This window comes from Acinetobacter sp. 24-47-62, from assembly GCF_056779765.1.
The window spans coordinates 115,343-173,013 of record NZ_JBWYIN010000005.1; the positions used below are offsets into that span (position 1 = coordinate 115,343).

Below are 57,671 nucleotides of genomic sequence, written 5' to 3' on the forward strand. Positions count from 1 at the left end.
CCATTTCGATTTTAATGACTGCTAAATCCGTATCAGGATCTGTTCCAATTACTTTGGCTTCTGCTCGACGACCATCATACAAAGCCACAACAATCTGGTCAGCCTGTGCAATCACATGATTATTAGTCAGAATATAACCATCAGGTCGAACAATCACCCCCGAACCCAAACTATTTTCATTTGGTTCTTGTCCAAAACGTTCAGGTAATTGACCACCAAAAAATTCTCTAAAAACAGGATCATTTAAAATCGGATGATCCACTTTTTTTACTGTTTGTGTTGTAAAAATATTAACGACTGCAGGTGCTGCGACCTTTACCGCAGCATTGTATGACACTACTCCCCCAGAACGTGTCGTATCCACCAAAGGTTCTACTTTTTCAGCTGGCATTTTATATCCATCAGCTGCTATTTGAGGCTTTGGTTGATTTAGTTTTTGCCATGTGACAAAACTAATAATGACAATGATGAGTAACACCCATGGTAACCATGTAAAGGACCGGCGCACTTTAATATCCTCTGAGAATTTTAATTTATTGATGACAAAAGTATTTTATGACTGCATATTGTAATCAAAAAAAATTTATATACCTAAAATTGTGAAAATAGTTTTGTTCGGCTTTAGTTAAGATTAAAAATATGCTTTGATCTTTATATTTTCACAGACTTAAGAACATTATGGCAAAGCTAAACGACATTATCCAATGGTGTGATCAGACCCTAAAGGCCAATGAATTTAAAGATTACGCTCCCAATGGTCTGCAAATCGAAGGTAAAACAGAAGTAAAACGAATTGTTTGTGCTGTATCGGCTTCTCAATCAGCCATTGATGCTGCAATCGAGCTGCAAGCTGATGTTTTATTGGTTCACCATGGCTATTTTTGGAAAGGTGAGCCATCTCCTATTACAGGAATGCGTGGCAAGCGAATTAAATCACTCATTCAACATGATATTTCACTATTAGCTTATCATTTACCTCTCGATAGCCACCCTAGCTTGGGAAATAATGCTGCGATAGCAGATTTACTTCATCTTGATCAAATTGAAGCACTTGATCCGAGTGAACGTCATCCCATTGGAAATATCGGCTATTTAAAAAATGCAATGACACCAGATGAGTTTAAAGCTTTTGTGTCACAACAACTTAATTATGATGCGATACATTTGATGGCTGATAAACCAAGTATTCAAAAAGTTGGATTTTGTACTGGCGGGGCTCAAGACTTTATCACTAAAGCTGCCGAACAAAATTGCGATGCTTATATTTCAGGTGAAGTCAGTGAGCGTACCTTTTATCAAGCTGTAGAATTAGATGTGCATTATTACGCATGTGGACATCATGCGACTGAACGTTATGGTGTTCAACGACTAGGTCAAGCAATTTGTGAACAATTTGGTCTTGAATATCATTACGTTGAACTCAATAATCCTATTTAAATTGATTTAACCACGCGTTTTAAATTGGAGTGAGCTTATACGTATTAATTCACGCTTTATTCTGTATTCTTATTTATAAGTAATGCGCAAAATATGGTGAGAATCTATTACAATAAGTGCACTTCGATGTAAAACCCAGCACAATGCAAGGAACTTAAAACATGACAACGATTACTTTACCAGCTCTTCCGTACGGTTACGAAGATCTTGCTCCACACATCAGCAAAGAAACTTTAGAATACCACCACGACAAACACCACAATACTTATGTTGTTAATTTAAACAACCTAATTGCAGGTACTGATCTTGAAGGTAAAACGCTTGAAGAAATCATCAAAGCTTCTGCTGGTGATGCTTCTAAAGCGGGTATCTTCAACAACGCAGCACAAGTTTGGAACCACACATTCTACTGGAACTGTATGGCTAAAAATGGTGGTGGTAAAGCGACTGGTGCTTTAGCTGCTAAAATCGACGAAGCTTTCGGTTCTTACGAAAAATTTGCTGAAGAATTTGCGGCTGCTGCTACAACTCAATTCGGTTCAGGTTGGGCTTGGTTAGTTGCTGATGAAGTAAATGGTAAACTTTCTATCATGAAAACTTCAAATGCTGATACTCCACTTGCTCATGGTAAAGTGGCTGTATTAACGATCGATGTTTGGGAACATGCTTACTACATCGACTTCCGCAACGCTCGTCCTAAGTATATTTCTACTTTCTTAGAAAGCTTAGTGAACTGGGATTACGCTAATGCGAAATATGCTGGTCAAGAAGCTGGCGTAGAAAAATAAGATTTAACCGTCTTATTACGTTTAAAAAACCATCCTTTTAGGATGGTTTTTTTGTTATTTACATCAATTTGAGTATTAATAAATCAAACTATTCATTTCTTTACAATAATTGGTTGACGACTAGTAATTTCAACCCTAAAATGCGCATCAGATTCTCCAATAGCTCAGTCGGTAGAGCGACGGACTGTTAATCCGCAGGTCCCTGGTTCGAGCCCAGGTTGGAGAGCCAATCTAATCTCCCATAGCTCAGTCGGTAGAGCGACGGACTGTTAATCCGCAGGTCCCTGGTTCGAGCCCAGGTGGGAGAGCCAAGATTCTAAAAACCCAAGCATAATGACTTGGGTTTTTTTCTGCCTAAATTTTTGATTTGCTATAGAATTATTCTAATTTTCTAAAAAAATCTAAAAATGAATACACCTTGGCTTAAATCACTGATTTTCTGGTCTCTACTTGTTGGCAGTCTCATCTTTATATTTCAATGCACTCAGAAATCTGAACATAATAAAGTAGCCCCTGCACTTATGTATGAACGTTTGTATCACTGCACTTCAGAATTATCCTCTGAACACACACTCCTGATTAAAAAAATTCAAAACGAGGTACATGTGGAATCATCACAACAAACCATTATGGAACTTATGAGTTTATGCCGTAAAGCGAATCCACTGAAAAGCAAAGCAGAGTATGTCCATTTATTAAAAAAGCTATAGATCGTTTCACTTAGATTAAATTTAAATCAGTTGATTCATATTTCTAATATTTTTCAATGTTAAGGCTTGACCTCTCTTCATTTGACTCATAGAATGCGTACCAGATTCTCCAATAGCTCAGTCGGTAGAGCGACGGACTGTTAATCCGCAGGTCCCTGGTTCGAGCCCAGGTTGGAGAGCCAAGATTCTAAAAACCCACTCAATCGAGTGGGTTTTTTCTTATATGTGCTTTTATTTACGAATTCCTGTGTTTCAATCCAGTCAAATTACTTTCTTAATTATTGGTGTTATTGCAACCCTTGCCCTGCTCACCATTATCTTTCAACAATTATTTAAAAAGCCACAACGCTTTTACCCCAAACGCATTATTACCGCATTTGAAAGTAAAATGTTTTTTAGATTAAAAGAGAGTTTTCCGCAATACCATGTGCTTGCTCAAGTCGCTTTTAGCGCTTTAATCACAAACCCCATTCTAAAGATTCGAGCTAAATTTAATCGAAAAGTGACTGACTTTGTCTTACTGGATGATCAGCTTAAAGTTATCGCCATTATCGAGCTCGATGATCCCAGTCATCTTGGTAAGGAACAAGAAGATGCTGAACGCGATCAAATGTTTTATGAAGCAGGATATCGAGTATTTCGCTATAACGATATCCCAAGTATTCAAAGTCTCAGAAAAGACATTCTTGCTAAAAAATAATTAGTTCAAAGGCTCTGCAACAGATGAAGCATTCTGCTCAAGTTGCTCTTGTTTTTCTCTAGCTTCAATTCGCGCGGCCTGTTCTGCACGTAAACGATCGTACTCTGCTTTGTTTTTTGCATCACTCTTTACTGCAAAAAAAGCGATCGCAATGATAAGCAACGGGATAAGGGGACCAAGACTTGCCAATAAAATAAATTTAGTGGTGAATTTCTTTTTTGATGAAGTCATCAACAAAACCTGTGTTTTTGAGTCCGAGGCAATATAACAGAATAAAGTCATAGAAAAAACTTTAGCTTTAAGTGTCAACTAGGATGCAACACCCTAGCTGACATAGTCACGTTTAGCGCACCGGTAAATACGATTTAATAAAATCAACAACCTCATCATTTTTCTCAACAATCGCTTGTGTATGCGATGCTCCTGCCACAATATCTAATACAATTGGAGGTTGAGTCCCCAATCCATTTAACTGATTTACTAATTGTTGTGTTACTTGATATGGGACAGCGGTGTCATTTTCACCTTGAACCACATAAACCGGTTTCATGAGTTTTTGAGTTCCAGGCTGATTATTACTTAAAAAACTACTCACCACTGGATCATTTTCAAAGCCAACCTTTAACCCAGGATAGTCCATTACTTTTTGTGTTGAATTTGATTCCAAATAAGTCTTAATGTCTTTTCTAAACTCATCAATTAATGGCATCAAGCATAGGCCATTTTCACCAGTCGACCCCTCAGCTTTCTCTGCCACAGCTTGAGACCTAGATTGGAATATCGTTGCTAATGAAAATCTAGGTTCATATGCTTTAATCCCGACACCTGTATAAGCAGCATAAGCTAATAGCTCTGAATAAATAGCGATTGCCAAATCTCTATTTTGAATTTCTATCGCTGAAATAGCTTTTGGTGCGACTTGGGTAATAATGTAACCCAAACTGGATGCTGGAGCAGTTGCTACAGCCCCTTTGTAATACGGATCATTATTGGCATATTGTGCAATTCCTAATGATGCATGACCACCTTGGGATTGGCCGACAGACATCCAAGATTTATTTAATCGTGATGGATATGCTTGGTGAACTGACTTTATTGCATGAATCGCTGATTGTGCAGCACTAGATAGATGAAGATAAGGATGAATCCCCTTGACTCCCAAACCTTCATAATCAGGGGCTACAATGACATAACCTTCTTTAAGAAGGCTGTTCGCTAAAATTTCAAAATTCGAATTAAGTAAATTATTGCTTGGTGCACATTCGTCTCCAACACCAGTTGTTCCATGTGCCCATACCACCACTGGCCATCCTGCTGCTGGCTGAGCAGTCTTAGGAAACATGACCATTGCTGTAGCCTTAGTTTTCTGACCCAGAACATTCGGCATTAAATAAGTCATAATTTGGATTTTAGAAGCTTGCTCTAGACTATCTTTTTGATAAGCTTTCTCAGCAACAAACACTTTTTCTTGAAAAATATTTTTATCATCATCACTATTACAAGCCGTTAAGAGTAATGCTGCCGTACAGCACATTGCGATAACCGTTTTTTTAATTGTACTCTTCATAATTCTTTCCATTCATTATTATCACTCTCCATGAGTACTTTTAATTAAACATAAAAAAAAGCATCCGACTAGGATGCTTAATTAGTTTATTTTTATTTAATGTTAAGATTAAATTAATGCAATAAAAATCCCCATAAAGATCATCACCCCTACCCATCGGTTATGTCTAAATGCCCAGAAGCACCATTGCGGATCTTTATCACGTGTTTTGGTCCATTGATAGATGAAATCACCTAACACGAGCACTAATGCGATTAATCCAAAAGGGACAAGTATGTGTTCAAGCCATAGTGCAGTACCAATTAAAATAACACTCATCGCCTGCAATAAACTGATAATTTTAATATCATTTTTTCCAAACAAAATAGCCGTCGACTTAACCCCAATCTTTAAATCATATTCGCGATCCGTAATTGCATATTGAGTATCATAAGCCACAGTCCAAGCCAAATTACCGAAATAAAGTAGCCAACACGTCCAATCCAAAGGCTTACCCATTGCAGTAAATGACATCGGTATACCCCATGAGAATGCCATCCCCAGTACCACTTGAGGTAAATGCGTATAGCGCTTCATAAATGGATAGATGAAAGCAAGTACCAGCCCAATTAAAGCACAATAAAAAGTTTCAATAGGCAGGAAAAACAATGTACAAGCACTTGCAGCAACGAGTGCGATAAACACCCAAACTGCTTCTTTTGCCGAAATCACACCTGTGGCTAATGGACGATTTTTAGTTCTTTCTACGTGTGCATCCACTTTACGATCAGCAAAATCATTAATGGCACATCCCGCTGCACGCATAAATATAGTGCCACATACGATGGCAAGCAGTGTCACTACATCAGGTATTCCACCAGCTGCAACCCACAGCGCCCATAAGGTGGGCCACAGGACTAACTCAGTACCAATTGGCTTATCGAAACGACATAAATAGTAATAAGCGCTTAAACGCTCGCGCCAGGTGATTGCTTGTGCGGTTGCCATAAAGTCTAGCTCAATGAGTTTTTATAAAACGTTCAAATGCTGGTAAAAATGTTTCTTGGACAATAAATTTACAGCCATGCCAAGTATAACAGCTCTGTCTGGTCCATCCATCCTCAAGTAAGATCACGCGACGTTGGCATTGCGGTTCTGTGCGTTGGAACAGGAATCGACCTATAGGCTGATTTCCAATATGTTGAAAGAGACGTGCTTTTTTTTGAAGGCTGGTAATTGGAAAAATAGATTTCGCTTTTACCCAAGGTTCGCAATCAGAACCAAATAAATGAGTCTCTCTAACCCAAGAAATATGCTGATGTGATACACCCATCCAGCTAGCATCATTAAAGTTTAAACGTTTAAATCGCTCTTGGATTCGTTGAACTTTAAATATTCCATCAGCTAAATCTGTCAGTTGTTGGGTAAGTGAGCCTGAGGCGTACAACCATTTTTTTAACTCAGGACACATTAATTTTTCCTGATGATTAAATTGACGGCTTTCAAGCATATTTCAGACTACCATTATTTTATACTCTCAAGTGTACCCAAGCTTTAGAACTAATGCACCAAACCTATGGCCTAGTTTAAGGCATCGCACTCACACATTTCATACTGCACTTCCCAAAAAATGCTATAAATATTCATTCATAAACAACTTCAGTCAACATGCTTAAATTTAGCTTGTACTTATTTATATCACTGTTATTTCTTTCCCAAGCTCATGCTCGTCAATTAGCACTGAGTTTTGATGATGGATTAAATCCAACTATTGATCCTACTGCTCCACACATTAATCAACAAATATTAGCGCATTTAAAATCCAAAAATATTCAATCGATCATTTTCCCAAGTTACATCAAAATCGGTGACAATGCGGGTAAAGACTTAATACGTCAATGGGATAAACACGGACATATTGTCGGCAATCACAGTGCTTTTCATGAAAATTTAAATAAACCTGAAATTTTGGCGAAAGACTACATCAAAAGCATTAAAATTAATGAATTGGTTTTTCATGATTTACAAAACTTTAGGAAAATTTTTAGATATCCCTATCTCAAAGAAGGTAATAATATTGCGAAAAGAGATCAAGTCCAAAACTGGTTAAAACAAAATCATTACCAGCATGGTGGTGTCAGTATTGATGCAAGTGACTGGTTTTATAATCAAAAATATCTAGCGTATCTAAAAGCAGGAAAAACGTCACACATTAAAAGATTGAAGCGTGCTTATATTGATCATCTTCTTGATCGAGCTGAATATTATGATTCACTCGCATTGCAAACCCTTCAACGCTCTCCTCAGCATGTATTTTTACTCCACACGAATGCGATTAATGGACAGTTTCTAGGCGAGATTATTCTAGCCTTAGAAAGCAAAGGGTGGACAATAATCAATGCAACAGGTGCTTATGCTGATTCGCTATATCAGAATTTCAGCGCTAATATCCCCGCTGCGGAGAGTATTATATGGTCTATCGCCAAGAGCCAAAATATTGAAAATTTAAGATATCCTGCTGAGGATGCACCTTATGAGCGTGAAAACTTACTCAACTATGACTTGGATGATCACAAGGAATAAATCTTACTTTTAGGCGCAGCTACACACATTCAAGCATTGTCAGATTTTGCAATCACTTCAAATTTGCCTTGTGGCGTTTTTACTAAAATAAAACCTTCGGCACTGATATAAAATTCATGTGGATAATCAAATTGTAAAGCCAAATCAGGATTTCTTAGTTCAAGAAATTGTGCCTGCTTATAGCCTTCGATGGTTCTGCCAACTTCCAAATAGGTCACTTCAGAAAAATTGAGCTTGAATCCTTTTTCGTGATCACTTGGATCATTCCAAGGAAAAAATCCCGTGTGCTTTTTACGTGGCTTTGCCATGAAATATTTCTCATATTTGACTACATTTATTTTAACTCAAAACACAAAAAACCCGCGCATTGCGCGGGTTTTTTACAGCGAAATTCGTGAACGAATTACAGGCTGTAGTACATATCAAATTCAACTGGATGAGTTGTCGTATTAAGACGACGAACTTCTTCAGTTTTAAGCTCAATGTAAGCATCAAGCATTTCTTTAGTGAATACGCCACCTTTAAGAAGGTAATCGTGATCGGCTTGAAGAGCTTCTAAAGCCATATCCAAGCTGTGTGCAACTGTAGGAATTTTTGCTTCTTCTTCAGGAGGTAGATCATACAAATTCTTGTCTGAAGCTTCACCTGGATGAATCTTGTTTTGAATACCGTCGATACCCGCCATTAACAATGCAGCAAAACCTAAGTACGGGTTCATCATTGGATCTGGGAAACGTGCTTCAATACGTTTACCTTTCGGGCTAGAAACGTATGGAATACGGATAGAAGCTGAACGGTTACGCGCTGAGTAAGCAAGCATAATTGGCGCTTCATAATGTGGCACTAAACGCTTATACGAGTTTGTAGAAGGGTTAGTAATCGCATTTAATGAGCGTGCGTGCTTGATGATACCGCCAATGAAATACAATGCCATTTCTGAAAGGCCTGCATATTCATCACCAGCAAACAAGTTCTTGCCGTCTTTAGAAATTGACATATGAACGTGCATACCAGAACCGTTATCACCAACCATTGGTTTAGGCATAAACGTTGCAGTTTTAGCATATTGATGAGCAACGTTCCAAACAGCATATTTAAACTGTTGTACTTCATCAGCTTTACGAACCATTGTGTTGAAGCTCACACCAATTTCTAATTGGCAAGATGCAACTTCATGGTGATGTACTTCTACACGACCTGGCCCCATGATGTCTTCAATTTTCGCACACATTTCTGCACGCATATCGTGGTGAGAATCAACTGGAGGCACTGGGAAGTAACCACCTTTAACGCGTGGACGGTGGCCTGAGTTACCTGATTCGTAAGAATTACCTGTAGACCAAGCAGCTTCTTCAGCGATTAATGTATGGCGAGCACCAGACATATCGATGTCCCATTTAACTTCGTCAAATACGAAGAATTCTGGTTCTGGACCAAAGAAAGCAGTATCACCAATACCAGTAGATTTTAAATATTCTTCTGCACGGCGAGCAATTGAACGTGGGTCACGGTCATAACCTTGACCAGTAGATGGCTCAATAACATCACAAGTCACCACTACAGTTGGCTCTGCAAAAAACGGGTCGATAAAACCTGTTTCAGCATCTGGACGTAAGATCATGTCAGACGCTTCGATACCTTTCCAACCAGCAATTGAAGAACCGTCGAACATTTTACCATCTTCAAAAGTATCTTCATCGATAGTATCTGCTGGGTAAGTAACATGTTGTTCTTTACCCTTAGTGTCCGTAAAACGGAAGTCTACCCATTTTGCGCCACTTTCTTGGATGAGTTGTAGGACCTTGTTCGCCATGCTCATTTTGCTCCGATGATTTTTTGTTGCACATTTAGTGCGTGTTAGTAGTTGGTAGTTTTAAAGCAATTACCGTACCAACTTTTAAAAGCAAAGCTAAAATCTTGAAATCCTTATCAGATTAACAGCTTTATTCACTTTGCTTTGCGACTATTATACTGTGCTTAAAACTAAATGCACCATATTCAGGCACAGTTCATCGCAATAAAAAATATTTATTTACAACCTGTATCAAAATGGTGCATCCCAGAGCATGATCGTTTAATTATTAAACTTAAAGTCAAGTTTATTTAGGGATTTAATTACTTAATTTACCAAACGATATATTTTATAAATTTTTATAAATTAGAAAAATGGATCAAATTTTCAGACACATGCGTTTAATACCTTGTTTTATATATTAATAATTAAAAAGCTTTAATAATTATTTTTTACTTGAAAGACTAAAATTCCAACTCAATCATGACTTTAATAATACACATCGAGCCATGATGAATCTAAATTTTGTGCATCATATTAGTTCAGTAAAATTAAATATCTTAGAAAAATGATGTAAAAGTGAACGACCGCGAGACTAAATCTTATAAATTATAAATTTACTGAGTGCATTTTGTTTGTTTGTTTTTAAAACAAATCTCACTCATCAAACACAATGATTAAAAAAACTTATGAATAACACGTATGAGCTTTTAGATTCAGATCAATATTTCATTTATTAGCGCTATTCACCTAGAACCATTCATTCACACATTAATTTGATTTAAGTGATCAATATTGCTGATGTTTTGAACCCCAAAATTTAACCTGCGCTGATAAAAGAATCTGCTATGATAACTGCCACTTAATCGCTTTGAGTTACTAGACAAGGATGCAGTCAACACCCTGTGATGCATCTTATCAATGTGAATAACAAAGCTAAATTAAGTTAAATTATAAATTTCAAGAGGTTAAGCTTAAAATGCTTCTGATGATCGACAACTATGACTCTTTTACCTACAACATCGTCCAATATTTTGGCGAGTTAAATCAGGAAGTAAAAGTGGTCCGTAATGATGCCGTGACTTTGGAGGATATTGAGCGATGGCAACCAAAATATCTCGTCATTGGACCTGGTCCCTGCTCTCCCTCTGAGGCAGGTATTTCAATCCCAGCGATTCAACACTTTTCAGGCAAGATTCCACTGCTTGGGGTGTGCTTAGGTCACCAAAGTATCGGGCAAGCATTTGGTGGAGATATTGTTCGTGCAAAAAAAGTAATGCACGGGCGTTTATCTGACATGTACCACTCTGATCAAGGGATCTTTAGCAATCTACCCTCTCCATTCTCAGCGACTCGCTATCACTCTTTAGTCATTGATCAAGCGACTTTGCCTGAATGTTTAGAGGTGACGTGTTGGACCAATGAAGAAGATGGTTCTATGGAAGAAATTATGGGTGTGAAACATAAAACCCTTCCCGTTGAAGGTGTTCAGTTCCATCCAGAATCGATACTCAGCCAACATGGCCACAAAATTTTCCAAAACTTCTTAGAAATTTATGCGTAAGAGCAAGACATGAATATTCAACAAGCATTGAACAACATTACGAAAAATATTGAATTAACGCAGCCTCAAATGGAAGCTGTTATGCGCACCATTATGGATGGTGAAGCGACTGATGCACAAATCGGTGCATTAATGATGGGTTTGCGTTTAAAAGGCGAAAGTATTGACGAAATTACTGCTGCTGCACGTGTGATGCGTGAATACGCGATCAAGATTGATGTCAGTGATCTTCCATACTTAGTCGATATCGTTGGCACGGGTGGTGATGGACAAAACCTGTTTAATGTATCAACTGCATCAAGTTTTGTAATTGCAGCGGCAGGTGCAACGATTGCCAAACACGGTGGTCGAGGTGTGTCATCAAAATCAGGCTCGTCAGATCTATTAGAGCAAGCTGGTATTAATCTCGACCTAAATATGGCACAGACTGAACGCTGCATCCGCGATTTGGGTGTGGGTTTTCTCTTTGCTCCAAACCATCATAAAGCAATGAAGTATGCAGCAGGTCCTCGTAAAGAATTGGGCTTCAGAAGCATTTTCAACTTACTTGGCCCGCTTACGAATCCGGCTGGTGTAAAGCGCTTTGTGATTGGCGTGTTCTCAACAGAATTATGTCGACCTATTGCTGAAGTTCTTAAGCAACTTGGTGCTGAGCACGTCATGGTTGTTCACTCTAAAGATGGACTAGATGAAATCAGTCTTGCTTCATCCACCTATGTCGCTGAGTTAAAAAATGATGAAATTACTGAGTGGGAAATCCTCCCTGAGGATGTAGAGATTGAATCTCAAACATTGACGCATTTATCTGTTGATAGCTCTGCTGAAAGTTTGGCACTGATCAAAGATGCACTAGGTAAGAAAAAATCACCGAAAGGTGAAAAAGCGGCCAGTATGATTGCATTGAATGCTGGTGCTGGTATTTATGTCTCAGGTTTAACTTCGAGTTATAAACAAGGTGTGGCATTAGCACATGACATCATTTATGGTGGTCAGGCACTTGAAAAGATGGATGTGCTTTCTGAATTCACAAAAACAATAAAACATTATGAAGCTTAATTAAGTCAGGACATTCTTATGTTAGATATCGCGAATACTATTCTTGGCAAAATTGTTGACCGTAAACAAGAAGAGTTTGCTGCACGATTAAAACAACGTAGTTATAAGGACGTCGAAGAACTCGCTCAAGCCGCTAGCCCTGTTCGCAGTTTTGCTCAAGCACTACAACACAAACGTCCTGCTGTCATTGCTGAAATCAAAAAAGCATCTCCTTCTAAAGGCATTATTCGAGAAAACTTCAATCCTGCTGAAATAGCTGAACAGTATCAATCAGCGGGTGCAGCTTGTTTATCAGTACTTACAGATATTGATTTCTTCCAAGGTGCCGATGAGAACATTCATATTGCTCGCTCTCACTGTGATTTGCCTGCACTAAGAAAAGATTTCTTAATCGATCCTTATGGTGTGATTGAAGCTCGTGCATTGCATGCAGACTGTATCCTTCTCATTGTTGCATGTCTTTCAGATCAACAACTTGAGGAAATGTCGAAAACTGCATTTGAACATCATTTAGATGTACTGGTTGAAGTGCATGATGAATATGAACTAGAACGTGCTCTCAAATTGTCAGATCGTTGTTTATTAGGCGTTAATAATCGTAATTTAAAAACTTTCGATGTTGATTTAAATACATCTTTACGTTTGAAAAAATTACTTGATCCTTCGCGTTTACTGGTGACTGAAAGTGGCATTGCTACGCCTGCCGATGTTGCCATGATGCAGGAAAATGACATTCACACTTTCCTTGTGGGTGAAAGTTTTATGAAACAGCCTCGTCCTGATCATGCCTTTACCGCATTGTTTGGCGAACCTCAGAATATTTAACTTTAATTTTCTGCGGTAAATTGTTCGACTAAAAATAGTTCAATCTCATAAGAATGGATTTCCGAATCCATTCTTGCCTCCATTAATGCCAACAACAATAGCTAGAACAAATTCAAAATAAATTAATAATCAACCTCTTTTTTTTCTTTGTCCCTTAAGTTATCTCCAATTCATCCAACACCTTAAAATCAACTTAAATACTTCTCACTACAAAGTTGAGGGATTTTCGGATTATAATCACATTCATTCATCTTCCACTTTAAAGTTACAAGCACGTTATGAGTAAACATGATTCTTCTTTATCAAAAGATCAATTTAATTTACTGAAACAGTTTAAGAAACAAATCAGTAATCCTGCTCCTCGTGTTGAAGCTCCTAAACCTATTGAAAAGACGGTTGAACAAGAGCATGAGGAAGATTTAGAACTCTTTCGTCAGCAGATGCAAGGCGTTCAAAAAATTGATCATGGCAATATTGCAAAAATTGAGAAACCAGTAAAAAAGAAATTGGATGCTCAAACCTTAGCAAAACGTGCTGCTGCTGAAGGTCCAATGCATACTGATGAAACAGTGATGTCTGATACTCAAGCCATGCTCAATCCAGTTGGCAGTCAGGCTAGTCTGAGTTATCGAATTGCGACCTTACAACATAAAGTATTTGAAGATCTGAAAGCTGGAAATTTACGTTGGTTTGAAGCAGTTGATTTGCATGGCTGTACCGTAGAAGAAGCACGTTCAGCTGTATTGCAAATTATTCAGATGGCGAAAGAGCAAAATCAAAACGTCATTAAAATTGTTCATGGTAAAGGCCCTGAAGCTGTTTTAAAAACCTATGTTAATAGTTGGCTCAGACAACATCGTGATGTTTTGGCTTTTGTCAGTGCGCCTGAAAAACAAGGTGGCACTGGCGCGGTCTTAGTTCTGCTTAAACGTGCAGAAAAGAATCCAAAATTTACTCAATAATCGGAATTTTTTCTGAATATACGGCATTGTAATCGTTTTCTGATACAATGCCGTCCTTGTTCAACATCTGTGTAAGTGAACACGTCTTATGTCTATGCAGCAATCCTACGCCAACATTTTAACTGCCGTTGGCGAAGATCTTACTCGTCCTGGTCTTAAAGATACACCAATGCGTGCTGCTAAAGCTTTTTCGTATTTGACGTCAGGTTATAGCCAAACGCTTGAAGAAGTGACCAACAATGCGGTCTTCCCTTCAGACAACCGTGAAATGGTTTTGGTCAAGAACATCGAATTCTATTCGCTTTGTGAACATCATTTACTGCCGTTCTATGGACGTGTGCATATTGCATACTTACCAGAAGGTCAAGTTTTAGGTTTATCTAAATTTGCACGTATTACTGAAATGTTTGCCCGTCGTCTACAGATTCAAGAAAATCTAACTCAACAGATTGCTGAAGCTGTGGCTCAAGTGACTGGTGCTAGAGGCGTAGCTGTTGTCATTGATTCAGCACATATGTGTATGATGATGCGTGGTGTAGGCAAACAAGAGTCAACTACTCGTACAGTATCATTTGTTGGGGACTTTAAAACTAACAAAGATGAACGTCGCGAGTTTCTGAGCGCTGTTCCAGAAAGTTATTAATTCATAAAACCTCAACCCTGTTGAGGTTTTTTTTAGACCGTATTCCAAGGCTCAATTTCTTAAGGTGAATATATGACATCTCTTCATGTTGCAGGTCAAGGTCAACAACACGCAGAAAAATCAGTCGACTTCCCGCGTCCTGATCGTCTCGTCCAAGGCAATCCCGAACGTCACACCTACAGTCTTTATGAACACGAGCATATGGAATGTGGGATTTGGGAATGTGAAGTTGGTGCTTGGAATATTCAATTTGCCGACAATAAACAAGAATTCTTTCAAATTATAGAAGGAAAAGTTCGCATCCACACTCAAAACAAAAATCACTTTATCGAAGTTTCGGCAGGTCAAGCAGGTGTAATCCCACCAGGATTCATTGGCACATTTGAAGTCGTTGAGCAAGTAAAAAAGTACTATGTGAATGTAATCGTTTAAAAACAAGCTTCACCTTTCAGCACAGTACTTCCTAGTACTGTATATTTACCAATAGCGCGTAAATCCCAAACTAGTTTGATGCCAATCATGCTGTTTTTGTAATTGATAATTCCAGTGAATAGAGATAGCACTTTGCGAGTTAGGTGCATACTGAAGTGAGGATCTTAGTCCGAGCTGCCAAGCCTGCTGATCCTCCCAAAAAGGGATTTCAACTTGCACTAAACTATTCACTCGATCTGACCATAAACTTTGGCAACCTACAGTTGGCCCTAGCCCCAATCTCCAACCCTTTTCTAAACTTTTTCCAGCTTGAATATAATTCTGCATCTGCGCATAACACAGGTGTTCACGATCTGCATCTGCCCAACTATATCCAAACTGTGTTGATAGATTCAAAACACCATGTTGCTCGGTATCACTGAAATTTCCAGAATCATCAATTGAGAGTTGTTTCCAACCGAATCCAAATCCCCAGCTCAACGGCGTCTTAAAAGGCGTAATTGGATTATAAGAATTCACTTCTAAAAGATCTAAATCAGTCAACTTGAATTGATCATTCCGTAACTCGAGACTTCCCTCAAAAAATTTCAACTGTGTTCCAAGTCGGTATCCACCCTGAGGATCAGATAAATCGTGATAGGCTTGTCGATGGTTGATCTGCACAAACGTATCGTCCTGCACTCGTCCAAATTCAATCGATGTTTTTCGAGCATGATGCCCATCCACAGGGTCAATTCGTGGTCTTGCCACTTCAGTACGTTGTTTTTCAACAGGGAGTTGGCTTCTTAAACTCAAAATTTGTCGTATTTTAGGTTGCGCAATACTCGCTTCGATTTTTTGAGAAATGAGCTGTAGATACAAATGATCATATGCCATCTCAAGAATACGCGCCTGATCCTTGGCCGTAAATTGAGCTAAAAATTCACGCATTTGTGCTGGTTGCACCAGCGTTAATTGATGTGCCGAATGTGCTAAGTCATTACCATGTTGTTTTGCTTGATGAAGTAACTGCGTTTCAAGTGCTGGGCGATAAACAGTATCTTTAATGAGGCCTTGCTGCTGCACCGCTTTGATGGTTTCGACTGGAATTGCAATATGACTAAACTGTGCTTGTAGATTGGCATCGGGTTTTACCAAATCAATGAGTCCCAATAAGCGGTAGGCACAATTATCACTTATAAAATAATAGGGAAATTGGACATGCTTTAACTCCCAGATATGTTGTACTAAACGTGTGGTTTCTTCTGGGTTTAATGCTAATTCGTATTCCCACAAATCACGGCTTTCGAAATCACCATACTCTTTTACTTTTCGATAGTAGGGCATTAACGAATATTCACCTGGATATTGACCCGTTAAGCCTTTCCAAGCAAAAGAAAAACTATCACTATTTTCGACCGTCGCAGCGTAGTTGACTGCATAAGAAATAAGATTAAGCTCTTTTTGATCTTTAGGGTCAAGACGTAGCAAGGTATGACCAAACATCGAACTTGGATTTCCCATGAAATCTGTCGCATAAATCAATGTTGCTTGATACGGTTTAATCTGTCCAATCCATTCCTCTAGAGCAGGACAATCTGCTTTAGGAAGCTCCTCTTGTTTTATTTTCAGTTGTTCTATTAACCATGCAGAGCGAGCTGGGAAACGACATATAATGGATTGATCTTGTCCTCGATCTATAAATAATTCACGAATATTTGCATTCAGCTCATCTTGTAAATTATCTGCACCATTTGCACTAAAAAAAAATCCTGAATAGCTGACTTCACTCTTCGCTTGATGTGCATACATTAATCTTTGCCAAGTTTTATTTTTATCAAGCTGATGGTGTTGTGCTTGTGCAATATATTGTTCAACTGGAGAAGTATATGCATGTGTCAGAAAGCTACTGACAATCAAGGCAGAAAAAAAAGCAAATTTCATAAAATGAACTTAATAATGATGAAACAAAAAAACCCTGCCATAAGACAGGATTTTCGCAATTAAACGTAAGCTTTTAATACTTCGTCTTGAGACATAACAGTTTGAAGAGATGCAAGGACTTGGAATGCATCTTGATTGTCCGCTGAATAAATTTCAGAGAAATTTTCTTTTGATACTGCAAAGAAACGTGCTTTATCTTCAGATTTAATATTCAGAAGCTCTGCAAGGACGTTAAGACTTTCCCCCTCACCTACCGCCATATCACGTGCAAGAGCTTCGGCATTTTCATTTGTAAATGTTACTGCTTGTGCTGTTACTGTACCTGTACCACTACAGCCTAACGTCCCGAAAGTAATACCGAATAATTGGTTAGCAAATAAACCGTTGGTCGTACCTGCTAAGATTTTTGCAACTTTACCAGACTGACCTGCCCAAACTTGTGAACCGATACCACAACCAACATCACGGTCAGCAAATGCAGCTGTTGATCCTACTGCCAATACCGCAGCTAAAGCTAATTTTTTATACATAACATCACTCCAAACTTGATGTGCTCAAGTGTTCTTTATTGTTCCAATTTTGTTCTTTTACGAACTTCTTTAACATAGCGATATCAAGCCAAGAACGCAAAACAAATCTTACTAATGCCATCAAGTATTGAGTTTTTTTGATGAATTAACTTATTCGCCCTTCAATCGCCACAAACCCTGTGAATTCCGTTCACCTAAGATTTTTAACACCAATACTAAACTCAGCATTAGTAGGAGATACCAAGAACCAAGTTTCCCCCATCCCACCATATGCCACTGTTCCACTTGCGTTGGATACAACCAAATTTGATAAAAAGTACTGATATTTTCAGCAATCCAAATAATAAATGCCAACAACAAAAGCACAGGAAGCATTGGCAAGGTCATCTCATGATATTTAAGCTTGAACGTTATTTTAGTTTTCCAAAATATCAACACGCTCGATGCAAACAATAAGTATCGTATATCTGGGATAAAGAACTTCGTCATAAAGTTTAAATAGGACAAGATCGCTAAACTCATCATATTGAAAAAACTAGGTAAGTTCTCAATTTCTACGTGATAGAGCCTGAGTGAACGAGCAAAAAAACTGCCTACGGCAGAATACATAAATCCCGCAAAAAGTGGTACGGTCATAATCTTAAATGCCGCAGGTTGCGGATATTGCCATGATGCAATCTGTGGATGTGTCAGGAAAATCTCCATGACCATTGCCAACATATGAAATATTGCAATAACTTTGGCTTCAGCCCAAGACTCTAACTTTAAAAGCAGTAAACAGACCTGAATAACCACTGCATAAATCAAGAGGTAGTCGTATCGGTACAATCCATAATATTCTTGATGCCCTATCGAAGCCGTCAAAGCAAAGGCTAGCAGTAATAAAATACCAAATAAGGCAGCGGATGCTGCCTTATAATGAAACTCAAATAATGATTTTAAAAAGCTCACACATTCATCCTAAATGTTTAGCCTAAATATTTTGCGCTGTACTCATGTACCGTATCAATGAAAACTTTAGGATTCGCAGGATCTACCCATTGGGTGATACCGTGTCCAAGGTTTGCAACATAACCCGTTTTTTCACCAGCAGCATATGCATCATCGAGCATTAATTTTACTGACTTTTCGATACTCGCAGGAGAGCCATATAATGTTGCAGGGTCTAAATTACCTTGTAGGGCAGCGCGACCAGCAACAGTTTGACGTGCAACATTTAAAGGGGTTGTCCAATCTAGTCCAAACGCATCTGCGCCAGTTGCGATCATAGGTTCTAACCATTGACCACCACCTTTGGTAAATAAAATTACTGGTACTTTGCGACCTTCATTTTCACGATTTAAACCCTTCACGATTTTGTGCATATAATTGAGGGAAAATTCTTGATATTCTCGATGTGCAAGTGCACCACCCCAACTGTCAAAAATTTGAATCGCCTGCGCACCTGCCTCAATCTGTGCGTTCAAATAATCTATGACTGAATAAGCCAAATGATCTAACAAGGCATGTAAAACTTCAGGTTGTGCATACATCATTTGCTTGGTGTAACGGAAATCTTTACTAGACCCACCCTCGATCATATACGTCGCGAGTGTCCATGGACTCCCAGAAAACCCGATTAGCGGTACCTGGCCACCTAATGCTGATCGGATTGTCGACACTGCATTCATGACATAGTCTAAGTCCGATTTAGCATCAATTTTTGGTAATTGGGCTACATCCTGCTCAGTACGGACTGTTTTCTTAAATTTTGGTCCTTCCCCTGCTTCAAAATATAGTCCTAAGCCCAAAGCATCAGGAACAGTCAAAATATCTGAAAATAGAATGGCTGCATCTAAGTCATAGCGACGAAGCGGCTGTAAAGTCACTTCACAAGCAAAGTCATTATTTTTGCACAAAGAAAGAAAATCACCCGCAGTTGCGCGTGTCGCACGATATTCAGGTAAATATCGACCAGCCTGACGCATCATCCAAACTGGCGTGCAGTCCACAGGTTCACGTAATAAGGCACGCAGAAAACGATCATTTTTTAAGGTCGTCATTTACTTTCTCGATGCAAAATTGAAATTCCATTCATCATACCAAAAAGCTGCACTTTAAAGTATTTAGTTAGAATGAAAATAAAGATTGAGACTATCGGAATTTATTTGATTTAAACAAAACAAATACTGCATATCCGTGTTTTTTCTGCAATACTTTATCCGTGTTTTTATAAATCAATATGAATAATTCTTAAGGTTGAATTACATGTTCGTTCGCTCAATTCTTGCTTTGAGTTTAAGTTGTATTATGTCTGGAACTGCATTGGCTGCTTCTGGTACTGCTGAACAACCGCTTTCTCCAATTACAAAAACGAGTTTAGATACTATTCAAGATCCAATTGATCCTCTCGCGGTAGAATCTAGCTCTGAAGCCCAAATTAGCCAGCAAGAGCAAAATGATCTAAATCAAGCTGCAGATACGCTTCAAAACCTAGAAAGAACTGAAGATAGCACTGCGGACATTGGCAGTGCACCTGCATCTTCAGCAGTGACAAATCCAGCTCCATCTACATCAGCACCTGCTACAGCAAATTCATGGACGCTAGACAGTCTGAATAATGCTGAATGGTATGAAAATATTGGCAAAGGTCAATTCCCTGTATATGCCCGTGCACATGTAATGTTAAATAATTCACATGCTTCACCAGGTGCTATTGACGGTACAAGTGGAAAAAATACACTTAAAGCAATTGCTTCATTCCAGCAAATGAATGGCTTAAAGGCTACAGGTGTTTTGACGAAAGAGACTTGGGATGCTCTAGTTGCACGCCAAGCTGGTAAACCTGCTTATGTTGAATATACGATTACTGAAGCAGACCTAAAAGGTCCTTATGCAGCCTCAATTCCTCATGACTATGCTTTACAAGCGAAAATGAAAGGTCTGTATTACACTCGTGTAAGTGAAATGCTGGCTGAAAAATTCCATATGGATGAAGAGTTTCTCAAGAAACTGAATCCTAAAGCGACATTTAAGAAAGCCGGTGAAAAGCTTATTGTGACCAACATTCGCAATGAACTTCCAGAAAATATTCATTTAATCGTGGCACATAAAGGCGCTAAACAACTTTATTTGTTTAACCAACAAAACCAAATGGTTGGTTCATTCCCAGCAACTATCGGTAGTGCTGACACTCCATCACCGACAGGAACATACAAAATTACTGGCGTAGCGAAAAACCCTTGGTATAGCTATTCACCAAGTAACTTTGTACAAGGTAAAAACTTGAAGCCACTTTCATTACCACCTGGTCCTAATGGCCCTGTAGGTAATATCTGGATCGGTTTAAGCAAAAAATCGTTCGGTATTCACGGCACACCTAATCCATCAAGTATTTCAAAGACAGCTTCACACGGTTGTATCCGCTTAACCAACTGGGATGCGAATGATTTGGGTAATAAAGTTCGTTCTGGCGTTACAGTAAAATTCTTAGAATAGTCTAATTTTAAAAAGCCTGCTTCAAGCAGGCTTTTTTATCCTTTTTATGTTTCAAAATTAGAACGATACGTTGTCCTAATCCACTATCTTATTCATTTTAAACTATTAAAATAACATCATGTTTAAGAATAATGAAAGGAGCATCATCATGAATGCTTATTTACATCGCAGTGAATCACGTGGTCATGTAAAAATGGGTTGGTTAGAATCCAAACACAGCTTCTCATTTGGGAACTGGTATGACCCTAACCACATGGGCATCAGTGCTCTCCGTGTCATTAATGATGATCTAATTGCTGGTCATCAAGGTTTCGGTACACATCCACACGACAATATGGAAATTCTCACCTGTGTATTACAGGGAGCGATTACACATAAAGATAGTATGGGTAACCACGGTGATATCAAAGCTGGTGAATGGCAACTGATGAGTGCTGGTACAGGCATTCAACACAGTGAAATCAACCAAGGTGATGAAACAGTTCATTTACTGCAAATCTGGATTATTCCAAATCAGCGCAATGCAGAGCCGAATTACCAACAAATTCAACTCGATCCTGCTGAACAACCGAACAAATGGCATCTGATTTGTGGACCGACAGAACAAGCACCCATGCATATTCGCCAAAATGCGGAGGTTAAAACAGCTGTTTTGGAGAAAGGTCATTCACTTGAAGTTGTTGCAACACAACATGTCAGCTATCTACATGTGATTAGTGGTTCAATTCAATTCGCAGAGCACACTGTGAATGCTGGAGATGCTATTGCATTTATTGATCCAGCGCAGATTGAAGCATCAGAAGATGCTCGTGTGATTTGGTTCGATCTTCCAGAAAAAGTGGCTTAAACGCTGTAGAGAAACCACCTTAGGGTGGTTTTTTTATGACTTGCTCAAAAAATTAAATAAAACAGTAAATATCAGTCTTAATATCGCACGAATATGAAAAAATAAAAAAAGCCACTAATGATTAGTGGCTTTTTAAAAATTTGGCGGAAGCGGTGAGATTCGAACTCACGGAGGACTCACACCCTCGTCGGTTTTCAAGACCGGTGCATTAAACCGCTCTGCCACGCTTCCAATGGCGGCTATCATATAAATATTTTTTAAAATTGGCAAACACTTTTCTAAGAAATTTTGCTCGCCTGCCTATTTTTAAATCAGAAATTACTATTTTGCTGAATTTTCGAGCTTTTCATAGCGAATTGAATTAATAAACCATGTTTTTTTCCCCAAGGGTGTATGTACCTCAAATTCATCATCTACTTGCTTACCTAACATTGCACGTGCCATAGGTGAATCTATTGAAATATGTTGAGGATGATGATCATAGATTTCATCTACACCCACAATCCGAATCGTCTTTAGTTGTCCTTCCTCGTTCTCGATGTCTACCCAAGCGCCAAAATATACTTTGCCCTCTTGTTCAGGAGAAAAATCGATAATCCGCAACTCTTCAAGTCGTTTACCGAGGTAACGAACACGACGGTCTATTTTTCGTAAAATTTGTTTATTGTATTGATAATCTGCATTTTCTGAACGATCACCTAAACTGGCAGCCCAGTTCACTTTTTTGGTGATTTCAGGTCGTTCCTCATGCCATAAATATTGTAGTTCTGCGACCAATTTGTCATGCCCACTTCGGGTAATTAAATTCGATTTCATAGGCGATAAAATGAGTATTTTGCTTACGTTATAGCGACACATTGCAACATTTTATACCGCATTTCTACATGGAAAAATTTTATAAAGTTTTTTCTTTTTATTTATCAATATCTTAAAACCATGTTTTTTATTTTTTTTTGTACAAAATTTGACATGAGTAAAATTGACCATTAATATGCGCCCATGTTTTATCTTGATTACTTTTTGTACGAAGATCTTTTCTTCAATATTTTATCCACCCACACATGTCATTTTGAATGACGTTCATGACGCCCACCCTAATTGAATTTATCAACTTTAAATAAAAGTTTAAGGCGGTACTGCTTTTTGCTTTTTTTGGGCATAAATTACTTGTAGCGGAGACAACATGCGCAGTAGTTCAAACACTGGATCGAGGCTTTGCCTTAATTCACTAACTTCTTCTCTCTCGTTTAAAGCGATGGTCCTCGCTACAGCATTTATCCCATTTCATGCATTAAATGCAACAAAGACCGACAACCAATACAACTCCATTGTAAATTCGAACAAGCTTACAGTGGTGGCCGTGTCAAATCCCACCGTGGTTTTTAAAGACGGTAACTTCAGACATGGTTTTGGCTATGACTTGGTGAGCAGTTACGCTCAAAACTTAAATGTAAAACTCGATTTTAAAACGGTTCAAAGTAATGAAGCCGCTTTGAAAATGGTGCAGCAAGGTAAAGCTCATTTCGCGGTGACCACAGCATCGATCATGACCATTGAGCAAAAGAATCTTTCAGGTTTTTCCGCATCATGTGGTGACCTTGAAAGCTTACGCAAAAATGGGCTTAATCCAGAAATCAATTGGGTTTTTAAAAATGCTGCTGATCCTTTAACAGATACTGCCAGCGGTTTTGTTTGTCAAAGCAAGCAAAATGGTGCTATCCGTCAAATGGCATCTTTCTACAACCGCAACGTGGTTAAACAAGATGATTGGGATACTATTCAGCGCAATCTGAAAACACGTATGCCAATTTATAAAGCTAGCTTTAAAAAGTCAGCCCAAACATACGACTTAGATTGGCACTTCCTCGCTGCGATAGGCTATCAAGAGTCGTTCTTAAAACCGAATTCTGTGTCTCCTACAGGTGTGCGTGGCATCATGATGCTCACCAACAACACAGCAAAAGCAATGGGCGTGTCGAATCGTGTTGATCCTGCTCAAAGTATTGCAGGTGGTGCGAAGTATTTTGATCTGATGATGTCGAAATATGATTATATTCCTAAACATGATCGTTATTGGTATGCCCTCGTGGCTTACAATATGGGGCCAGGTGCCACAGATGCGATTATGAAGCGCCTAAAAGCCCAAGGAAAAAATCCGAATGATTGGATACAGGTATATGATTTTCTTTACCGTAATCAATCGCACAATACGCGTTATAAGCAAGCGATCCAATACGTCACTCGTATTCGTGCTTATTTAGAACATATTAAAACGACACCAAGTTTGGTGAGTATTTAACAAAAAAAAGCTTACCTAAAGGTAAGCTTTTTTTTGTTTAAAAAGTCTTAAGTAGTTTGCTCTAAAACTTTTTTGAACAAATCTTTTTGTTCTTGGCTTGGCTTCGCTGTTTGTAAAGCCATCAATTGAGACATATCGCCTTGAACTTTGATTTTACCAGTCATAAATGCTTGCATAGCAGCAGCCATGTCAAACTCTAAGAATACTTTGCGTAAAGTATCCGCATCTAAGTTTAAAGTTGTTTTAGCATTCGCAGAAGCGCCTTTTTGGATCTTACCGCTATCAAGCGCTAATTCAGTCGTTCCTTCGCTACCTGTTACTACAAGATTCAATGCTAGATTTGCTAATGATGGTGGTAAGTTCAAATCACCAGCTTCAGCTGTAAGTTTCTCAACGTTTGCAAACCAATCATCAGTTAAAAATGCAGGCATGTTCTTTCCTCGATGTATTTATTCAATTTATTGCGTTACCTATCCAAGATAACAACATGTAGAAGCTTTACGCTTGAGAGAGTTATAGCATGATATTTTCCAAATGCGATACGTTTTTTTGTACTCTGCGTTCGATTTTTTTTGTAAATAAAACTAATCGCCTAAATATCATCAAATCTTTATTTTTTCACAAGTTTGTCAATGATTTTTTGTATCGGTACTACGACCTAAAGTGACAAAAAACATCATTTTGTAAATCGACTCAACACCTTCATTAAAATGTAAAAATCTAAGAAATAAAAAAAGCACTTCGAAAAGTGCTTTTTTTTATTAAGACGAATTACTCAGCAGCAAAACCGAGATTGATCATGCTAATACGCTTATTTGGTGTGTCCCCTTCGGCTGTTGAACAAGTTACATCAAAATCAACTTCACGTTGTCCATCTAAGGCTTCAAAATCGAAAAGATCTCGGTCAGCCAATTGCGATGGCGAGACATTCTGTAACGCGCCAAAAATGCTGTGTAAACGTTTTGGATGAGCTTTATCCCATTCACGCAACATATCATTGATGATTGCGCGCTGTAAGTTTTCCTGCGAACCACACAAGTTACATGGAATAATTGGGAATTTGCGCATTTCAGCGTATTTGATGATGTCTTTCTCTTCAACATACGCCAAAGGACGAATCAAAATATTCTTTTTATCCGATGAAAGTAGTTTTGGTGGCATCGCCTTTAAACTACCGCCATGGAATAGGTTCAAGAAGAACGTTGCCATAATATCATCACGATGATGACCTAAAGCAACTTTGGTCGCGCCAATTTCTTGAGCAAAACCATATAAAGAACCACGGCGCAAGCGTGAGCACACTGCACAATAGGTTTTACCTTCAGGTGTAAGCTTTTTGGTAATGCTATATGTATCTTTTTCTAAGATGTAGTACGGAATGTTATTTTCTTCTAAATAACGGGGTAATACATCCTCAGGGAACCCTGGTTGTTTCTGATCAAGATTCACAGCCACAACATCAAAATTGATTGGTGCTATGCGTTTAAACTGCAGGAGAATGTCCAGCATGGTATAGCTATCTTTACCACCTGAAATACATACCATGACCTTATCGCCATCCTCAATCATTTTGTAGTCACGGATTGCATGACCTACTTGACGACGAAGTTTTTTTAATAAACGATAATATGCAGAACTTGTAGGTGGCTCTGGCTTAAAATTAAATCCTTGGTTGGATTCAACTGGCGAGTACATAGACGACATTAACCATAAAAAAAATACTGCGCAATTTTAGCCGATTCAGTGCTTAATCGCATCTAAAGAATCTGTTTTTTACATCTAATTTTTATTTTTTCATAACACTGTCTTATTCACACATCTAAAATGGACGCTTGGGTTCATTTTTTAGTCGAATTGCTTATCTTTTGGACTTTTCCACAGTTTTCCACAAAACCTGTGGATAAAATTGTGGACTTTTTAGGGGTTGACAAAGTTTTGGCAAGATAAGATGGTGCTTTCCCTTAGATTGATCATTTTTTAACCACTATTATATATTATTAAAATTCAATAACTTATATGTGTCAAGCAGTTGTTTATAAATAAAAATAAATAATTTTTTTGGATATTAAGCCAACAATTAAGACTTGATTTTTTTACAACGAATTGTTAAAAAACATTACATAGTCGAGAGACATCTCCATTGCAGAAAATCACCCACATATCATTTAGGGACAAAAATAGTGTTCGAATGATGAAAACTACAAATAAAATAAAAGTCATAGCGTTATTTGGGTGTGTGAATTTTCTAATATTCTCGCCACAGGCTTCTGCAGGTCAAACAATCTATCAGCTGAAAGATTCAAACGGCACTACCGTACTGACCAACCGCAAAAACAAATACAACCATCTTAAAGTTGAAAAGAAAACCTACTATCCAGATAGCAATATTCATAGTTACAGCAATTGGGGAAGCAACGAAGCATCTGTTCTCCCAAGCCATAGTAAAAATCGAAATGCCTTTGATGGCTATATTCGCCAAGCAGCTCAACGACACGGCATTTCTGAAGGACTCATTAAAGCGGTGATGCACACAGAGTCTGGTTTTAATATACATGCACGCTCCCCTGTTGGTGCTCAGGGTCTTATGCAATTGATGCCTGCGACTGCACAACGATTTAATGTCAATAATGCATATGATCCTGAACAAAATATTTTCGCTGGTGCAAAATATTTGGCTTGGCTATTGAAACGCTTTAATGGCAATACGCAATTGGCATTAGCGGGTTATAATGCTGGCGAAGGAAATGTTGCTAAATATGGTGGAATACCGCCCTTTCGTGAAACTCAAGACTATGTCAGACGTGTACTCAGTCGTTACAATAATTTATACGCCAATGGTGTAGGCTCAAATCCAATCAATAGTTATTCAGCATCGGTATCTTCTAAGTTAAGTTCACCGAGCTATAACAATCAGAATTTATCAGCTCAAGTGACTGCACCATCTAAACCAAAGTCACCTCCTCGCCAAATTATTGTGGCCGCTGATGGCAGTTTTACTGACGCACCAGCTGGTTCATATTCTACAAATAATGCCACAGCATCAGCGAAGATCTATATTTCGAATTAATCTCAATTTTTTTCGTTATATTTTTTATTTTTTTCTTGAAATTTTCCCTATTCGAAAGCATATTTGACGTAGGTTTTTTAATTCAAAAAGCTTATTAAATTTTATTTATAAGAGGATTTTCTCGATGATGCGGATTGGTTTGTTTTTGCTGACCAACCTCGCGGTACTGGTGGTAGCTGGCATAATCTTGTCACTCTTCGGTGTCGGTAGTTACCATGGCGCGGGTGGCTTGAATCTTGGCAATTTACTTGTGATCTGTTTTGTCTTTGGTATGGTTGGTTCTTTAATCTCCCTATTCATGTCAAAGTGGATTGCAAAGAAAACCACAGGTACAGAGTTAATTGATCCCAATGCTCCACGCAACCAAGCGGAAGCATGGTTACTCAATGAAGTGGCACAACTTTCTCAACGTGCTGGTATTAAAATGCCAGAAGTTGGTATTTTCCCATCTTATCAATCAAATGCTTTCGCAACTGGTTGGAACAAAAACGATGCTTTAGTCGCTGTTTCAACAGGCTTATTGGAACGCATGAATAAAGATGAATTACGTGCAGTGTTGGCGCATGAAATTGGTCACGTTGCAAATGGTGACATGGTCACCCTTGCTTTAGTGCAAGGTGTAGTCAACGCGTTTGTGATGTTCTTCGCGCGTATCGTCGGCGACTTTGTAGATCGCAACGTATTTGGTCGAGAAGAAGGTGAAGCACCGGGCTGGAGCTATTTCCTCATTACAATCGTGTTAGATATCGTATTCGGTATTCTTGCTTCGGCAATTGTCATGTGGTTCTCTCGCTATCGTGAATATCGTGCTGATGAGGCTGGCGCGCGTTTAGCAGGTAAACAAGCCATGATCAGTGCATTACTTCGCTTGCAAGCAGAAACTGAAATGCCAGATCAAATGCCTAAAGAAATGAAAGCGTTCTCAATTTCATCAGGTCGTGAAGAAGGATTCAGCCTTGCTGCACTCTTCCAAACACACCCAACAATTGAGCAACGTGTAGCAGCATTACAACAACTTGATTGTCCTTAATCGGCATCTAAAAAAAGCCTCCATACGGAGGCTTTTTTAATGGACTCAATCTATAAGACTTTAAATAGATTGAAACCATTGCCATAAGAACGTGACACCAAACCATAAGGCAACACCAAAAATAATTAAAAACAGAAGACCCAGTAAATCAGGAATATGAATCCAAATCCATGCCACGACAGGATTTCGCCAGAAGGCAGAGTTCTGCTGTTTACGCTCTAAGTTTTCATGTAAAAATGGGTGTACCACATGATGGTCTGAATGAATCTGATACTCTTCACGAATATGATCATGAACCACATCTAAAGCCTTGCGACTCGGTCGAATAAACACATCAAAGAGTGTACCTGCAACAGGGATTAAACCTACTACACCATCCATCACAGCAAGTTTAAGCACGCCATTCAATTTAGATTGGGGCACACCGATTTTTCGAGCTTGTAATACTGCATAACACGTAAGTACAAATCCAGCTACGTCACCCGCCACAGGAATCGTACTCAATGCTGCATCAGCCCCTACCCCTTGTTTAGTGAATGGAATTCTTACGACGGAATCCATCATGTTTGCGAACTTGGCAAGATCGCGTTCCATTTTGATGACTTCAGCTTGGGTTAATTTATTTTTATTTGTCATTTAAGCAACATCCTGCAAAGATACTCCATCAGTCATAGCCTTAGAATAAGAGTTGTGAAGCAATAAATAAATAGACCAATACACCAGTTGCATCACATATTGAAGTGACCAAGGGTGCAGATGCGCTTGCGGGATCGAGTCCTAGTTTATTGAGTACAAATGGTAAACTCATCCCGATCAGACAGCCCATCATGACAATACCCATCATACTGATCGCAAGCACTAAAGCGACCATCATATCTCCACGGATATAGCCAAGAATTGAAACAGCTGCAGCCATCGTTGTACCCAAACATAGAGCAACCATCGCTTCACGACCAAGCAACACAAACCAATCCTTGGCTTTTACATCGCCAGTTGCGATTGCTCGAACCATCAAGGTTGCAGATTGGGAGCCTGCGTTACCACCACTCCCAACCAATAGCGGTAAAAAGAAAACCAAAACAATATGCGCAGCAATGATGTCTTCATAATGGGCGATCCCAATACTCGAAAGTAGGCTGCCAAAGACCAGAAACACTAGCCAAAAAACACGTTGTCTAAATAACAATAATATTGGTGCTGAACGAATACTGATATTTTCTTTAAGCTCTACCGCCCCACTTTTCAAAAAGTCCTCGGTAAATTCTTCTTGGAATACATCCATAGCATCATCATAAGTGACGATACCGAGTAGATGATCATCATGATCTAAAATGGGTAAGGCGATAAAATCATAGTGGCTTAATTTTTTTGCCACTGATTCCTGATCCTCATCTACCCGTCCGTAAATGACCTCAGTGGTCATGACTTCTTGGACTGTTTTATCCAAAGGTGCTTGCACAATTTCTCGAAGAGAAATTACACCCTCAAGTTTCTGAAATTGATTGGTAATATAGATCAGATATAAGGTTTCAGTATCTTTGGCGGAATGACGCAAAATCTCTAAAGCTTGTTGCATTGAGATGTCTGATGGCAAAGTGACATAATCAGATGTCATGATCGCACCAGCCGTTTCCTCAGCATACAGTGCCAAAGATTGAACTTGCTGCTTTGTTTCTCGATCTAAATTCGCAAAAACAAATGTTTTTATTTGATCCGGTAAAGCTTTGTACAAATCAGTTCGAGCATCTGAATGCATTGAACGAATTAACTGGACTGTACTTTTACCGTCCATTTTTTTAACCAACTGTACTTGATGATTGAGTGGCAAAAACTCAAATACATATGCTGCGTTTTCTAAATGGTGGATAAGTTGTATTTGTTGATCAATTTCTAATTGCTGTAAATACAAAGCCAAATCTGCAGGATTAATCGTATCCGCAATATGATCAATCTGAGCGACATCAGAATTGATCAATGCTTGTTGTAATGCTTCAATTTTATGATCTTGTTTAATTTGATCCATAATCGCTTCATTTATTATCGTTTAGAATTACGCAAGGCATGCTAACACTAATTGAAAATGTTAGTGCGTATTGATCTTGTCAAAAACTGATATTTAAAAATGGATTAAATCAACCGCAGTACCATACTCTTTATACTGCGGATACCACATTAAGTTTCAGATGCTGATTTTGATTTATATTTAAAAATATTCCGAACGATAACAAACATAAAGGGAATAAAGGCTAGAACTAAAATTGTGCCGAAAATTACCCCACCAAGGACACTGACACCAATTTCTTGACGACTGGCAGCACCCGCACCTGAAGCAAATACCAAAGGTATAACCCCTGCACCAAAAGCAAGCGAGGTCATTAAAATTGGACGTAAGCGCAAACTTGCACCTTGTAAAGCAGCAGCAATCGCGTTAGCTCCACGCTCCTGAGCCATTGCCGCAAATTCAACAATTAAGATGGCATTTTTACATGACAACCCAATCGTCGTAAGTAACGCAATTTGGAAGTAAATATCGTTTGGAAATCCGACCAACCAACTAAAAATAATATTACCGCCAATACCCAATGGAATAGCAGCAATCACAACAGAAGGTATCGACCAACTTTCATATAAGGCAGCTAAACATAGAAAGATAAAGCCAACAGAGATGAGATAAAGCCAAATGGCTTGTGTACTCGATTGTTGCTCTTGAAACGATAATCCACTCCACGCTAGCCCAACCCCGTCCAATTGATCAACCATAGACTTGATATCACGCATTGCAGCACCACTGCTCACATTTTTTGCAGTGTCTGCTTCCATTTGTAGCGCGGAATAACCTTGGAAACGAGTCACCACATCAGGGCCTCCATCCCAATCCACAGTGGCAAAATTACCAAATGAAATCATTTGATTTTGATTATTTCGTACAGACCACAAATTGAGATCTTCAGGCTTTGAACGATACTCGGCATCCCCCTGCATCATGACGCGTTTAATACGTCCGCGATCAATAAAGTCGTTCACATAAGAACCACCCCAAGCTGCAGCCAAAGTGCTATTAATCGCAGATTGTGAAAGACCATTCGCCATCACTAATTTTTGATTGATATTCACTTTCAATTTGGCTTTATCTGGATTAGAGCGTTTGCCCAAATTTTCAAAAGTCGTGAAGTTGATTGCCTGTCGTTCTAGCGCTTGAAATTGATCTTCTAAATACTGTCGTCCTTGTCCATTTAAATCTTGCAGCCAAAACTCGATGCCGTTTGTATCGCCAAGACCACTTACAGAACCTGGCAAACTCACCATAATCCGAGCGCGACTGTCTTTTCTAAAGAACTCCATCGCTCGTTCACGAATGGATTGTGCAGAGTTTGCCTCACCTGGACGATCATCCCAATGATGTAATGCTACAAATCCTGTTCCTAAATTTTGACCCGTTCCTGAAAAATTTCGTCCATAACGAATTTGAACCAACCTAACATTCTGTTTTTCTTGTTCAAGAAAATACTCTCGAATACTTTCACCAACAAGCTGACTTTCTGTCATAGGTGCGCCTTCAGGTAAACTGAATTGGACACTGATAAAACCTTGATCTTCACTTGGAATAAAGCTGGTTGGAAGCGACTTATAAAACAAAGCAAAAATCACAATTAACCCAGAAAAACTGGTTAAAACGATCCATTTTAGTGACAGGCTTTTTTCAACCCACTTTAGATAATGCAATCGTAATGATTCCATTTTTGTATTAAACCATGTCGCCCATTTTGCTTCTTGTTGTTTAGGTTTAAGAATAATCGCACACAATGCTGGTGTGAGAATTAACGCGACCAACAATGACAGTGACATGGCTGCAATCAAGGTAATTGAAAACTGACGGTATATAACTCCTGTCGATCCTGTAAAAAAAGCCATCGGAATAAATACTGCAGTTAGCACCACTGTAATTCCAATTAAAGCCCCCGTCATCTCTTGCATAGATAAGATAGACGCTTGCTTTGCAGATAGCCCCTTTTCATGCATCAAACGTTCGACATTTTCGACCACCACAATTGCATCATCTACAAGTAATCCAATCGCAAGAACTAATGCAAAAAGTGTCAATGTATTGATGGTCATTCCGAGCGCAAATAAGACGGCGAAAGTGCCCAAAATAACAATTGGAACCGTGACCGTTGGAATAAGTGTTGCGCGCCAGCTTTGTAAAAAGATAAACATGACCAACACGACCAAGATAATGGCTTCAACTAAGGTCTTTACAACTTCTTTAATGGACTCTTGAACAAACGGCGTGTTATCTCGTGGGTAGACAATTTGATAGCCTTCAGGAAGTTTTTTCTTAATGTCCTCAAGTACTTCTTTAATTTTAGCTGAGGTTGCAAGAGCATTTGCACCAGATGACATTGAAACAGCCAAGCCTGCTGAAGGTGATCCATTAATGGTATTAAAAGCTTGATAATTTTCAGCACCTAACTCAATGCGTGCTACATCTTTTAAATAAATAAAACTTCCATCAGGGGTCGCTTTGACAATGATATTTTTAAATTCATCGACTGTTCTTAGTCGTGATCCAGCGGTAACTTTTGCATTAAGATACTGGTCTGCTACTGTCGGTAAATCTCCGATTCCACCTGCAGCAACTTGTGTATTTTGTGCTTCAATTGCGGCACGAATATCACTAGGCATCAACTGATATTGTTTCAATAAGTTCGGATCTAGCCAAATACGCATGGCATATTGAGAACCAAAGACATCAACCTCACCAACACCTTCTACACGCGCAATTTCTGGTTCAATGTGATCAGCCAAATAATCTGACAACGCAATATTATTACTTTGGTTCGTAGTGTCATATAACCCCACCACCATAAAGGTGTCACCTAAGGATTTATAGACATTGACCCCTTGACGCTGCACGTCTTCAGGCAAACGATTGATCACCCCATTAATGCTATTTTGAACTTGGACTTGTGCTGTGTCTGGATCAGTTCCGTTTTCAAAACTTAAACTAATTCGACTATTCCCAGATGCATTACTGGTAGAGCTAAAATAAAGTAAGTTATCAATTCCTTTAATTTGTTGTTCTATGACCTGTGTGACACTTTCCTCAACTGTTTCGGCATCAGCTCCTGTGTAAGTTGCTGATACAGTAATTCTTGGCGGAGCAATATCAGGATAGCGTTCTACCGGTAAGCTCATCACCGCAAATATACCAATTGCCATGACAATAATCGCAAGTACGCCAGCAAAAATAGGTCGTTCAATAAAGAACTTAGATAACATAGTCGTTAAGCCGTCAAAAGAATTCTAGAAAGTGTTTTCATTAAAATATATAAAAATTTAATTGATATTCAGTGACTATGAATAAAAAAACAAGAACTAATAACAGAAACGATCAACATTGATCGAATTAAGAAGAAAATATGAAGCCCTCACCTATGAACCGCTTATCTGATCTTTCAAAAAAAAATATGCGCAATTTCTCAAAAGTAAAAAATTTCTAAAATTACGCAGCATTAATGCCATCACCCCCTCCCAATTTGAGGATAGTCATATTCAATTTTTTAAAACTATATTCGAGGTACAACAATACGAATGATTTGGGGGAAATGATGAAAAAAGCTCTTCTAACACTGGCGCTCAGTACCTGTTTAGCAGCTTGTGGTGGTTCGGATAAATCCGCAAAAAATGATGATCAGATTAAAATAGGAATACTGACTGACAGCCCAGTAGCAGGTGCGACATATATCGTGAATGGCAATAATGACAATGCGAAGAAGACCAATGCAAATGGGGAGTTTGAATATCGAGATGGAGATGTCATTACATTTAAAATTGGTGATATCGAAATTGGTACCGTACAAGGTTTAGCTCGTGTGACACCAAATGAACTCGTGAATGAAGATTTAAATGCAGATGAACGTAACAAGAGAATTATCAATCTACTGATTTTTTTACAATCATTGGATATCGATGAGGATAAAGAGACCATACAAATCCCAGATGATGTTTCAAATTTCTCGCCAACATCGATTGATTTCAGCAATGCGACAAGTGATTTTAGAGAGCGACTTCAAGGTCAAATTATCAATATTCCTGAAATTGCCTCCAATATAGTAGTCAGTGAAGAGCAAGCTAAAGAACATTTTAGCAGCTCACTGCTCAAAGATATTCAAGGCGTATGGTATGCAAAAAATGATGAGTCTGAAATTGTGTTATTTATTGGAGAGAATGGCGAATATATGCTCGGTGAACCAATCCCGAACGAGCCTAATAGTTCTTCAAATGGCATGGAATACGCCAAAATAAATCTAGATGCCCTAAGTGGAAGTTTATACGCTTCTTCAATAAATATTACTACGCCTGTGATTGATACCAATGAAGATTGGGGACTTCTCGATCATGGGGAATCGCGTTCAATGAAACTATCTTTTGATGGTTCTATACTTAAGATTTCTGAAGCTGAAAATCCTGATGAAAGTGCAGAGTTTACGCGAGTTCCTCGAAATAATAGTGGAATTGTAGGCGCATGGCAGTCCTCAAGTGGTAAACAAATTTTCGTATTTAATTCTAATAACACTTTTATTATGGTTGATGCTGTTGGCGATGATCAACCAGATCCATATGACGGACCTTGTGGTGGCCCTGGTATTGAGTATGGTCGTTATCAATTACGCGACAACAAGCTCTTTGTTACCACGCCCCTCAGCATTGATACAAATGGTTGTGCTGGATTATCCAATACAGACGCGCATTTAGGCTTACCATTACAAATTTCTACTCAAAGTTTAAGCTTTACCGTAGCAGATGAAGGCACATTTACACTGACCAGAATGAATTAATTTTATCCCCCTTCAACATCTTCGTTAAAGGGGGATTATTCAATATGCTGAAAAGCATCAATAAATTCGATCAAAATCCGCATCATTTCAGCTTGTGAGGAGCATCCTAACTTCTGATAAATCGTTTTCAGATATGTCCGCAGTGAACTCAGCGTAATCCCACATTTCAAAGCAATATTTTCAAGATGCTGATCGTCCATAAAATGCTGACAAATTTCAATTTCTCGAGCTGTCAGTTGGAATGTTGACTTCAGTAATATTTTAGACAAGCGTTTTCGATCCTGCATTTTTGATAAGAATAATGCAACTTGATTATTGTCTAAGATCATTGAATCTGACAGCACCTTAAGTGGTGAGACTGTGATTAAGTAAGCAGATTGATGTGGATCGCTATATAACTGCATTGCACCCCCAACTTCTTCTTGATCATGCCTCTCTAATGAATAATACTCATTCTTTTTGAATGTGCTCTGCACCAATTTTTTTAATTGAGCATTATAAGGCTCGATTATTTTTAATCTGTTATGCAAATCTATTTCAATCATACTCGTATCATTCAAACAATCCTTCGCATACTGATTCACAAATCTCACTTCTAGATTAGATTGAACGACGAGCACACCCACATTCAACTTATCTAAAATTTCGGTGTAATTACTTCTATCATTTTGAAGAAGCTTAATTTGTCGATGAATTTGAATCGCTCTTCTAAAGTGTTTTGCGAGTCTTTCTAAACTTTGTAATTCAGCAGTATCATAAGCAGCTTCATCTGATGGTCGATGTACCGCAAGCACGCCCCATTTATATTTTCCATACTCTAACAATACCCCACTGAGATAACAGATGTTTGAAGGAACTAAACAATATTCATAAAAGTTCTTCAAATCCTCATTATCTGTTTCAGCATATGATCGACAATCAATTTGATAGGCATGCTCTAATCCATAGGTATTCATTAACTGACCGTGAATACGCATGTCTACGACATCTAAGTTATACGTTTGATAATTTTGAATTCCATCAATCGGGATATTAATGGTGTAAATAAAATTTTGTTCGGGCCGAAGCTGATCAAAGTAAGTAAAGATCGCCGTTGAACTCTGTGTAAATTCCACGACCTGTTTTAAAACATTTTCCCAGTGATGTGGCTTTAAGGCAGCCTCATAAATTTCTTCTATGATTTGATTTTCTTGAACAGTTAACATCATCACCCCCAATCATGGTGTTAATGTTCCATTAGATTAGCGCTCTACTAGGCTTTTATTCAATATTTACAATAGTATTCAAATATTTATCAGACAGATGACAAAAAAATCCCCGCTTAAAGCGGGGATTTTTTAGGCTGTGGGATGAATTACATCATACCGCCCATACCACCCATACCGCCCATGTCAGGCATAGCTGGTTTATCTTCTGGGATCTCTGTAATCATGCACTCAGTTGTTAACATTAAGCCCGCAACAGACGCAGCATGCTCAAGTGCAGAACGAGTAACTTTCGCTGGATCAAGGATACCCATCTCTAGCATATCGCCGTATTCACCAGTCGCAGCGTTATAACCGAAGTTGCCTTCGCCATTTTTAACTGCATTAATCACTACAGATGGTTCATCACCTGCGTTAGATACGATTTGACGAAGTGGCGCTTCAATCGCACGACGAAGGATGTTGATACCTACGTTTTGATCATCGTTAATACCCGTTACACCGTCAAGTGCTTTAGCTGCACGTACTAATGCAACACCACCACCCGCAACAACACCTTCTTCAACAGCAGCACGAGTTGCATGAAGAGCATCGTCTACACGATCTTTCTTCTCTTTCATTTCAACTTCAGTTGCAGCACCGATTTTGATCACTGCTACACCGCCTGCTAATTTAGCAACACGCTCTTGAAGTTTTTCTTTGTCGTATTCTGAAGTTGATTCCTCAATTTGCGCACGAATTTGTTGAACACGCTCAGCAATTTGATTCGCATCGCCTGCACCATCAACAATCACTGTGTTTTCTTTAGATACAGTTACTTTGTGTGCAGTACCTAAATGTTCAAGTGTTGTTTGATCTAACTGCATACCGATTTCTTCAGAAATCACAGTACCACCAGTTAAGATCGCGATATCTTGAAGCATTGCTTTACGACGATCACCGAAGCCTGGTGCTTTAACAGCACATACTTTGATGATGCCACGCATGTTGTTTACAACAAGCGTTGCAAGTGCTTCACCTTCAACATCTTCAGCGATGATTAGAAGTGGTTTACCTGTTTTCGCAACTGCCTCAAGAACAGTAATCAACTCACGGATGTTGCTTACTTTCTTATCAACAAGAAGGATAAATGGGTTTTCCAATTCAGCAGTCAATGTATCTTGTTTGTTTGCGAAGTATGGAGAAATATAACCACGGTCAAACTGCATACCCTCTACAACATCTAGAGAATCTTCAAAGCCTGAACCTTCTTCAACAGTGATTACACCTTCTTTACCCACTTTTTCCATCGCTTGAGCGATCAGTGAACCAACGGTCGTATCAGAGTTCGCAGAAATCGAACCAACTTGTTCAATCGCTTTCGAATCAGATGCTGGTTTAGCCGTTGCTTTAATATCTGCAACAACAGCTTTAACTGCAATATCAATACCGCGTTTCAAGTCCATTGGGTTCATACCCGCAGTTACTGACTTGATCCCTTCGTTCAAAATTGCTTGAGCCAAAACAGTTGCCGTTGTAGTACCGTCACCTGCGATGTCATTTGTTTTAGAAGAAACTTCACGAACAAGTTGAGCACCCATGTTTTCAAACTTGTCTTTTAATGTGATTTCTTTCGCTACAGAAACACCATCTTTAGTGATGTGTGGCGCACCGAATGAACGATCGATAACAACGTTACGGCCTTTAGGACCAAGTGTAACTTTAACCGCATCTGCAAGGATATTCACACCTGCGATCATTTTTGTGCGAGCTGAATCACCAAACTTAACGTCTTTAGCTGACATATTTGACTCCGAATATTATTAAAATTACTAAATCTGATTGATTAAATGAGTAGTATTAAAAAGAATCAATTAGCCTTCTAAAACAGCTAAAATATCTGACTCTTTCATGATTAATAGTTCTTCGCCATCTACTTTCACAGTTGTTCCTGCATAAGTACCAAACAATACCTTGTCACCTACTTTTACATCTAAAGCGCGAACGCCATTGTCAGTGATCTGACCATTACCAACTGCAATAATTTCACCTTGAGCAGGCTTTTCTGCAGCAGAACCTGGCAATAAAATGCCGCCAGCTGTTTTTGTTTCTTCTTCAACACGACGAATTACTACACGGTCATGTAATGGACGAATGTTGCTCATAAAAATACTCCATCAGACTAAGTCTTTTGATTAATAGTCGTGATCTTAATTTCCTTAGATCACCACCAAAATTATTTGATGTCACTTTTGTGGGGATGGAAAAAATTGCTTCAAGGGGAAAATGAAAAAAAATTTAATTTTTTGTATTTTTTTTAGGCATTTCGATAATTTAGCCTTCATTCCGATTTGCAACTAAATAAAATTTCTTGAATCTCGAATCAAAGCGATATTCACGCACCTTCAGTTTTTCATCAATTAGATTAAAACTATTAGAAAAGTCATGATGTAAACGATGTGACGTAGCGGTACCTGCATGAATATCCAATATTGGATGCTGAGCATTAAGTTGGAAAATCTTATTCAGATCATAAACAGCAGATACATGTAAATGACCATGTAGAATTGCATTCAACCCTGAGCTTGCCCATGTCTTTAGGGCTTTTTCAGTATTTTTAGGACGATCTTTAGACATATTTATACCGTGATCACCACTATAGAAAGGTTGATGCGTAAGCAGAATTTTTAATTTATCTTGAGGAGCCAATTTCATTTTTTGATCAATTTCCTGAATTTGAAACTCAGTAATACGACCTTTCGTATGGTACTTAGGATGAATTGTATTGATTCCTATAATATAAAAATGCTCAGTTTCTAAGGTCTGTTCCATTTCACCAAAAAACAACTTATACCGATGAAACGGACTTAAAAATCTGCGCCATAAATGAAACAAAGGAATATCGTGATTACCCGGAATCACAATATAAGGAACATTAAGTTCTTCTAGAAATTTTTTGCAGTGATAAAACTGTGAAAATCTTGCCCTTTGAGTGAGATCACCACTGACCACAACAGCTTCGATCAAATGTTCTGCAACAAAGTGAGCAATTGCATCTAAACAGTCTTGTTGCTCAGTTCCAAAATGCAAATCAGACAAATGTAAAATCATTGTGGCACCATTAAGGTCAGTGCATTTCTTTCAACATGAATATCTAATGGTGAATCCAGTTGAATAATTTCTCCATCGATTGCTACTGTCATTTTTTTTTGATGAGAACGTATTCGCACATGATCCGCACTAAAACTATATACGTCTGCTGCCTGATCTAATTTTCCACGAATGAGTTGGATGAGTGTTTTAAAAATACTCAGCTTATCCGTGCGAGCAAGTACAACTCCCGCAACCCGACCCTCTTCTGCCGTTTTAGCGATATTGAGGTTCATTTCTTTTAATTGAAGTTGGTTATTGCCTAAAAATAATAAAGGAGTTTTAACTGCATAATTCACACCATCCACCTCAATTTCTAACTTTAATTCTTTACGATCACGAATCAACACATCTAAGCCAGAAGTATAGGCATGTAATGGTAGACGCCCTAGTTTTTGGTTATATAACTCTCTTTTTTTAATAAACAATGGATAAAGACCCAAACTCGCATTATTTAGATAAATGGCATCATTAATTTTTGCCACATGTACCGCTTTAGGCTTACCTTCAACCACCAGTTTTGCAGCTTCGAGAATATCTAAAGGAATATTCAAAACCCGTGCAACATAATTGAATGTCCCTAAAGGTAAAATTACCAAAGGGATGGTTTGATGTAATAAATAATTAGCCACAGAATTTAACGTTCCATCCCCGCCAGCAACCACAATCACCCCCTGATTATCGTGATTTAAATGTCGAAGATGAACTTTTTCAATGAGTGCTTGAACACTCATTTCTGATGCAATATCAAAAACTTGTATTTCAAAACCTAGATCTGTCCAGTAATGCATGAGTTGCTCATAAATTTGATCATTATTGGTGGCATGGAATCCAGATTTTTCATTAAAAATCATAGACAAAGGCTTAAGCATTGAATTCATTTTATGGCTTTAAAAATTGAATTACTTTAAAATTTCGTCTATTTACTACTCAATTAAAAGCCAATTTATGTAATTTTTAAATGATGTTCATTTAATTTTTCGATGATGAGAATTGATCTCATAATTTAATTAAGTTTTTATTTTAAATAAATATTTTAACTACAAATACCAAACATAAAATTTAAAAATGAATAAGAAATTACTCATTTTTTAAAAAAATATCAAATAATTACATAAACTTAACACCAAACAAGTCTTAAGCACTATTTAAGCCTTTGGTCTTATTTTTTTTAAGAAAATATGCTTTAATACAGCCACTTTTTTTTCATACTGAATCTAGAGTCTGCAAACCAGCATCTAGATATTATTTGTACACCACATTGTACACTTTTGATATAGGCCTCACCATGACCCAAGTGAACGCACCAGAATTCGTTCGTCACCCTAAGCTTATTGCTTGGGTGGAAGAGATTGCTAAACTAACAAAACCAGCAAAAATTGAATGGTGTGACGGTAGCGCAGAAGAATATCAACGTTATATCGACTTGATGATCGCTAACGGCACAATGCAAGCGCTTAACCAAGAAAAGCACCCTGGTTCATATCTTGCAAACTCTGATCCTTCTGACGTTGCTCGTGTTGAAGACCGTACTTTTATCTGCTCTGAAAACAAAGAAGATGCTGGCGCAACTAACAACTGGGAAGCTCCAGCGGTTATGCGTGAAAAATTAAACGGTTTATTTGACGGTTCTATGAAAGGTCGTACTTTGTACGTTGTACCTTTCTCTATGGGACCTTTAGGTTCTCATATTGCTCACATTGGTATCGAACTTACTGACTCTCCTTATGTTGCAGTCAGCATGTCTAAAATGGCTCGCATGGGTAAAGCTGTTTATGACGTTCTAGGCACTGATGGCGAATTTGTTCCATGTGTACACACTGTAGGTGCACCATTGGAAGAAGGTCAAAAAGACGTTGCTTGGCCTTGCAACAAAGAAAAATACATCGTTCATTATCCAGAAACTCGTGAAATTTGGTCATTTGGTTCTGGTTATGGTGGTAACGCATTGCTTGGTAAAAAATGCTTAGCATTACGTATCGCATCATTCATGGGTCGTCAGCAAGGCTGGTTAGCTGAACACATGCTCATCCTTGGTGTGACAAATCCACAAGGTGAAAAACACTACATCGCAGCTGCATTCCCATCTGCTTGTGGTAAAACAAACTTTGCAATGTTAATTCCACCAACAGGTTATGAAGGTTGGAAGATTGAAACTGTAGGTGACGATATTGCTTGGATCAAACCAGGTGAAGATGGTCGCTTATATGCAATCAATCCTGAAGCAGGTTTCTTCGGTGTAGCTCCTGGCACAAATACAAAGACGAACCCGAACTGTATGGCTACGCTTCATAAAGACGTGATCTATACAAACGTTGCCGTGACTGACAACGGTGAAGTATGGTGGGAAGGTCTTTCTAAAGAAGCACCTGCCAACCTAACGAACTGGAAAGGTCAACCACATACTGGTGAAGAAAAAGCAGCTCATCCAAATGCGCGTTTCACAGTTTCAGCTGGTCAATGCCCTTCTATTGATGCTGACTGGGAAAATCCAGCAGGTGTTCCAATCTCTGCGTTCATCTTTGGTGGTCGCCGTGCGGACACAGTGCCTCTAATTTCAGAAGCATTTGACTGGGTTGACGGTGTTTATAAAGCTGCAACGATGGGTTCTGAAACAACTGCTGCTGCTGTTGGTCAACAAGGTATTGTTCGTCGCGATCCATTTGCGATGCTTCCATTTGCTGGCTACAACATGGCTGACTACTTCACACATTGGTTAGAAATGGGTGAGAAAGTTGGCGAGAAAGCTGCAGCTGCTGGTAACAAGCTTCCTGGTATTTACAACGTGAACTGGTTCCGTCGTGATGCTGAAGGCAACTTTGTATGGCCTGGTTTCGGTCAAAACATGCGTGTTCTTGAGTGGATTATCGATCGCTGTGAAGGTCGTGCTGACGCTGTTGAAACTCCAATTGGTCGTGTTCCAACTTACGAACAGTTGAACTGGACTGGTTCAGACTTTACGAAAGAGCAATTTGACCTTGTGACTTCTCAAGACAAAGAGCAATGGATCAAAGAACTCGAAAGCCACACTGAATTATTCAACAAACTTGGTGATCGTTTACCAGAAGCGTTGAAAAAACGTCAAGCTGAGCTTTTAGAAGCGGTTAAATCTGCTTAAGTATGATGAGAAAAAAGGTCACTTCGGTGACCTTTTTTTTACTTCAAACAAACTGAATAAAGTGTATTTAGTAACGTTTATTAGTACCAATAAGTTGTCACACTTATGGCATACTGATTTAAACAGCTTATTAGGATCAAATAATGAAAAAAATAGAAATGATTGGCTCTTGTTTAATCGTACTTATGCTTACAGCCTGTCAATCTGTTCCGCGACAGCACAATGGAGCTACAGGATATCAAATTGAAAACAAATCAGAAAATTTTGCCACTATTTCGTATACCCTCTCTGCACGTGCCAACCAAAATATTGATGAACACAAATTGCAACGCACTTGCCAACAAGTTTTAGGACATACTCAACAGTATAAAACCACCATTTTGAGTGTAAATGAAATTGCTAATCCCAATTATAAAACTCAAGAAACTCAACAGGTTCAAATTGGTCAATCACGAACATCATTCGGACTCTCAAACACTCAAAGCCTATACAGCAATGAAGACTACAATACACGTCTTTCTTTAGAAACTAAGCCTAGCCTCTTACAAGTCGTTCGCTTTAACTGCACACTCTAAACTTAGGACACTCAATGTACTTCATTGAGTGTCTTATAAAAACTGACATTTCTAAATTCAGGTGATTCATCCAAGTCTGGCCATGTCGTTGCACTGCGTTCATCAAGCTTTTCATACTTCGGATGACTAAAGTTTTTTACACGACTATCCGCCACCCACACCTCAGGTGCAAATTTTAAAAACTCATCTAAGAAGAAACGATTGCACTGGTCATACAACACATCAGCCGCCAACAAGATATCAACCTGCTCAGCTTTATATAAGTCATCCAAATATTCAAGCTCAACATCATTCAATTCAGCATTGGCACGACACGCATCCAAACTAACTTGGTCGATATCACAGCAAATGACACGCTTTGCCCCTGCCATTTTCGCTGCAATCGCGACTACGCCTGAACCTGCGCCAAAGTCTAAAACCACTTTGTCTTTCACATGATGCGGTTCAGCCAATAACCATTGTGCCATTGCTAAACCTGATGCCCAACAGAAAATCCAATATGGCGTATCATTCCAAATACGGCGAGTAACTTCATCATCTAGCTTATCGGTTGGAAAAACGGGTGGAATGAGCCAAAGTGAAATTGGTGTATCAGGCAATTGCTGTGCATGAAGTTCACAATGTGGAATCACATCATGTAAGGCTTTGAGTAAATGTTCAGGCGCTTTAGGAAATTGGAAAGTACAGCTCATTGGATTTTATTTTTAAATATGCAAAATTTGAGTTTCAAATACGAAACCTAAATTAATAAAGAGAGTTCCCCCTCCTTTTTTAAAGGAGAGGGTTAGGGAGAGGATTTATCTAACTCAATACCCTCACCCCGAACCTCTCCCTGAGCCGTATACGGCGCAAGAGAGGGAGATAATATTAACCTAAAGCTTTTTCAGCTGCTTCAACTGTTTGACGAATCAACGTTGTGATTGTCATTGGACCTACACCACCCGGTACTGGTGTGTAAGCTGAAGCAATATCTTCAATACCAACAAGTTGAATATCGCCCACACCACCGCCATCACGTGGATGGAAACCAGCATCAACAACTACTGCACCAGGTTTAATCCAATCTTTTTGAATCAATTCAGCTTTACCCACTGCACCCACAATGATATCCGCTTGCTTCACAAAGCTAGCAAGGTCTTGTGTTCGAGAGTGACAAATCGTTACAGTAGCATTCGCCTCGAGAAGCATAGCTGCCATTGGTTTACCCAAAATTGCAGAACGACCTACAACAACCGCATGCTTACCTGCGATTTCGATGTTGTTTTCTTTCAGAATCGTCATAATACCTGCAGGTGTCGCAGAACCGTAAGCCGCTTCACCCATTGCCATACGACCATAACCAAGGCAAGTAACACCATCCACATCTTTTTCAAGTGAGATCGCATCAAAACACGCTCGCTCATCAATTTGCGCTGGTACTGGATGTTGTAAAAGAATACCGTGAACATCAGGATTTGCATTGAGTTTTTCAATTTCAGCAAGCAATTGTTCTGTCGTCGTTTCTTTTGGTAGTTCAACTTTAAGTGAATCCATACCAACACGGCGGCATGCATTACCCTTCATACGCACATAAGTTGCAGATGCACCATCGTCACCTACTAAAATCGTCGCAAGAATTGGAGTACGTCCTGATTTTGCTTTTAACGCTTCTACGCGAGTTAACAAATCAGCCTCAATTTGTTTTGCCAATGCACGACCATCTAAAACTAATGCCACGGCACATCTCCCAAGTGTTGATATGAATCAATTTCGCACATTCTACATGAATATTTTAAATAATTTCCGTTATATGCTGTTTTTCTGCACATACGAATAAAAGCACTATTGTTTTTTTTTCAGAGCTTGTTAATATACGCATCAACAAGACATGGCGGGGTGGCAGAGTGGTCATGCAGCGGACTGCAACTCCGTGTACGCCGGTTCGATTCCGACCTCCGCCTCCATCTTGTTAAGCCCGAGTGGTGAAATCGGTAGACACAGGGGATTTAAAATCCCCCGCCCACAAAGCGTGCCAGTTCGAGTCTGGCCTCGGGCACCATTCTTCCAATACAGAATAATGGTGTAAATAAAGAACCCAGCGTAAGCTGGTTTTTTTATGTCTGCATTTTCTTTAAACTCATCTGCTATAATCACTCATCTTCAGAATTTCATATTCAAATGAATCAAAATAAGCAAGTTGCTCAATATCTTCAAGAACTAAAACAACAATATCCTCAAGCGTTTAAAAAAAACTTCTTGCTCTATAGTCAGTTAAAGACCAAAGGGATTCTAGATGAGCGTAAAGAACTGATCCCGCTTGCACTTGCATTAATGATTTTCCTTCCTTGCTCATATTTGTTAACCCTTTTGCTTAAACAACACCTTGTTTTTTTAGAAGGCTTTCAATCTGGTGGGAGTGCTGTTTTGTGTATCATGTTATTTTTTATGCTGATTACGCCAATCATCCTCAAACAGATCAAGCACAGTAGTATCTCAACTTACCAGCAACTTAAAAATACCCCATTCAAACTGACCATCCTCATTCTTTTACAAAGTTTAAATATCGCTTTTATGGAAAGTTGGTTCTTACAGGGAATTTTGTTTTATTTCGCTATGAATTTTGGTTTCGTTAAATTTTATAAAGAGAATTTATTCCGAGAAAACACTTCTAAAGAAAACTATTACTATATTCAAGAAATTCGCAGAGTGGCTTTCTGGAGTTATAAACAAAATTTCAAGCTTTACTTAAAACTAATCTTTTCATCCAAAAACTCAAAGCAGCATCAATTATTGATTGAACAAAAACAAAAAAATGCGCAACTTTATGTTCATTTGATGAACTATGAAAACAAATTGTGTATGCGCTACAAGCATACCGATATTGAAAAATATATCGATAGCATCATGTAGCGCTACGATCAACTTGCTTGCTGCATTACTTTAATTATATTCAAATTGGTATCATACGTTGTCGAGTGCAATCTTAATTGATCAACTTGATACTCCTGTGAATGAATATCTGTTAAAAACAGCCAATCTGCACTCAATTGCGTAGAATCAAAGCTCAATTTTAAATAGCCTCGTTGATTCAAATTACAAAAGCTTAATTCATCAATCAATTGGATAAACACTTGTTCAAATTGTTGCATTAAGTTCTCAGGTAAATTGAGATATTTCTCCATACCTGGTGAAGAAACTGAACTTGTTGCTAATTCAATCCCCACCTTCTCACCATTTTGTTGATGTAATGCAGACTCCCACCCATTATGGGTATCTCCAGCCAACACAACAACTTTCTTCTGGTACTGCTCATATAAAGCATAAACACGCTCACGCTCAGCATAGTAACCATCCCAAGCGTCTAAATTATAAGGAATCACGGTTAGTATTCTTGATAATTCAGCGTCAGTTAAGCTTGGATCATTATTTTTATAACGCAACTTAATTGCAACCAACTCCATGAGACGTTTTTGAGCTTCAATTAAAAAGTTGCCATCTACCATTCCACTTTTGGCGACATTTAATATTTGTAATACCTCAGCAGGTACCAACATTTTCGCCATCAATACTTGCTGACCCAATACATTCCATATTGCGCGAGAGCTATGCAGACTATTCGCCAACCAATTTAACTGATCTATCCCTATTAGCTGTCGCTGCTCATTCAATAATGCCGCTCTAAATTGCTCAACACTTAGATTTTCACCATCAATAAATGAAGCAAAAGTCAGTTGCTCATCTCGTGCCAACATACGTGTATCTAGCATATTAAGTTGAACTAAATCACCAAAATTAAACTGACGATAAATATGAAGAATATCGTTATTGCTTTTTTCGCGAATTGGCATCCATTCAAAATAAGCTGATAAGGCTGCTGTTCTTCGTGCTACGAAATCCCCCTCTAGATCAGGTTGATGATTCTGCGCACCAGCTCGCCATGCATCATTTGTCAGCTCATGATCATCCCAAATCAGAATAAATGGATGACGTTGATGAACCGCTTGTAAATCAGGGTCTGTTCGATATTTTGCATAACGTTTTCGATAATCTTCTAAGCGATAAATCTCGTTTTGATTATCCACATCGAGTGTTCTACCAAGCTTTTCGGCTTGTTCAGTTGCATACCCATCTTTGCCATATTCGTAAATATAGTCGCCCAGATGCAGCACAACATCCACGTCCTGCTTCGCAATTTCACGGTACACATAAAAATAACCAGCAGGATAATTTGAGCATGAGCATACGGCAAAGTTAACCGCATTGGTCTTGGTTGCTAAGGTCTTCGTACGACCAATTGGAGAATGTATCTGCCCATATTTAAATCGGTAATAATAACGAGTATCGGCACTCAAATTAAGTACATCGACTTTCAAGCAAAAGTCTTTAGCAGCAGAAGTCTTGATTTCCCCCATCTGAACAATATTTGAAAAATTCTCATCAAGTGCAATTTCCCAATCTAACTCATATGTTGCCGTCATATCTGTAGGTGTTATTCTCGACCAAAGAATTATTCGATCCTGTAATGGATCTCCACTCGCCACTCCATGCAAAAATTCAACTTTATGCTCATTGCTGGTTTGACCATCGCCATTACATGCTGTAATCGAAACAGGCAGTGAAATCGCACCTAATCCAGCCAATGAATTTTTAATTAATGCGCGTCTTGAGATTTTATTTTTCATTTTATTTACGAATTGGCGAGTTATTTTAACTTCGAACTTAAACCGTATTTATGAAGCTAAAATTGCAATCAGATGACAATTTAATGTCCAAATATCATAAACCATCACCCCCAAAGTTATAATTTTTAATCTAATCAATGCAAGTTGATTGAAAAGAAAGCAAATAATACGATTTTCTCTTGCCAAGCTTAAAAGTGTCCTCTATTATTGCGCACATGCCCGAGTGGTGAAATCGGTAGACACAGGGGATTTAAAATCCCCCGCCCTCAAAGCGTGCCAGTTCGAGTCTGGCCTCGGGCACCATTCTTCTGATAGAGAATAATGGTGTAAATAAAGAACCCAGCGTAAGCTGGTTTTTTTATGCCTAGCGTTTAGCCACAACAATAACAACACAAAAAAATAGAGAGCGATTTACCACTCTCTATTTGAGACAAGTTCTTCCATTTCGATATCCAAAAATCCCTCTTCCTGAACGACCATCATCATTGCCTCAGCAATATAGTCTGCTGCTGCATCATCAAGAGAAGAGTCAAGATCTTCGAACTGAGGTTTCATCTCATTAATTTCCGCCACAATATCATTGGCGATTTGATAAATCTCAGCATCGGAATTCACCTTAGATACCTTCTTTGAGAATTTTTCAATGAGTTGCTGAATTTCAGCCACGAGAATATCAGGATAATATTCATCGTCGAACATCGGGAGAAGTACATCATTCAACATATTAAAGCTCAAGTAATAGCATTAACAAAAACCGAGCTTATATAACACAAGCTAGACATTAAACCAACAATAAAAACGAGGAGTAAATCTCACTTTTAATCAAAGTATAACTAAGCCAATATTTTCATTGATGATTTTCACTGTCTTAAATCAACCTTTAATTTAACCAACACTATTCATTGCTGCCCAAATTTGAATAGCTTGCACCATTTCTTTTACATCATGTGCTCTGACCATACATGCTCCTTGCTGTATGCTTAACAGATGCCCCGTCACCGAACCCACTGCACGTTCATGGACAGGTACACCACCTAAAGCTTCACCAATAAATCGCTTACGAGATAATGCAGAAAGTATTGGATATCCCAACTCATTTAATTTATACAACTCTTTTAATAATTTCAGGTTTTGATGTGCATTTTTTGCAAATCCGAAACCCGGATCAATCATGATATTTTCAGGTTTAATTCCCGCATTTAATGCTGCATCTAATCGAGTTTGCAATTCTGAAATCACATCTAAAGTAATATCATCATATTGATCCAACTGGTTCATTGTGGTTGGCTCACCACGCATATGCATGATAATGACTGGAATATCTAATTCCGCAGCTGTTTCTAAAGCATGTGGCTTTGTTAATGCTCTGACATCATTCCAAATATGCGCTCCAGCTTTAACCGCCTTTTTAATCACTTCTGGTTGTGAGGTGTCGATTGAGATCACAACATTCAATTTAACCAACGCTTCAACGACTGGAACTACACGATCTATTTCATCCTGAACATTAACAACAGATGCGCCAGGGCGAGTTGACTCACCACCTACATCAATAACACTCGCCCCTTCAGCAATCATTTGCTTTGCTCTCTCTAGTGCCGCCTCTACACTATTATGTTTACCACCATCACTAAACGAATCTGGCGTTACATTTAACACACCCATTACATGAGGCTTTGACAAATCAAGTTCCAATGCACCACATTTAAGAATCTGATTAGGTAAAGAGATAAGTTGCATATTGATGTTCCTAGAAAATCTATTTACATGATATCAAGTAAAATTTAAACATGAGGGATAATTTCAACACAAAAAAAAGAGCCTCATAAGAGACTCCTTCATTTTAGCTTGCTGGTAAAGGTGGAGGCGTTGAAGGACCATCTGTAGGGGTTACATCTACAATTGGATTCTCAGCCACATATACCTTAGGTGGTTGAGGTTCGCGACCTTCCATAATGTCACGGATTTGATCACGATCAATCGTTTCCCACTCAAGCAAAGCTTTTACCATCGCATGGGCAATATCTTTATTATTTTCTAAGATATCACGTGCAACTTTGTACTGCTCATCTAGGATACGGCGAATTTCACGATCAACTTCAAGTTGAGTCGTTTCAGAAATAGTACGACCACCTAGACTACCCATAAATGACTGTTGAGCATCTTCTTCATAAACCATGACACCCATCTTGTCAGACATACCGTACTTAGTCACCATTGCACGCGCCATTTTTGTTGCACGTTCAAAGTCATTAGAAGCCCCAGTCGACATCTGATTAATGAAAATTTCTTCTGCAATACGACCACCAAACAGAATAGAAAGCTCATTCAACATTTTGTCTTTGTAATGACTGGTTTGATCAAACTCTGGAAGCTGCCAAGTTACACCTAATGCCCAACCACGTGGCATGATCGTGACTTTATGTACTGGGTCTGTGCCTGGAAGCATTTCAGCTACAATCGCATGACCTGCTTCATGATAAGCCGTTGCGCGACGCTCTTCTTCACGTAGAACCATTGATTTACGCTCTGGCCCCATATAAAGCTTATCTTTTGCATCTTCAAAATCATGCATATCGACCGTATTTTTATTACGACGTGCAGCAAATAATGCAGCTTCATTAACTAAGTTTGCCAATTGCGCACCAGAGAACCCTGGAGTACCACGTGCCAATACTTTGACATCCACACCAGTCACTGAAGGTAATTTTTTCAAATGCACATTCAGGATTTGCTCACGACCTTTAATATCTGGAAGTCCAACCATCACTTGACGGTCGAAACGCCCTGGACGAAGTAAAGCTTTATCTAGCACGTCAGCACGGTTAGTCGCAGCAATAACAATGATACCTTCATTGCCTTCGAAACCATCCATTTCTACCAACATCTGGTTCAAGGTTTGTTCGCGCTCATCGTGACCACCACCAGTACCTGAACCACGGTGACGACCCACCGCATCAATCTCATCAATGAAAATGATACACGGCGCATGGCGTTTCGCTTGCTCAAACATATCACGTACACGTGATGCACCAACACCAACGAACATTTCTACGAAGTCTGAACCTGAGATACTAAAGAATGGAACCTTAGCCTCTCCAGCAATCGCTTTCGCAAGTAAAGTTTTACCTGTACCCGGTGGACCTACCATCAGGACACCGCGAGGAATGCTAGCACCAAGACGCTTAAACTTTGTTGGATCTTTCAAGAAATCAACAATTTCAACGACTTCTTGTTTCGCTTCGTCACAACCCGCAACATCTGTGAAAGTGACTTTGATTTGGTCTTCTGAAAGCATTTTTGCTTTTGACTTACCAAAACTCATCGGGCCGTTTTTACCACCAGCACCGCCACCCATGTTGCGCATAAAGAACATGAATAACAAAATGATTAAAAGTACTGGAAAGCTTGCGATCAAAAGCTGCATCAATAAACCTTGACGTTGCGGAGCAGTGCCCTCAACAACGACATTATTTTTGATGAGATTCGGCATTAACTCAGGATCTTGAACCGCAGGACGAATACTCTCAAATGGAGAACCATTTACTTTTTCGCCACTAATTCGTTCACCGTCAATGGTAACTTGTTTAATTTGACCAGCATTAACCGCTGCAACAAATTCTGAATAGTTCAATGCAGCAGGCTTATCACGGTCACTAATGTTGCTGAAAATTAATATCAGCACACCAAGTATAACAAGCCATAAAACGGCATTCTTAAAGAGATCGCTCAAAGCTTTATTCCCATATCAATCTAATTTGATCATGCCCAAAATTGGGTGACCTTTAACAAAAAGCGAGTAAATCAATTTCGCAATAAAATATTCAAAAGGTACAAAATGCACATTTTTTAGCGACTTGGCAAGTCACTTTATTGCGAATTCTTTTTACGGCCCTGTCCAATTAAAAAAACTTCCTTCGAACGAGCACGCGAGGCAGCAGGCTTTGCAGTTTTTAATACTTCAAAACTGTCTACAACTTCCTTACGGAATTCGTCAAAACCAGTTCCTTGGAAAACTTTGACAACAAACTGTCCTTTCGGACCTAAAACTTTATTGGCAAAGTCTAATGCAAGTTCACACAAATAAATTTGTCGAGGTTGATCAACGGCCTTATTACCTGATGTATTGGGGGCCATATCTGAAATTACAACGTCTACAGTTCGTCCATTTAAAATATTTAACAATTTTTCGAAAACTTCCTCTTCTCGAAAGTCTCCTTGCAGGAACGTCACATCTGGAAGTGCATCCATTTCCAAAATATCTGATGCAATCACTAAACCTTTATCACCCACTAATTTTCCAGCGATTTGGGACCAACTACCAGGTGCAGCACCAAGGTCTACAACAGTCATACCAGGTTTAATGATTTTGTATTTCTCTTGGATTTCAAGCAATTTATATGCAGCACGCGCACGATAACCTTCCTTTTGTGCTTTTTTCACAAACGGGTCATCTAAATGCTCTCTCATCCACGCACGACTACTTTTGGATAACTTCTGATTGGTAATGCGTGTTGCCATAACTCTTTAAATACACGTAATCTTCTAACTTTTTATTGTACGTGAATTTTATCCCCCTTGCAGTATTCATCTGTATCTAATTCAAGATTATCGTTTATGTTTTTTTGATTTAAGTTGATCGATTATTTCTGAGAAACATAAGCGTTTGATCTCTTGATTTGCTATACTAAGTCGTTTTTAAAATTAGGTTATCTTTATGGCGGCTTTATCAATTCAGGAACGCAAACGTTTGCGTCAAATCGGACATGCACTTAACCCAGTGGTAATGTTAGGTGGTCAAGGTTTAACTGAAAATGTCATTGAAGAAACTCAACGTGCTTTAAATGATCATGAGTTAATTAAAGTAAAAATTGGCGGTGAAGATCGTGATGCTCGTGCAGCAGTCATTACTGAAATCGCCAAAGTTACTGGTGCAGAAGTTGTTCAAACCATTGGAAAAATTGCACTTTTATACAAGAAAGCGGCAAAACAAAATCCTAAACTTTCGAATCTTGTTCGCCACGCACATCTTTCTAATTAATTTGAGTTGCATTGAATGGCAAGTTACGAACTAAATTCTTTTGACCGTTACTTTGATATCTCCTTGGTTGGTGCAATTGAACAAGTGAGTCCATATACACTAAATGTGGGCTATTGGTTACGTGACCCAAATCAATACTTAGTCTATCCGGAAATTGTAGCTGGACATCCACGACGAGATTTTCTTTGGGAAGAAACCTGCTTTGAAATTTTCATTGGGGTGAAAGATCAGGACTTTTATCGTGAAGTCAATCTCTCCCCTTCTCAAGCTTGGCAAGCGTATCAATTTGAAGAGTATCGTTACCCTGAAGATATGCCACCGCAAGCAGCTTATGACATAGAACTGAATTCACTCAAAAAGACGCACTATGGTTTAAATGTGAGCCTTGATCTAACGGAGTTTATGTTAAAACATAAATTGAAATGGCAGGATATTTTTATTGGCTTATCCGCTGTATTAAACACATCGCAAGCTAAACATTATTATGCGATGCAGCATAGTAGTCCTGAGGCTGACTTCCATAACAAGCGCGATTGGTTGCATCAGTTTTAAAAAAAATAGTGAGATTTAATCTCACTATTTTTTTTACCCCAATATTTAAGTTCTATAGTTGTAGACTCTTCCCACCTCTTTTAGAGTTAAGTTTTATACAACTGATCTCAACGTGTTATATCTAGTTATATTTGTAATTCCTGTTATTCATTTTTAATTTTCAAAATTGTCCTTAATCACTTGAACAGCCAAATCTGCTTTTAAATATTTCTTCACAGACACCGAAGTAGCCTCAAATCTCTTTAAATTCGATCTCGGTTTAATTTTTAAATCCCAACATGCTAACTACCAATTTCATCTTTGAATAATTGAACCTACGCTTTTAACAAGCAATTCAATATTTACCTCTATTTTCCATATTTAATCAGTCCTTTCTAAAATACTGGTAAATTGACCTAATCAGTACTTTTTTCGAACTTTTAGGAAGCATTTGGAGCAACTTCAACATTTGTTCTATTTAACAAATCAGCTTTTTAGAAGCTTTGTTATTCTGTTTCAGAAACTTAGCTTATTAATTGTAAGTCTACATAAATTTTGATACATCGTGATAAAACTTAACTTTTGAATTATTAAACAATTCTTACATTCTTAGACTTTTGTCCAAAGTTTAAAAAGCAGACTTTTAACCAAATTACAAGGTATATATCTGACGAATTCAGGTTTATTTACGTGGACTTTATCAAGGTGTTTGCGTATAATGCCGTGTTAAGTTCAAGCGAGCAGATGTAAGGAGGGTGGGTTTTAAAGTAGCCTTCCTTTTTTTTCGTCTACTCGCTTTTTTACAGCCTAAATTTCAGGAGCTTTGGTTTGAGCACCCCAGCAATTTTAGCCCTTGCCGATGGTACGATCTTTAAAGGAACGTCAATCGGTGCATCGGGTAGTACGACTGGTGAAGTCGTTTTCAACACTGCCATGACTGGCTATCAAGAAATTTTGACTGACCCAAGTTATGCACAACAGCTTGTTACGCTTACCTATCCACACATTGGTAACACAGGTTGTAATGATGAAGACGCTGAGTCAGGTCGAATTCATAAAGTATGGGCAAACGGATTGATCATTCGTGACCTACCTTTATTGCACAGCAACTTCCGATCTACGCAATCTTTAGGCGAATACTTAAAATCTCACAATGTTGTCGCTATCGCTGACATTGATACACGTAAACTGACCCGTATTTTACGTGCTAAAGGTGCACAAAACGGTTGTATCTTAGCTGGTGAAAATATTACAGAAGAAGAAGCTTTAGAAAAAGCTCGTGCATTCGGCGGTCTGAATGGTTTAGACCTTGCGAAAGAATGCTGTGATCCAAACGGTTTCGAATGGACTGAAGGTTCTTGGAAATTAGGTCAAGGTTTCTCCCAACCAGAAGCAAAATTTCATGTTGTTGCATATGATTACGGTGTCAAAACCAACATCTTACGTATGCTCGCAGACCGCGGTTGTAAATTAACTGTCGTGCCTGCACAAACTCCTGCTGAAAAAGTTCTTGCTCTAAATCCAGATGGCGTATTCTTATCGAATGGTCCTGGCGATCCTGCAGCATGTGACTATGCAATTGAAGCTGTAAAAACAATTGTTGAAGACGCTCGTAACGTACCTGTATTTGGTATTTGCTTGGGTCACCAAATTCTTGCTCTCGCTTCTGGCGCTAAAACGGTGAAAATGCCTCATGGTCATCATGGTGCTAACCATCCTGTACAAAACATCGAAGATGGTACAGTGATGATTACTTCTCAAAACCATGGCTTCGCAGTGGATGCAGAAACATTACCTGCAAACCTTAAAGCGACGCACAAATCATTGTTCGATCAAACTCTTCAAGGGATTCATCGTACAGATAAGCCTGCGTTTAGTTTCCAAGGTCACCCAGAAGCAAGCCCAGGTCCACATGACTGCGCACCATTGTTCGATCATTTCATCGAACTTATTGAAGCATCTAAGAAGTAATTGAGGAGCAAATAATGCCAAAGCGTACGGATATTAAAAGCATCTTAATTATTGGTGCTGGTCCAATTGTTATCGGTCAGGCGTGTGAGTTTGACTACTCAGGTGCACAAGCATGTAAAGCATTACGTGAAGAAGGTTACCGTGTAATTCTGGTAAACTCTAACCCTGCAACGATCATGACTGACCCTGCAATGGCAGATGCAACGTATATCGAGCCAATCACTTGGCAAACTGTTGCAGCGATCATTGAGAAAGAACGCCCAGACGCAGTTCTTCCAACAATGGGTGGTCAGACTGCATTGAACTGTGCCCTTGCCCTTGATGAGCATGGCATTTTAGAAAAATTCAATGTTGAATTGATTGGTGCAACGAAAGAAGCGATCGAAAAAGCGGAAGACCGTAAACTTTTCGACCAAGCAATGCGTAAAATTGGTCTTGAATGTCCAAAAGCAGCAATCGCTGAATCAATGGAAGAAGCATTAGAAATTCAAGCACGTTTCGGCTTCCCAGTGATTATCCGTCCATCATTCACCATGGGTGGTTCAGGCGGTGGTATCGCATACAACAAAGAAGAATTCCTTGAAATCTGTGAACGCGGTTTCGATCTTTCTCCGACCAAACAATTATTGATCGATGAATCTTTAATTGGTTGGAAAGAATATGAGATGGAAGTTGTTCGTGACAAAAACGACAACTGTATCATCGTATGTTCGATTGAAAACTTTGACCCAATGGGCGTACACACAGGTGACTCAATCACTGTTGCACCTGCACAAACATTAACAGATAAAGAATATCAGTTAATGCGTAATGCATCTTTAGCAGTGTTGCGTGAGATTGGTGTAGAAACAGGTGGTTCTAACGTACAGTTTGGTATTTGTCCAAATACTGGCCGTATGGTTGTGATCGAGATGAACCCACGTGTATCTCGTTCTTCTGCATTGGCTTCAAAAGCAACTGGTTTCCCTATTGCGAAAATCGCTGCAAAATTAGCGGTTGGTTATACCCTTGATGAGCTTAAAAACGACATCACTGGCGGTACAACTCCAGCATCTTTCGAACCTGCGATTGACTACGTTGTAACTAAAGTTCCACGTTTCAACTTTGAGAAATTCCCACAAGCTGACGCAACTTTAACTACACAGATGAAATCTGTTGGTGAAGTGATGGCGATTGGTCGTAACTTCCAAGAGTCTATGAACAAAGCACTTCGTGGTCTTGAAGTGGGTGCAACTGGCTTTGATGAAAAAATCGAAGTGGGTGCTGAAGGCGCGCGTGAGAAAATCTTACAAGAACTTCGTGTTCCGGGTCCTGAGCGTATTTGGTATGTTGCTGATGCATTCCGTCACGGCTTTACATTAGAAGATGTATTCCAAGCGACTAAGATCGACAAATGGTTCTTGATCCAAATCGAAGACATCATCAAAACAGAAAACCAAATCAAAACTTTAGGTTTTGGCGATCTAAATGCGGACAACATCCGTTCATTTAAACGTAAAGGTTTATCTGACCTTCGCATTGCGAACTTGATGGGTATTTCACAAAAACAATTCCGTAAACATCGTTGGAACTTGGGCGTAACCCCAGTTTACAAACGTGTAGATACTTGTGCTGCTGAATTTGAATCAGACACAGCGTATATGTATTCAACTTACGATGACGAATGTGAATCAAACCCGTCCAGCAAAGACAAGATCATGGTGATCGGTGGTGGTCCTAACCGTATTGGTCAAGGTATCGAATTCGATTACTGCTGTGTACACGCGGCGCTTGCAATGCGTGAAGACGGTTATGAAACCATCATGGTGAACTGTAACCCTGAAACGGTTTCTACTGACTATGACACATCTGATCGTTTGTACTTCGAACCAATTACACTTGAAGACGTATTAGAAATCATACGTATTGAGAAGCCTAAAGGCATCATCGTACAGTACGGTGGTCAAACACCACTTAAATTGGCTCGTGCTTTAGAAGAAGCTGGTGCACCAATTATTGGTACATCGCCTGATGCGATTGACCGTGCAGAAGACCGTGAACGTTTCCAACAAATGATTCAACGTCTGCAACTTCGTCAACCAAACAACAGCATTGTAAAATCTGCTGAAGAAGGTATGGCTGAAGCAGCGAAAGTTGGCTATCCACTTGTAGTACGTCCATCATATGTACTTGGTGGTCGCGCGATGGAAATCGTATACAACGATGAAGAGTTACGTCGCTACTTACGTGATGCTGTTCAAGCTTCTAACGATGCCCCTGTTCTTCTTGACCGCTTCCTAGACGACGCGATCGAAGTTGACGTAGACTGCGTATCTGACGGTAAAGACGTTGTGATTGGCGGTATCATGCAACACATTGAACAAGCAGGTATTCACTCAGGTGACTCAGCA

52 protein-coding genes and 7 tRNA genes (2 of these 59 running past the window's edge) are annotated in these 57,671 nt (G+C 38.9%); 29 read left to right on the forward strand and 30 right to left on the reverse strand.

What is annotated here, in order from left to right; all coding sequences use genetic code 11:
* On the reverse strand, nucleotides 1–508 hold the 5' portion of the coding sequence (locus tag AC1M87_RS05530; protein ID WP_180028696.1) for a trypsin-like peptidase domain-containing protein. 680 nt of this gene lie to the left of the window's left edge; the window shows 508 of its 1,188 coding nt (coding positions 1–508); it begins with the start codon at nucleotides 506–508; its stop codon lies beyond the left edge, outside the window.
* A gap of 170 nt (nucleotides 509–678) precedes the next feature.
* Here AC1M87_RS05530 and AC1M87_RS05535 point away from each other — a divergent pair, with 170 nt between their 5' ends.
* From AC1M87_RS05535 to AC1M87_RS05560, 6 genes are all read left to right on the forward strand, one after another.
* Nucleotides 679–1,437 carry a Nif3-like dinuclear metal center hexameric protein gene (locus tag AC1M87_RS05535; RefSeq protein ID WP_481589697.1) on the forward strand — a complete coding sequence of 253 codons (759 nt, stop codon included), beginning with the start codon at nucleotides 679–681 and terminating at the stop codon, nucleotides 1,435–1,437.
* A 161-nt stretch (nucleotides 1,438–1,598) separates the two neighbouring features.
* Nucleotides 1,599–2,225 carry a superoxide dismutase gene (locus AC1M87_RS05540; protein WP_092765960.1) on the forward strand — a complete coding sequence of 209 codons (627 nt, stop codon included), beginning with the start codon at nucleotides 1,599–1,601 and terminating at the stop codon, nucleotides 2,223–2,225.
* A gap of 153 nt (nucleotides 2,226–2,378) precedes the next feature.
* Nucleotides 2,379–2,454 (forward strand) — tRNA-Asn (locus tag AC1M87_RS05545).
* A 6-nt stretch (nucleotides 2,455–2,460) separates the two neighbouring features.
* A tRNA-Asn gene (locus AC1M87_RS05550) sits at nucleotides 2,461–2,536 on the forward strand.
* A 505-nt stretch (nucleotides 2,537–3,041) separates the two neighbouring features.
* Nucleotides 3,042–3,117 (forward strand) — tRNA-Asn (locus tag AC1M87_RS05555).
* Nucleotides 3,118–3,182: 65 nt separating this feature from the next.
* Entirely contained in the window at nucleotides 3,183–3,635 is a 453-nt protein-coding gene (locus AC1M87_RS05560; RefSeq protein ID WP_481593172.1) for a DUF2726 domain-containing protein, read from the forward strand.
* Here AC1M87_RS05560 and AC1M87_RS05565 read toward each other — a convergent pair whose 3' ends face one another.
* The 4 genes from AC1M87_RS05565 to AC1M87_RS05580 form a co-directional block, all read right to left on the reverse strand.
* Nucleotides 3,636–3,866 carry a hypothetical protein gene (locus AC1M87_RS05565; protein WP_051586562.1) on the reverse strand — a complete coding sequence of 77 codons (231 nt, stop codon included), beginning with the start codon at nucleotides 3,864–3,866 and terminating at the stop codon, nucleotides 3,636–3,638.
* Between the two features lie 112 nt (nucleotides 3,867–3,978).
* Nucleotides 3,979–5,202, reverse strand: coding sequence for an alpha/beta hydrolase family protein (locus tag AC1M87_RS05570; RefSeq protein WP_481593173.1), 1,224 nt, complete (start codon nucleotides 5,200–5,202; stop codon nucleotides 3,979–3,981).
* Between the two features lie 108 nt (nucleotides 5,203–5,310).
* Nucleotides 5,311–6,189: a 4-hydroxybenzoate octaprenyltransferase gene (ubiA, locus tag AC1M87_RS05575; protein WP_481593174.1), complete on the reverse strand. Its 879-nt coding sequence runs from the start codon at nucleotides 6,187–6,189 to the stop codon at nucleotides 5,311–5,313.
* 10 nt (nucleotides 6,190–6,199) lie between these two features.
* Complete coding sequence (locus AC1M87_RS05580; RefSeq protein ID WP_481593175.1) at nucleotides 6,200–6,691, reverse strand: chorismate--pyruvate lyase family protein; 492 nt, start codon at nucleotides 6,689–6,691, stop codon at nucleotides 6,200–6,202.
* 158 nt (nucleotides 6,692–6,849) lie between these two features.
* Here AC1M87_RS05580 and AC1M87_RS05585 point away from each other — a divergent pair, with 158 nt between their 5' ends.
* Complete coding sequence (locus tag AC1M87_RS05585; protein ID WP_481593176.1) at nucleotides 6,850–7,764, forward strand: polysaccharide deacetylase family protein; 915 nt, start codon at nucleotides 6,850–6,852, stop codon at nucleotides 7,762–7,764.
* 29 nt (nucleotides 7,765–7,793) lie between these two features.
* On the opposite strand, the gene AC1M87_RS05590 is transcribed toward AC1M87_RS05585, so the two are convergent.
* Nucleotides 7,794–8,072 carry a hypothetical protein gene (locus AC1M87_RS05590; protein WP_035267000.1) on the reverse strand — a complete coding sequence of 93 codons (279 nt, stop codon included), beginning with the start codon at nucleotides 8,070–8,072 and terminating at the stop codon, nucleotides 7,794–7,796.
* 95 nt (nucleotides 8,073–8,167) lie between these two features.
* Nucleotides 8,168–9,583 (reverse strand): type I glutamate--ammonia ligase, encoded by a 1,416-nt coding sequence (gene glnA, locus AC1M87_RS05595; protein WP_171076768.1) that lies wholly within the window; start codon nucleotides 9,581–9,583, stop codon nucleotides 8,168–8,170.
* 952 nt (nucleotides 9,584–10,535) lie between these two features.
* Between glnA and AC1M87_RS05600 the strand changes: the two genes are divergently transcribed.
* The 6 genes from AC1M87_RS05600 (at nucleotide 10,536) to AC1M87_RS05625 (ending at nucleotide 15,038) form a co-directional block, all read left to right on the forward strand.
* Nucleotides 10,536–11,120, forward strand: coding sequence for an anthranilate synthase component II (locus tag AC1M87_RS05600; RefSeq protein WP_092765952.1), 585 nt, complete (start codon nucleotides 10,536–10,538; stop codon nucleotides 11,118–11,120).
* 9 nt (nucleotides 11,121–11,129) lie between these two features.
* The gene (trpD, locus tag AC1M87_RS05605; RefSeq protein ID WP_481593177.1) at nucleotides 11,130–12,176 is read left to right on the forward strand and encodes an anthranilate phosphoribosyltransferase; all 1,047 of its coding nucleotides are present in this window, start codon (nucleotides 11,130–11,132) and stop codon (nucleotides 12,174–12,176) included.
* Between the two features lie 18 nt (nucleotides 12,177–12,194).
* Complete coding sequence (gene trpC, locus AC1M87_RS05610) at nucleotides 12,195–13,001, forward strand: indole-3-glycerol phosphate synthase TrpC (RefSeq protein WP_481593178.1); 807 nt, start codon at nucleotides 12,195–12,197, stop codon at nucleotides 12,999–13,001.
* 278 nt (nucleotides 13,002–13,279) lie between these two features.
* On the forward strand, nucleotides 13,280–13,963 hold the full coding sequence (locus AC1M87_RS05615) for a Smr/MutS family protein (protein ID WP_092765950.1): 684 nt from the start codon (nucleotides 13,280–13,282) through the stop codon (nucleotides 13,961–13,963).
* A 94-nt stretch (nucleotides 13,964–14,057) separates the two neighbouring features.
* Complete coding sequence (gene folE / locus AC1M87_RS05620; RefSeq protein WP_171076769.1) at nucleotides 14,058–14,606, forward strand: GTP cyclohydrolase I FolE; 549 nt, start codon at nucleotides 14,058–14,060, stop codon at nucleotides 14,604–14,606.
* 72 nt (nucleotides 14,607–14,678) lie between these two features.
* The gene (locus tag AC1M87_RS05625) at nucleotides 14,679–15,038 is read left to right on the forward strand and encodes a cupin domain-containing protein (RefSeq protein WP_481593179.1); all 360 of its coding nucleotides are present in this window, start codon (nucleotides 14,679–14,681) and stop codon (nucleotides 15,036–15,038) included.
* A 45-nt stretch (nucleotides 15,039–15,083) separates the two neighbouring features.
* On the opposite strand, the gene AC1M87_RS05630 is transcribed toward AC1M87_RS05625, so the two are convergent.
* The 4 genes from AC1M87_RS05630 to hemE all read right to left on the reverse strand — a co-directional run bounded on the left by AC1M87_RS05630 (nucleotide 15,084) and on the right by hemE (nucleotide 19,533).
* Complete coding sequence (locus AC1M87_RS05630) at nucleotides 15,084–16,961, reverse strand: Lnb N-terminal periplasmic domain-containing protein (protein WP_481593180.1); 1,878 nt, start codon at nucleotides 16,959–16,961, stop codon at nucleotides 15,084–15,086.
* Between the two features lie 59 nt (nucleotides 16,962–17,020).
* Nucleotides 17,021–17,491, reverse strand: a complete 471-nt coding sequence (locus AC1M87_RS05635) for a DUF3015 family protein (protein WP_035266978.1) — start codon at nucleotides 17,489–17,491, stop codon at nucleotides 17,021–17,023.
* A 150-nt stretch (nucleotides 17,492–17,641) separates the two neighbouring features.
* Nucleotides 17,642–18,442: a DUF817 family protein gene (locus AC1M87_RS05640; protein ID WP_481593181.1), complete on the reverse strand. Its 801-nt coding sequence runs from the start codon at nucleotides 18,440–18,442 to the stop codon at nucleotides 17,642–17,644.
* A gap of 17 nt (nucleotides 18,443–18,459) precedes the next feature.
* The gene (hemE, locus tag AC1M87_RS05645; protein WP_481593182.1) at nucleotides 18,460–19,533 is read right to left on the reverse strand and encodes a uroporphyrinogen decarboxylase; all 1,074 of its coding nucleotides are present in this window, start codon (nucleotides 19,531–19,533) and stop codon (nucleotides 18,460–18,462) included.
* A gap of 205 nt (nucleotides 19,534–19,738) precedes the next feature.
* On the opposite strand from hemE, the gene AC1M87_RS05650 reads away from it, so the two are divergent.
* Nucleotides 19,739–20,968, forward strand: coding sequence for a L,D-transpeptidase family protein (locus tag AC1M87_RS05650; RefSeq protein WP_035266970.1), 1,230 nt, complete (start codon nucleotides 19,739–19,741; stop codon nucleotides 20,966–20,968).
* 148 nt (nucleotides 20,969–21,116) lie between these two features.
* Nucleotides 21,117–21,815: a pirin family protein gene (locus AC1M87_RS05655; RefSeq protein WP_481593183.1), complete on the forward strand. Its 699-nt coding sequence runs from the start codon at nucleotides 21,117–21,119 to the stop codon at nucleotides 21,813–21,815.
* A 141-nt stretch (nucleotides 21,816–21,956) separates the two neighbouring features.
* Here the strand turns inward: AC1M87_RS05655 and AC1M87_RS05660 are convergent.
* Nucleotides 21,957–22,046: transfer RNA gene (locus AC1M87_RS05660), tRNA-Ser, on the reverse strand.
* Between the two features lie 90 nt (nucleotides 22,047–22,136).
* Entirely contained in the window at nucleotides 22,137–22,631 is a 495-nt protein-coding gene (greB, locus tag AC1M87_RS05665) for a transcription elongation factor GreB (protein ID WP_092765943.1), read from the reverse strand.
* 367 nt (nucleotides 22,632–22,998) lie between these two features.
* Between greB and AC1M87_RS05670 the strand changes: the two genes are divergently transcribed.
* Nucleotides 22,999–24,114 carry a transglycosylase SLT domain-containing protein gene (locus AC1M87_RS05670; RefSeq protein WP_481593184.1) on the forward strand — a complete coding sequence of 372 codons (1,116 nt, stop codon included), beginning with the start codon at nucleotides 22,999–23,001 and terminating at the stop codon, nucleotides 24,112–24,114.
* A 47-nt stretch (nucleotides 24,115–24,161) separates the two neighbouring features.
* Here AC1M87_RS05670 and AC1M87_RS05675 read toward each other — a convergent pair whose 3' ends face one another.
* Nucleotides 24,162–24,545: an SCP2 sterol-binding domain-containing protein gene (locus AC1M87_RS05675; RefSeq protein WP_092765941.1), complete on the reverse strand. Its 384-nt coding sequence runs from the start codon at nucleotides 24,543–24,545 to the stop codon at nucleotides 24,162–24,164.
* Nucleotides 24,546–24,885: 340 nt separating this feature from the next.
* Nucleotides 24,886–25,809 (reverse strand): tRNA 2-thiocytidine(32) synthetase TtcA, encoded by a 924-nt coding sequence (ttcA, locus tag AC1M87_RS05680; RefSeq protein WP_481593185.1) that lies wholly within the window; start codon nucleotides 25,807–25,809, stop codon nucleotides 24,886–24,888.
* Nucleotides 25,810–26,323: 514 nt separating this feature from the next.
* Between ttcA and AC1M87_RS05685 the strand changes: the two genes are divergently transcribed.
* The gene (locus AC1M87_RS05685) at nucleotides 26,324–27,181 is read left to right on the forward strand and encodes a lytic transglycosylase domain-containing protein (RefSeq protein WP_416224308.1); all 858 of its coding nucleotides are present in this window, start codon (nucleotides 26,324–26,326) and stop codon (nucleotides 27,179–27,181) included.
* 124 nt (nucleotides 27,182–27,305) lie between these two features.
* Nucleotides 27,306–28,211: a protease HtpX gene (gene htpX / locus AC1M87_RS05690; protein WP_035266954.1), complete on the forward strand. Its 906-nt coding sequence runs from the start codon at nucleotides 27,306–27,308 to the stop codon at nucleotides 28,209–28,211.
* 60 nt (nucleotides 28,212–28,271) lie between these two features.
* Here the strand turns inward: htpX and AC1M87_RS05695 are convergent, their stop codons facing one another.
* From AC1M87_RS05695 to AC1M87_RS05705, 3 genes are all read right to left on the reverse strand, one after another.
* A complete protein-coding gene (locus tag AC1M87_RS05695) occupies nucleotides 28,272–28,847 on the reverse strand; it encodes a DUF4112 domain-containing protein (RefSeq protein WP_035266953.1) in 576 nt (191 codons plus the stop codon).
* Between the two features lie 40 nt (nucleotides 28,848–28,887).
* The gene (mgtE, locus tag AC1M87_RS05700; RefSeq protein ID WP_481593205.1) at nucleotides 28,888–30,225 is read right to left on the reverse strand and encodes a magnesium transporter; all 1,338 of its coding nucleotides are present in this window, start codon (nucleotides 30,223–30,225) and stop codon (nucleotides 28,888–28,890) included.
* Nucleotides 30,226–30,383: 158 nt separating this feature from the next.
* On the reverse strand, nucleotides 30,384–33,491 hold the full coding sequence (locus AC1M87_RS05705; RefSeq protein ID WP_481593186.1) for a multidrug efflux RND transporter permease subunit: 3,108 nt from the start codon (nucleotides 33,489–33,491) through the stop codon (nucleotides 30,384–30,386).
* 329 nt (nucleotides 33,492–33,820) lie between these two features.
* On the opposite strand from AC1M87_RS05705, the gene AC1M87_RS05710 reads away from it, so the two are divergent.
* Nucleotides 33,821–35,050, forward strand: a complete 1,230-nt coding sequence (locus AC1M87_RS05710; RefSeq protein WP_481593187.1) for a hypothetical protein — start codon at nucleotides 33,821–33,823, stop codon at nucleotides 35,048–35,050.
* Between the two features lie 35 nt (nucleotides 35,051–35,085).
* On the opposite strand, the gene AC1M87_RS05715 is transcribed toward AC1M87_RS05710, so the two are convergent.
* From AC1M87_RS05715 to AC1M87_RS05735, 5 genes are all read right to left on the reverse strand, one after another.
* The gene (locus AC1M87_RS05715; RefSeq protein WP_481593188.1) at nucleotides 35,086–36,255 is read right to left on the reverse strand and encodes a LuxR C-terminal-related transcriptional regulator; all 1,170 of its coding nucleotides are present in this window, start codon (nucleotides 36,253–36,255) and stop codon (nucleotides 35,086–35,088) included.
* A 149-nt stretch (nucleotides 36,256–36,404) separates the two neighbouring features.
* On the reverse strand, nucleotides 36,405–38,039 hold the full coding sequence (gene groL / locus AC1M87_RS05720; protein WP_035266940.1) for a chaperonin GroEL: 1,635 nt from the start codon (nucleotides 38,037–38,039) through the stop codon (nucleotides 36,405–36,407).
* A 69-nt stretch (nucleotides 38,040–38,108) separates the two neighbouring features.
* Nucleotides 38,109–38,399, reverse strand: coding sequence for a co-chaperone GroES (locus tag AC1M87_RS05725; protein ID WP_004810787.1), 291 nt, complete (start codon nucleotides 38,397–38,399; stop codon nucleotides 38,109–38,111).
* A gap of 169 nt (nucleotides 38,400–38,568) precedes the next feature.
* Nucleotides 38,569–39,345: a metallophosphoesterase family protein gene (locus AC1M87_RS05730; protein WP_180028130.1), complete on the reverse strand. Its 777-nt coding sequence runs from the start codon at nucleotides 39,343–39,345 to the stop codon at nucleotides 38,569–38,571.
* Entirely contained in the window at nucleotides 39,342–40,265 is a 924-nt protein-coding gene (locus AC1M87_RS05735) for a diacylglycerol/lipid kinase family protein (protein WP_180028129.1), read from the reverse strand. Before AC1M87_RS05735 ends, AC1M87_RS05730 begins: the two co-directional genes overlap by 4 nt.
* A gap of 407 nt (nucleotides 40,266–40,672) precedes the next feature.
* Here AC1M87_RS05735 and AC1M87_RS05740 point away from each other — a divergent pair, with 407 nt between their 5' ends.
* Both AC1M87_RS05740 and AC1M87_RS05745 read left to right on the forward strand, forming a co-directional pair.
* The gene (locus tag AC1M87_RS05740; protein ID WP_092765934.1) at nucleotides 40,673–42,502 is read left to right on the forward strand and encodes a phosphoenolpyruvate carboxykinase (GTP); all 1,830 of its coding nucleotides are present in this window, start codon (nucleotides 40,673–40,675) and stop codon (nucleotides 42,500–42,502) included.
* A gap of 143 nt (nucleotides 42,503–42,645) precedes the next feature.
* Nucleotides 42,646–43,077, forward strand: coding sequence for a hypothetical protein (locus AC1M87_RS05745; protein ID WP_481593189.1), 432 nt, complete (start codon nucleotides 42,646–42,648; stop codon nucleotides 43,075–43,077).
* An 11-nt stretch (nucleotides 43,078–43,088) separates the two neighbouring features.
* On the opposite strand, the gene AC1M87_RS05750 is transcribed toward AC1M87_RS05745, so the two are convergent.
* Both AC1M87_RS05750 and folD read right to left on the reverse strand, forming a co-directional pair.
* Nucleotides 43,089–43,769 carry a class I SAM-dependent methyltransferase gene (locus AC1M87_RS05750; protein WP_481593190.1) on the reverse strand — a complete coding sequence of 227 codons (681 nt, stop codon included), beginning with the start codon at nucleotides 43,767–43,769 and terminating at the stop codon, nucleotides 43,089–43,091.
* 175 nt (nucleotides 43,770–43,944) lie between these two features.
* Nucleotides 43,945–44,793 carry a bifunctional methylenetetrahydrofolate dehydrogenase/methenyltetrahydrofolate cyclohydrolase FolD gene (folD, locus tag AC1M87_RS05755; RefSeq protein ID WP_092765931.1) on the reverse strand — a complete coding sequence of 283 codons (849 nt, stop codon included), beginning with the start codon at nucleotides 44,791–44,793 and terminating at the stop codon, nucleotides 43,945–43,947.
* A 153-nt stretch (nucleotides 44,794–44,946) separates the two neighbouring features.
* On the opposite strand from folD, the gene AC1M87_RS05760 reads away from it, so the two are divergent.
* The 3 genes from AC1M87_RS05760 (at nucleotide 44,947) to AC1M87_RS05770 (ending at nucleotide 45,966) form a co-directional block, all read left to right on the forward strand.
* Nucleotides 44,947–45,020: transfer RNA gene (locus AC1M87_RS05760), tRNA-Cys, on the forward strand.
* Nucleotides 45,021–45,029: 9 nt separating this feature from the next.
* Nucleotides 45,030–45,115: transfer RNA gene (locus AC1M87_RS05765), tRNA-Leu, on the forward strand.
* A 119-nt stretch (nucleotides 45,116–45,234) separates the two neighbouring features.
* Nucleotides 45,235–45,966: a hypothetical protein gene (locus AC1M87_RS05770; protein ID WP_481593191.1), complete on the forward strand. Its 732-nt coding sequence runs from the start codon at nucleotides 45,235–45,237 to the stop codon at nucleotides 45,964–45,966.
* 8 nt (nucleotides 45,967–45,974) lie between these two features.
* On the opposite strand, the gene AC1M87_RS05775 is transcribed toward AC1M87_RS05770, so the two are convergent.
* Nucleotides 45,975–47,738 carry an alkaline phosphatase D family protein gene (locus AC1M87_RS05775; RefSeq protein ID WP_481593192.1) on the reverse strand — a complete coding sequence of 588 codons (1,764 nt, stop codon included), beginning with the start codon at nucleotides 47,736–47,738 and terminating at the stop codon, nucleotides 45,975–45,977.
* 217 nt (nucleotides 47,739–47,955) lie between these two features.
* Here AC1M87_RS05775 and AC1M87_RS05780 point away from each other — a divergent pair.
* A tRNA-Leu gene (locus tag AC1M87_RS05780) sits at nucleotides 47,956–48,041 on the forward strand.
* A 108-nt stretch (nucleotides 48,042–48,149) separates the two neighbouring features.
* On the opposite strand, the gene AC1M87_RS05785 is transcribed toward AC1M87_RS05780, so the two are convergent.
* From AC1M87_RS05785 to rlmE, 4 genes are all read right to left on the reverse strand, one after another.
* On the reverse strand, nucleotides 48,150–48,461 hold the full coding sequence (locus AC1M87_RS05785) for a DUF5713 family protein (RefSeq protein ID WP_035266912.1): 312 nt from the start codon (nucleotides 48,459–48,461) through the stop codon (nucleotides 48,150–48,152).
* Between the two features lie 162 nt (nucleotides 48,462–48,623).
* Complete coding sequence (gene folP, locus AC1M87_RS05790) at nucleotides 48,624–49,478, reverse strand: dihydropteroate synthase (RefSeq protein WP_481593193.1); 855 nt, start codon at nucleotides 49,476–49,478, stop codon at nucleotides 48,624–48,626.
* Nucleotides 49,479–49,581: 103 nt separating this feature from the next.
* Nucleotides 49,582–51,471, reverse strand: a complete 1,890-nt coding sequence (ftsH, locus tag AC1M87_RS05795; protein WP_035266907.1) for an ATP-dependent zinc metalloprotease FtsH — start codon at nucleotides 51,469–51,471, stop codon at nucleotides 49,582–49,584.
* Nucleotides 51,472–51,608: 137 nt separating this feature from the next.
* Entirely contained in the window at nucleotides 51,609–52,259 is a 651-nt protein-coding gene (gene rlmE, locus AC1M87_RS05800) for a 23S rRNA (uridine(2552)-2'-O)-methyltransferase RlmE (protein WP_179998526.1), read from the reverse strand.
* 196 nt (nucleotides 52,260–52,455) lie between these two features.
* Between rlmE and yhbY the strand changes: the two genes are divergently transcribed.
* The 4 genes from yhbY to carB form a co-directional block, all read left to right on the forward strand.
* Nucleotides 52,456–52,779, forward strand: coding sequence for a ribosome assembly RNA-binding protein YhbY (gene yhbY, locus AC1M87_RS05805; RefSeq protein WP_481593194.1), 324 nt, complete (start codon nucleotides 52,456–52,458; stop codon nucleotides 52,777–52,779).
* A gap of 15 nt (nucleotides 52,780–52,794) precedes the next feature.
* Nucleotides 52,795–53,331 (forward strand): DOMON-like domain-containing protein, encoded by a 537-nt coding sequence (locus tag AC1M87_RS05810; RefSeq protein ID WP_092765927.1) that lies wholly within the window; start codon nucleotides 52,795–52,797, stop codon nucleotides 53,329–53,331.
* Between the two features lie 807 nt (nucleotides 53,332–54,138).
* Entirely contained in the window at nucleotides 54,139–55,281 is a 1,143-nt protein-coding gene (carA, locus tag AC1M87_RS05815) for a glutamine-hydrolyzing carbamoyl-phosphate synthase small subunit (RefSeq protein ID WP_035266900.1), read from the forward strand.
* Between the two features lie 14 nt (nucleotides 55,282–55,295).
* Nucleotides 55,296–57,671, forward strand: the 5' portion of a protein-coding gene (carB, locus tag AC1M87_RS05820) for a carbamoyl-phosphate synthase large subunit (protein ID WP_481593195.1). The gene runs 858 nt beyond the window's last position; 2,376 of the gene's 3,234 nt are visible here — the first part of the coding sequence; the start codon lies at nucleotides 55,296–55,298; its stop codon lies beyond the right edge, outside the window.

Coding starts and splice junctions, on each gene's coding strand:
- AC1M87_RS05535 (WP_481589697.1), top strand. CDS start 679: ATGGCAAAGCTAAACGACATTATCCAATGGTGTGATCAGACCCTAAAG.
- AC1M87_RS05540 (WP_092765960.1), top strand. CDS start 1,599: ATGACAACGATTACTTTACCAGCTCTTCCGTACGGTTACGAAGATCTT.
- AC1M87_RS05565 (WP_051586562.1), bottom strand. CDS start 3,866: ATGACTTCATCAAAAAAGAAATTCACCACTAAATTTATTTTATTGGCA.
- AC1M87_RS05570 (WP_481593173.1), bottom strand. CDS start 5,202: ATGAAGAGTACAATTAAAAAAACGGTTATCGCAATGTGCTGTACGGCA.
- ubiA (WP_481593174.1), bottom strand. CDS start 6,189: ATGGCAACCGCACAAGCAATCACCTGGCGCGAGCGTTTAAGCGCTTAT.
- AC1M87_RS05580 (WP_481593175.1), bottom strand. CDS start 6,691: ATGCTTGAAAGCCGTCAATTTAATCATCAGGAAAAATTAATGTGTCCT.
- AC1M87_RS05585 (WP_481593176.1), top strand. CDS start 6,850: ATGCTTAAATTTAGCTTGTACTTATTTATATCACTGTTATTTCTTTCC.
- AC1M87_RS05590 (WP_035267000.1), bottom strand. CDS start 8,072: ATGGCAAAGCCACGTAAAAAGCACACGGGATTTTTTCCTTGGAATGAT.
- glnA (WP_171076768.1), bottom strand. CDS start 9,583: ATGAGCATGGCGAACAAGGTCCTACAACTCATCCAAGAAAGTGGCGCA.
- AC1M87_RS05600 (WP_092765952.1), top strand. CDS start 10,536: ATGCTTCTGATGATCGACAACTATGACTCTTTTACCTACAACATCGTC.
- trpD (WP_481593177.1), top strand. CDS start 11,130: ATGAATATTCAACAAGCATTGAACAACATTACGAAAAATATTGAATTA.
- trpC (WP_481593178.1), top strand. CDS start 12,195: ATGTTAGATATCGCGAATACTATTCTTGGCAAAATTGTTGACCGTAAA.
- AC1M87_RS05615 (WP_092765950.1), top strand. CDS start 13,280: ATGAGTAAACATGATTCTTCTTTATCAAAAGATCAATTTAATTTACTG.
- folE (WP_171076769.1), top strand. CDS start 14,058: ATGCAGCAATCCTACGCCAACATTTTAACTGCCGTTGGCGAAGATCTT.
- AC1M87_RS05625 (WP_481593179.1), top strand. CDS start 14,679: ATGACATCTCTTCATGTTGCAGGTCAAGGTCAACAACACGCAGAAAAA.
- AC1M87_RS05630 (WP_481593180.1), bottom strand. CDS start 16,961: ATGAAATTTGCTTTTTTTTCTGCCTTGATTGTCAGTAGCTTTCTGACA.
- AC1M87_RS05635 (WP_035266978.1), bottom strand. CDS start 17,491: ATGTATAAAAAATTAGCTTTAGCTGCGGTATTGGCAGTAGGATCAACA.
- hemE (WP_481593182.1), bottom strand. CDS start 19,533: ATGACGACCTTAAAAAATGATCGTTTTCTGCGTGCCTTATTACGTGAA.
- AC1M87_RS05650 (WP_035266970.1), top strand. CDS start 19,739: ATGTTCGTTCGCTCAATTCTTGCTTTGAGTTTAAGTTGTATTATGTCT.
- AC1M87_RS05655 (WP_481593183.1), top strand. CDS start 21,117: ATGAATGCTTATTTACATCGCAGTGAATCACGTGGTCATGTAAAAATG.
- greB (WP_092765943.1), bottom strand. CDS start 22,631: ATGAAATCGAATTTAATTACCCGAAGTGGGCATGACAAATTGGTCGCA.
- AC1M87_RS05670 (WP_481593184.1), top strand. CDS start 22,999: ATGCGCAGTAGTTCAAACACTGGATCGAGGCTTTGCCTTAATTCACTA.
- AC1M87_RS05675 (WP_092765941.1), bottom strand. CDS start 24,545: ATGCCTGCATTTTTAACTGATGATTGGTTTGCAAACGTTGAGAAACTT.
- ttcA (WP_481593185.1), bottom strand. CDS start 25,809: ATGTACTCGCCAGTTGAATCCAACCAAGGATTTAATTTTAAGCCAGAG.
- htpX (WP_035266954.1), top strand. CDS start 27,306: ATGATGCGGATTGGTTTGTTTTTGCTGACCAACCTCGCGGTACTGGTG.
- AC1M87_RS05695 (WP_035266953.1), bottom strand. CDS start 28,847: ATGACAAATAAAAATAAATTAACCCAAGCTGAAGTCATCAAAATGGAA.
- AC1M87_RS05705 (WP_481593186.1), bottom strand. CDS start 33,491: ATGTTATCTAAGTTCTTTATTGAACGACCTATTTTTGCTGGCGTACTT.
- AC1M87_RS05710 (WP_481593187.1), top strand. CDS start 33,821: ATGAAAAAAGCTCTTCTAACACTGGCGCTCAGTACCTGTTTAGCAGCT.
- AC1M87_RS05715 (WP_481593188.1), bottom strand. CDS start 36,255: ATGTTAACTGTTCAAGAAAATCAAATCATAGAAGAAATTTATGAGGCT.
- groL (WP_035266940.1), bottom strand. CDS start 38,039: ATGTCAGCTAAAGACGTTAAGTTTGGTGATTCAGCTCGCACAAAAATG.
- AC1M87_RS05725 (WP_004810787.1), bottom strand. CDS start 38,399: ATGAGCAACATTCGTCCATTACATGACCGTGTAGTAATTCGTCGTGTT.
- AC1M87_RS05730 (WP_180028130.1), bottom strand. CDS start 39,345: ATGATTTTACATTTGTCTGATTTGCATTTTGGAACTGAGCAACAAGAC.
- AC1M87_RS05735 (WP_180028129.1), bottom strand. CDS start 40,265: ATGAATTCAATGCTTAAGCCTTTGTCTATGATTTTTAATGAAAAATCT.
- AC1M87_RS05740 (WP_092765934.1), top strand. CDS start 40,673: ATGACCCAAGTGAACGCACCAGAATTCGTTCGTCACCCTAAGCTTATT.
- AC1M87_RS05745 (WP_481593189.1), top strand. CDS start 42,646: ATGAAAAAAATAGAAATGATTGGCTCTTGTTTAATCGTACTTATGCTT.
- AC1M87_RS05750 (WP_481593190.1), bottom strand. CDS start 43,769: ATGAGCTGTACTTTCCAATTTCCTAAAGCGCCTGAACATTTACTCAAA.
- AC1M87_RS05770 (WP_481593191.1), top strand. CDS start 45,235: ATGAATCAAAATAAGCAAGTTGCTCAATATCTTCAAGAACTAAAACAA.
- AC1M87_RS05775 (WP_481593192.1), bottom strand. CDS start 47,738: ATGAAAAATAAAATCTCAAGACGCGCATTAATTAAAAATTCATTGGCT.
- AC1M87_RS05785 (WP_035266912.1), bottom strand. CDS start 48,461: ATGTTGAATGATGTACTTCTCCCGATGTTCGACGATGAATATTATCCT.
- folP (WP_481593193.1), bottom strand. CDS start 49,478: ATGCAACTTATCTCTTTACCTAATCAGATTCTTAAATGTGGTGCATTG.
- rlmE (WP_179998526.1), bottom strand. CDS start 52,259: ATGGCAACACGCATTACCAATCAGAAGTTATCCAAAAGTAGTCGTGCG.
- yhbY (WP_481593194.1), top strand. CDS start 52,456: ATGGCGGCTTTATCAATTCAGGAACGCAAACGTTTGCGTCAAATCGGA.
- AC1M87_RS05810 (WP_092765927.1), top strand. CDS start 52,795: ATGGCAAGTTACGAACTAAATTCTTTTGACCGTTACTTTGATATCTCC.